The organism is Polaromonas sp. P4_F4, from assembly GCF_056401355.1.
The window spans coordinates 1-56,276 of the sequence record NZ_JBFUJO010000026.1 but is presented as its reverse complement, the minus strand read 5'-3'; the positions used below and the strand labels follow the sequence as shown (position 1 = coordinate 56,276).

The following is a 56,276-nucleotide window of genomic DNA, read 5'->3' as shown; positions in this document are numbered from 1 at the left end:
GAAAACTGGCCCCCACGCTCCCCGCTGCGCGTGGCTCGCTGCCCCCCGAGGGGGCCGCCCAGGGGCTAGGGAGCGGCCCGTCGCCCCTGGATGCCCGCGCCGAGGTGCAGGCCAAGTGCCGCGCCTTTGCCACCGAGCAGATCGCCGGCCAGATGGCCGACTTCAAGCGCCTGGGCGTGCTGGGTGAATGGGACAACCCCTACCGCACGATGGACCATGCCAACGAGGCCAACGAAATCCGTGCGCTCAAGCGCATCATGGAACGCGGCTTTGTCTACCGCGGCCTGAAGCCGGTGTACTGGTGTTTCGACTGCGGCTCCTCGCTGGCTGAATTTGAAATCGAATACGCCGACAAGAAGTCACAGACCCTGGACGTGGGCTTCAAAAGCGCCGAGCCCGACAAACTCGCCGCCGCCTTCGGCCTGCCAAGCCTGGCCAAGGACGCCTTTGCGGTGATCTGGACCACCACGGCGTGGACCATCCCCTCCAACCAGGCGCTCAACCTCAACCCCGAGCTGGAATACGCGCTGGTCGACACCCAGCGCGGCATCCTGCTGCTGGCCGCGTCGCTGGTCGACAAATGCCTGGAGCGCTACCAGCTCACCGGCACCGTGCTGGCCACCACGCAGGGCAAAAACCTGGCGCTGCTGAAGTTCATGCATCCGCTGTATGACGTAAAAGATGACAACGGGAACCAGGGCTACCAGCGCTTCAGCCCGGTGTTTCTGGCCGACTACGCGACGGCGGACGACGGCACGGGTATCGTGCACTCCTCGCCTGCCTATGGCGTGGAAGACTTTAACTCCTGCGTGGTCAACGGCATCGCCTACGACGACATCCTGAATCCGGTGCAGGGCAACGGCCGCTATGTCGACGAATTACCGCTCTTCGGCGGCCTCAACATCTGGAAGGCCGCGCCACTGATCATCGACAAGCTGCGTGAGCATGGCCGCCTGTTTGACACGCACGACATCGTTCACAGCTACCCCCATTGCTGGCGCCACAAGACCCCGGTGATCTACCGCGCCGCAGCCCAGTGGTTTGTGCGCATGGATGAAGGCGTGGGTGTCTTCACCAAGGACAAGGCCGGAAAAACCCTGCGCGAACTGGCCCTGGCCGCCATCGAAGAAACCAGCTTCTACCCGGAAAACGGCAAGACCCGCCTGCGCGACATGATTGCCGGCCGGCCCGACTGGTGCATCAGCCGCCAGCGCAATTGGGGGGTGCCGCTGCCCTTCTTCATCCACACCGCCACCGGCGAGTTGCACCCCCGCACCATGGAGATCATGGACCAGGCGGCCCGCATGGTGGAGGCCGGCGGCATCGAGGCCTGGAGCAAGGCGAGCGCCGAATCCATCATCGGCGCCGATGCGCCGGATTACATCAAGAGCACCGACATCCTCGACGTCTGGTTTGACTCGGGCACCACGCACGACCATGTGCTCAGGCACAGCCACGCGGCCCAGTCAACCTGGCCCGCCGATTTGTACCTGGAAGGCCATGACCAGCACCGCGGCTGGTTCCATTCATCGCTGCTCACAGCCTGCGCGATGTACGACCACGCACCCTACAAGGGCCTGCTGACCCACGGCTTCACCGTGGACGGCAAGGGCCGCAAGATGAGCAAGAGCGAAGGCAATGTGGTGGTGCCGCAGGAAGTCAGTGACAAGCTGGGCGCCGAGATCATCCGCCTGTGGTGCGCCTCCACCGACTACTCGGGCGACCTGGGCATCGACGACAAGATCCTGGCCCGCGTGGTCGACGCCTACCGCCGCATCCGTAATACGCTGCGCTTTTTGATGGCCAACGTCAGCGACTTCGACCCGGCCAAAGACGCCGTGCCGTTTGACCAGATGCTGGAAATCGACCGCTATGCGCTGAGCCGCGCGGCGCAGCTGCAGGCCGACATCCTGGCGCACTACGAGGTCTATGAATTCCATCCCGTCGTCTCCAAGCTGCAGATCTACTGCAGCGAAGACCTGGGCTCTTTTTACCTCGACATCCTGAAAGACCGGCTGTACACGACAGGTCCCAAGTCGCTGGCGCGCCGCAGCGCGCAAACGGCACTGCACCAGATCACCCATGCCATGCTGCGCTGGATGGCGCCCTTCCTGAGTTTCACCGCCGAGGAAGCCTGGAAGGTGTTCGGCCAATCCGAGTCCATCTTCCTGGAGACCTATGCGGAGTTCAAGCCGCAGGACGACGCGCTGCTGGCCAAATGGTCACGCATCCGTGAAATTCGCGATGCTGTGAACAAGGACATTGAGGCTTTGCGCGCCGACGGCAAGGTGGGGTCGTCCTTGCAGGCCAATGTGGCCCTGGAGCTGGCGGCCGACGACCACGCACTGCTGGCCTCTTTGGGCGATGACCTGAAGTTTGTCTTCATCACGTCTACTATTGATTTAATAGCATCATCCTCAATCAAAACCCTGGTTACCGCCAGTTCCGATACCAAATGCGAGCGCTGCTGGCACTACCGCAAAGACGTCGGCCATGACCCGGCGCACCCGACCATTTGCGGCCGTTGCACCAGCAACCTGTATGGCGCCGGTGAAGACCGGAAGTACGCCTGATGGCCAAGGCGTTCGGAAAAACTTCGGGTTCCATGCTCCCCTGGCTGGGGCTGGCCCTGATTCTGTTAATTGCCGACCAGTTCACCAAGGTCCTCATCCTGGGCTATTACCGCCTGGGTGACGCCACCTACGTGACCAGCTTCTTCAATGTCGTGCGGGTTCATAACGCCGGTGCGGCGTTCTCCTTCCTGGCCTCCGCGTCCGGATGGCAGCGCTGGTTTTTCACCGCCATCGGCATTGCAGCCGCGCTGTTGATCGTGTGGCTGCTCAGGTCGCATGCCGGCCAGAAGCTGTTCTCGTTTGCGCTGGCCTGCATCCTGGGCGGGGCGGTCGGCAACGTGATAGACCGCAGCCTGCACGGCTACGTGGTGGATTTCCTGGATTTTCACTATCGCAACTGGCATTTCCCGGCCTTCAACATTGCCGACAGCGCCATCACCATCGGCGCGATCTGCCTGGTGCTGGACGAATTGCGCCGCGTACGCAGAAGCTGACCCGGCCCCGCGCTCGCGCCCTGCCCGGCGTGCGGCTTTGGAATGCAGCTTCAGAGTGTGGCTTTAACTTCACAGTGATGGGGTCAGGCCACTGGCGCCTCAACCCGCTGGCGTATAGTGGCTTCTGACCTTATGAAGCATCTGTTGAATTTATTGGCGGCCATTGCGCTGCTTGTCTGGGGCACCCAACTAGTACGAACCGGCATCCTGCGGGTGTTCGGTGCCAGTCTGCGCCAGGTGTTGGCGCGCAGCATCAGCAACCGTTTCACCGCCGCCTTGTCGGGCATCGGCGTGACCGCGCTGGTGCAGTCCGGCACCGCCACCGCGCTGATTGTCTCTTCGTTCGTCGGCCAGGGACTGATCGCGCTTCCGCTGGCGTTGGCCGTGATGCTGGGCGCCGACATCGGCACCAGCCTGATGGCGGTGGTGTTTTCCTTTGATTTGTCCTGGCTGTCGCCCCTCTTCATTTTTCTGGGTGTGGTGCTGTTCATCTCGCGCCAGGACAGCAATGCAGGCCGCCTGGGCCGCGTCCTGATTGGCTTGGGCCTGATGCTGCTGGCCTTGCGGCTGGTCACGGACTCCACCGAGGTGCTGACCCGGGCACCAGCTGTCAAGGCGCTGCTGGCATCGCTCAGCAGTGACCTGCTGCTGGAAATCACCACCGGCGCAGTGTTGTCCGTGGTGTCTTATTCCAGCCTGGCAATCGTACTGCTCACCGCCGCGCTGGCCGGCACCAACGTCATTCCGCTGGACGTCGCCCTGGGCCTGGTGCTGGGCGCCAACCTGGGCAGCGGCCTGCTGGCCGTGCTGACCACGGCAAGGTCCTCCATCGAAACGCGGCAGGTACCGATGGGCAACCTGGTGTTCAAGGTGCTGGGCATTGTCATGGCCGCACCGCTGATCGGCCTGTGGCTGCGGCATGTGCGCCCGCTGCTGGGTGAGCCGGCCATAGCGGTGGTACTGTTCCACTTCGGCTTCAATGTCATCATCGGTGCGGTCTTCATTGGCCTGACCCATACGGTGGCGCGCTGGATTGGAGTCTGGCTGCCCAAGGCCGCAAAAAAGACCGACGCCAGCACGCGCCACCACCATCTGGACCCTTCCGCATTGGCCACGCCCTCGCTGGCGATTTCGTGCGCGGCGCGTGAGGCCATGTACCAGGCCGATGTGGTGGAGACCATGCTGCGCGGCGTGCTTGAAGTCATCAAAAAAGATGACATCAAGCTGGCTGAAGACCTGCGCAAACTCGACGATACGGTGGATACGCTGTATTCGGCGATCAAGTACTACCTGACCAAAATTTCCCGCGAAGCCCTGAGTGATGAAGAAAGCCGCCGCTGGACCGACATCATCAGCTTCACCATCAACATGGAGCAGATCGGCGACATCATCGAGCGGGTGCTGATTGATATTGAAGACAAAAAAATCAAACCCGCCCGCAGCTTCTCGGAAGCCGGCATGGCCGAAATCGCGGAGTTGCATGAGCGGCTGATTGATAACCTGCGCCTGGGCATGAGCGTGTTTTTGAACGGCACGGTGCGTGACGCCCAGAAGCTGCTGGAGGAAAAAGCCCGCTTTCGCGATCTGGAGCGCGCCTATGCCACCACCCACCTGGGCCGGCTGTCCGCCAACACGCTGCAAAGCCTGGAAACCAGCTCCCTGCACATCGACCTGATCAGCGAGTTGAAGCGCATCAACTCGCATATCTGCTCCATCGCCTACCCGATTCTTGACTCGGCCGGCGCCCTGGCGCCCAACCGCCTGCGGCCCATGGTGCTGACCGACCAGCCCTGACCGGGCCAGCAAGCCTCGCGTGCGGCTCAGGGCAGCTTCAGCACATCGCAGAGAATCAGCGCGGCTTCAGTCGTGAACTCACCCCGCTGCAGGGCGTTCAGCAGTTGCTCCGCGTCCATCAGGCAAAACTGCTCAACCTCGCCATCCTGGTTGTTCGGGACCAGCCGCTCGGGCACGGTGCAGCAATACCAGTCGATGTTTTCGCTGACATAACCCGCCCCCTTGCCATCGCTGCATGGGCGGCAGGTGCTCAGGCGTCCGCCGTAGCGCATGTCCTGCAGGTCGGCCGCATGCAGCCCGGCCTCTTCCCAGGTTTCACGCACCAGCGCGCTCTCCACCGTGTCCACCGCCGACACCATGCCGCCCATCAGGGTGTCCCACTGGCCCGGGTCATTGGCCTTGTCAAAAGCGCGTTGCTGCACCCAGAAGCGGCCATCCGGCGCCTGCCCCACCAGGTGTACGGCCAGCGTGGTGATGCCCAGCGGCCGGACCGCTGCGCGTTCTACCGTCCCCTTGCGATGGCCCAGCTGGTCAGGCACCGCCAGCTGTTCATTGCGCCAGGCGCCCGCCAGGCCGGCCTCGAGCAGGGCAACGGCCACGTGGTTCAGGCTGGTCGTCACGTCACCCATCAGGCGCCAGCCGAGTTGCTCGGGGTGTTCTTCCTTGAGCAGCGGATGGTGGCCGTCCGTCATGGTATGCAGGGCCAGCTGGTGCAGGAAACCGGGCTCCACCGAGCCGATGATGGACTCACCCGCCCACAGCGGCACACGCGGGCGCAGGGGCGGCACGGTGGCGCGGGCACGCAGGTCGCGCAACCATTGCGGGTCAAAAGAAGCGGGCGGGTTCATGGCTCGCGCCAGTTTACCTTCGCGGCCGTCGTCCAGCGAGGACCGCAAGGCCGCGAAAATCCCGCAGAAAGAACTCAGGCCCTGGTGAACAGGCCGTCCAGGCGCTGGTCCCAGCTGGCGCCCGGCAACACCGCGGCCAGCTGCGCATCACCCAGGGCGAAGGTGCCGCGCAGCACCTGGGCCAGCACCGCGCGGTAGTCGTGGTGGGCCGGCAGGTCGCGGCCTTCGTTGAGGTTGCTTTGCGCCAGCCCCGTCCACTGGCCATGCCAGCGCCCGCCGGCGATGCGGCTGCCCATGAGCCACATGGCATTGCCAAAGCCGTGGTCGGTGCCGCGTGTGCCGTTTTCGGCGCTGGTGCGCCCGAATTCGCTCATCGCCACAACCACGTCGCCGGGCTCGGAAAAGTCCTGGCGCAGCTGCGCGATGCCACGCGCCAGGTTGCCCAGGTTGTTGGCCAGCTGACCAGTGGCGGCGCCCTGGTTGGCATGCGTATCCCAGCCGCCCGCCGACAAAAACCCGAGGCGCAGCTTGCGGTCGTTGCGCATCAGCGTGCCCAGGTGCTGCGCATCCAGCTGCAGGCCCACCGGGTCGGCCGCGCCGTTGCTGGCCGCCAGCATTTGCGCCGCCTGGGCCTGAACGTTGGCGGGCGTGCCGTCGCGGTCCAGGCGCTTGTCGGCCATGCGCCTGTCGTCTTGCGCCATTTTTTCGACCTTCGCGGCCTTTTCGGCTCTTTGCTCCGTGAGCTCCTGCGCGCTCTGCATGCGGCTGCCCACGCCCTGGCGGAAGGCCTCGCTGACCTTGTCGTTGCCCGCGTACAGGTCCATCAGCGCCTGGCGGGTTCTGTCGTTGGCCAGCACACCGCTGCGTTCGGCCGACTGGCCACGCGGGATCAGCCGGACGGCGGCCTGCCCGCCCAGGATGGCGGGGTTGGCCTCCCCCACACCGAGCGCGGCCGCGCCCGGCGCGGCGGCTTTGCCAAGGCCTGCCGTGGTGTTGAGCCATCCCGGCGCGCCGCTGGTTTTGCCGCTTTGCGCAATCTCCATCTGGTACTGCGCATCGAAGTGCGAACGGTTGGGCGCGGGCAGGCCGGCCGCGGGCACGAAGCCCAGAACGCCTTGCTGCCACAAGGGCAACAGCGGAGTCAGCGCGGGGTGCAGGGCGAAGGTTTTGTCGAGCCGGATGGCCGTTTGCGCCGTACCGTCGGGCGCCGCGATCGCGATGTTGGGGCGAATGGCGTAGTAGTCCTTGTCCGCATAGGGCACGAAAGCCGACAGGCCGTCATACGCGCCGCGCAGGAAGACGACGATCAGGCGCCCGCCGTCCAGACCTGATCGGCCCGCCAGGCCCACAGGCAAGGGTTGTGCCCACACGCCGGGCACGCTCAGCGACAGCGCCCCCAGGCCCAGCACCCTGCGGCGCGGCAGCGGATACGCCGATGAAGAAGGGTTGGAATTCATGGGACTCCTCGGTGCCGTTTATTTGCGCATGAAGTCGGGGCTGGCCAGCATCAGGCCGGTGCGCATCTGCGCGGGTTCCTGCGCGATGCGCTCACGCGTGGCGCTGCTGAAAAAAGTGTTGAGGTAGGAAGGCTCCGCCATGCGCTGGGCCAGGCTCATGGCGTAGTCGGCGCGACGGGTCAGAGCCTCGGGCGCGAGCCAGGTGCCGGCATCGGTCTTGTAGCCGTCGGGCGTTTGCCAGCCGTGCATGGGCTGGCCGGCCTGCGCAAGAAAACCCAGGGTCTGCACGATGTCGCGGCGCTCCTTTACGCCGCCGGCCGCTGTGAGCGCTGAGCAGGCAAAGTCCAGCGGTGTCTTGAAGAGCTGGTTGTCCCGCGCCCAGAACTCCGGCGACTCGATCAAGGTGCGCATCACCGCGCGGATGTCGCCTTGCGTGGCGGTGAAGGTGCTTGCCAACCGGTCGACCAACGCGAGTGGGGGCTTGTCGGCCACAAAGAAACTCGCCAGCCGCGTGGAGACCCGCCGCGCCGTCTCGGGCCGCCGTGCCAGGTAGCGGATGGCCTCCTCGCCTTCCGAAAGGCTCTCGTTGCCGAAGGTGCGGCCCAGCAGGACCTTGCCTTCCTTGTCGTGCAGGCGCTCGGCAAAGCGAAAGCCCTCGCCGTCCTTGAGGTTGACCGTCCAGCCGGTGAGGATGCGGGCCAGTTCACGCACGTCTTTTTGCGTGTAGCCGCTGTTCACGCCCAACGTGTGCAGCTCCATCAATTCGCGAGCGTAGTTTTCATTGAGGCCGCGGTTGTTGCTCTGCGCCTGGTCCAGGTAAAACAGCATGGCCGGATGCTTGGCACTGGCCAGCAGCAGGTCTTCAAAACGGCCCAGGGCGTTGGCACGGATCACATTGACCTCGTAGTGGCCGACAAACGGGCGCACCGCCCCCTTGCCGACGAACACATTGAGGTGGTTGAACCAGAATTCAGTCATGCGCGCCAGCAGCGGGTTTTCCAGTGCCGGATCGCTGCAGGACATCAAGCGCCATGCGGCGGCGCCTTGGGCCATGTCGCGGCTGAATTTTTCCGCGCCTGCGCCCGTCTCCGCTGTGGCGGCCGTGCCGGTCCTGGCCGTTTCACGCAAGGTCCTGCGCGCCTCCCGCTCGGCCTGGAAGCTACGCGCGATCTCGTTGAGCGGCGCATTGATGCCGGCCAGCTCGGCGGGAAGGGCGGGAGGGCGGCGGCTCGCGGCGTAGGCCGCGTCCAGTTGTTGCAGCGCCCAGGCTTTGGGTGACGCCTCCGCGGCCTGCGCCGAGGCCGGTGTGGGCGCATAGCCCAGGCGCGAGGCGACGCGCCAAGCGGCGGCGACGTTGGCCGGGGACGGCGCGGCATCGGTCTGCGCATACGCCGCGGGACCGGCAAGGCAAGCCAGGAAGGCCGCCAGCACGCCAGCCTGGGTGATCGCTATGGGCATGTTTTTCTCCTGCTGCCCGTTGTAACGCATTCGCCGCGCCTTGCGTTGAATGCGGCCCGTGGCTTTACACAGGTTTACCGCAAGAGCCCCCGCCTGCCTTACAGCGTCAGGATGGTGCAGCCCGTGGTCTTGCGTGCCTCGAGCGACCGATGCGCCTCGGCCACATCGGCCAAGGGGAAACGCTGGTCAATGGCGATCTTGATCTTGCCGCTGGTCACCATGGCAAACAGGTCGTCGGCCATTTCCTGCGTGGTCTCGCGGGTGGCGATGTGGGTGAACAGGGTCGGGCGCGACACATACAGCGAGCCCTTGGCGGCCAGCACACCAATATCCAGCGGCTCGACCTTGCCCGAGGCATTGCCGAAGTTGGCCAGCAAGCCAAAGGGGCGCAGACAGTCCAGCGATTTGAGAAAGGTGTCCTTGCCGACCGAGTCGTAGACCGCCTTCACACCCTTGCCGCCGGTGATGTCCTTCACGCGGGCGACGAAGTCCTCCTTCGCGTAATTGATGACGAAGGCCGCGCCATTCGCCTTGGCCAGCGCGCATTTTTCATCCGACCCCGCCGTGCCGATCAGCTGCAGGCCCATGGCTTTGGCCCACTGGCAGGCAATCAGGCCCACGCCGCCGGCCGCCGCATGAAACAGCACAAAATCACCTTCCTTGAGGCCGCCCTGCGGCTGCGTGCGGCGCAGCAAATACTGCGCGGTCAGGCCCTTGAGCATCATCGCCGCGCCCGTCTCGAACGAAATCGCATCCGGCAGCTTGCACACGCATTTGGCGGGCATCACCCGCAGCTCGCAATAGCTGCCCGGCGGCTGGCTGGCATAGGCGGCGCGGTCGCCAGCCTTGAGGTGCGTCACGCCCTCGCCCACCGCCTCCACCACACCCGAAGCCTCCATGCCCAGTTGAAGGGGCATGGGCAGCTTGTACAGGCCGCTGCGCTGGTACACATCGATGAAGTTCAGGCCCACGGCCTTGTGGCGAATGCGGATTTCGCCGGGGCCCGGCTCACCAACAGCAACCTCGACCAGCTTCAGTTCTTCGGGCCCGCCATTCTGTTCAATGCGGACGGCTCTGGACGTGGTTTGTGTGGCTTGACTCATGTCGTTTCTCCTGCGGTGTTTTGAAAAATTTAATGTCAGGCGGCATCGTGCCATGAATCGAAATATGCTGCTCTCCCGAGGGGCTGAAGGACGGTTTGCGGGGTGGACATGTGCCCGGCTTGGTACAGTTCCCGGCATGAATCAACGCGTGACCCCCGCCACCGCCCTGCTGCTGGTACTTCCTCCTTTACTCTGGGCCGGCAATGCGGTGGTAGGCCGCCTGGTCACCACGCTGGTGCCGCCCATGACACTGAATTTTCTGCGCTGGGCGCTGGCTTTTGTGATCTTGTTGCCCCTGGCCCACCGCCTGCTCAGGCCAGGCAGCACCCTTTGGCCGCACTGGAAACGCTTTGCGTTGCTGGGCCTGCTGGGTGTGGGCTGCTACAACGCCCTGCAATACCTGGCGCTGAAAACCTCCACACCGCTCAATGTCACGCTGGTCGCCTCCAGCGTGCCGATCTGGATGCTGGCCGTGGGCGCCCTGTGCTTTGGCCAGCGCGTCTCGCACCGGCAAATCACCGGCGCGGTCCTGTCGATTGCCGGCGTGCTGGTGGTGCTGTCACGTGGTGATTGGGCCCTGCTGGCGCAAGTGCAGCTCGTGCCCGGCGATCTGTACGTGCTGCTGGCCACGCTGGCCTGGGCGTTTTACAGCTGGCTGCTGTCGCAACCCAAGGAGCCCCCAGACATCCGCGATGACTGGGCTGCTTTCCTGATGGCGCAAATCTTCTTCGGCCTGGGCTGGTCCGGCCTGTTTGCGGCCAGCGAATGGGCCCTGACCGACGCCCACATTAGCTGGGGCTGGCCCCTGGCGACGGCCCTGCTCTACGTGGCCATCGGTCCGGCCGTGATCGCCTACCGCTGCTGGGGCATGGGCGTGCAGCGTGTCGGCCCGGCAATTGCCGGCTTTTTCTCCAACCTCACGCCGCTGTTTGCCGCGCTGCTGTCGGTTGCCTTTCTGGGCGAGTTGCCGCAGCTTTATCACGCGCTGGCGTTTCTGCTGATCGTGGGCGGGATTGTGGTGTCGTCGCGGCGATAGAAGGCAGGAAGCCGAACGCTGGAGGCGGGCTGATCCATCACGGCACCAGAAGATTCGCTCGGTACAGGTGATGAAGCGGCAGTTGTGGGAGGCGCCCTACCAGTACCTGGGTGAGGCGATTACGCTGGCCAACGCCGCGATGGTGACCAGCCTGCGCAGTGAGGACTTTCAGGAGGGTGTGCGTCACTTTGTAGAGAAAAGGGCAGCGCGTTTCACGGGCCGCTGACACATGGGCGCACGGCTGGCCAATGATTAATAGAAGGGTGTAAGGCGTTTATTTATCAACGACTTTGCTTACCTTCGCTTGCCATCAACCGCGGCAGGAAGCAGGCAAAAATTTGGCAGGAATGTCCGTTCCGTCAGTCGGCGAGCCACAGCGCCAACCGAAGAGGGACTTCCCGACGTCGGTAGCAAATACTGCGACAACACCGGCGGTTACCATGGGGGCAAGCGTGACGAAGTGATTATCCATTTGAGTGTCATTGAATCCTTGCATCGTCACCTTGACCACGCCATCGGCTGATGTGGTGACCGCGGCCACATACGTGGACGACGCACTGGGGTTGGAGGTACCCGCCCCAGCCTCGCAGCCCCATCCGTTTGCCCCCGGAGAATCCGATGCACTGCCGGACTGGTACACCTCAGCAATTGGTGTACGACAGGATGAAGCCGCCAAAACCCCCTCAGACAGTTTGGCCCGCTTGGTGTAGTCCTGATAAGCGGGCAACGCCACGGCTGCCAGGATGCCGATGATCGCCACGACGATCATCAATTCGATGAGCGTGAAGCCCTTCTGCATGGACCTATTCATGAGGAAATCCTTCGTGAATACTGCCTGAAACAGTCAGAAGTCTATACAAGGCGTACCAAGTTGCAGCTTGCCAACTTCCAAATGCAGTGTGCCGTCCCGGGAAATCTACCGAGCGATGACAGTATCGCGCCCATCCAGAACTGTCAAGTTTTCAACGACTCAATGAGCACGGCCAGCAGCCAGCAGCCAGCAGCCAGTATCACGCTACCTCCGCATCGGGCTTCAGCACACCGCATGCACCAGGTTCGATCTCAAGGCCGAGATAGGCAGGCAGCTGCTACGGTGCGACACGGCGCGACGTCCACCGTCCGCGGCAGGTCGATCGCAGGGACTACTGCGGATCGATCAATGCCCGAGGGAGCCCTGGGGCGCGGCGCCCGTTTCCTCGAACTGCTGCGCAGCGTGCGTCCACCGCTCACCCCATTGAGTGACGACGTCAGCAGCAGCGTGCTGAGCCAATTGCGCGATGCAGAATTTGAAATGGCTGCTTATCCCGTACGCTGATGCCGGAGCATTTCTGACGTGCCTGCGCAGCCAAAGCAGCGTGCCCAGTCCCTCACCCAACAGCCTGCATGCGCACCCGCCGCGCCGCCTCCTCGGCGCGCGCATCGTCAATCTCACGTATCACGCCGCCCACATCCACCGCCCCGACCTTGCGCTCAAACCGGCCGGTGAGAACCACCTCTGGGTCCAGCACGCCGCGTTCATACAAGGCCCAGATCTCCAGGCCAAAGTCGGTGTGCAGCAACTCGGGGGCAAAGCGGCCGAAAAAGCCGCGCAGGTTGTCCACATCGCGCAGCAGCATGCGTTTGGCGTGGTTGTTGCCGGCGGCGTCCACGGCCTGGGGAAGGTCGATGATCACCGGGCCGTCCACGCCCTGTTCGCTGCCCAGCAGGATGTTGAACTCCGACAGGTCGCCATGCACGACGCCGGCGCACAGCATGCGCACCACCTCGATCAACAGCGTCCCGTGGTGCGTGCGCGCCTGCTCGGGTGTGAACTCCACGTCATTGAGCCGCGGGGCGGCGTCGCCGTGTTCGTCGGTCACCAACTCCATCAGCAACACGCCGTCGCAGAAGTTGTGGGGCCTAGGCACGCGCACGCCAGCGGCGGCCAGGCGATACAGCGCATCGACCTCGGCGCTCTGCCAGGCGGCCTCCTGCGCCTGCCGGCCAAAGCGGGTGCCCTTGGCCATGGCGCGGGCCTGGCGGGTGTTTTTGACCTTGCGGTTTTCGGTGTAGTCAACCGCCTGCCGGAAGCTGCGCTCCGTGGCCTCCTTGTAGACCTTGGCGCAGCGGGTTTCGCCGCCACAGCGCACCACGTAGACCATGGCCTCCTTGCCACTCATGAGCTGACGCACGACTGTGTCGATCAGGCCTTCCTCGATCAATGACTGCAGTCGCTTGGGTGGTTTCATGGAAGCCATTTTGCACTGTGGCCGCAGGACGCCGCACGGTCGATCCTGGGCCCGCCGCAGCTGAGGGCACGAACGTGCAGCGCATCGGGCCTGCCATTGCCGGTCAGCAGCTTTGCCAGGCGAGTTGTCGCACCTTTATCACGCGGTGGCGTTTTTGCTGATTGTGGGGGGTTGTGATGTCGTCGCGGCGGTGAACCAGGTGGAGTACGCCGACAGAGACCGCTCAGTCAAGCCGACGTTTTTTGCTCGTCTGTACCGAAAAATGCCACAGACTCGGGAAATCCATAAAGCCTTGAAGCGTTGTCACCCAGCACAGCCTGAGTGTCCACGGTGGACCATAAACGACACGTTTCCAGCCACGCACTGTCATCGATCTGGCGAAAAGCTTCCAGTGTTTCGGTGAGAGCGCTGAATCTGCGCCCGGTTCCCTGCGTGTGGGGCCAGTTGCTGCCCCACAGCAGCCGGTCGCTGCGTGTATGCAGCAAACTCTCGACGAAGGGAGCCAGGTCGTCATAGGGCGGTCCGATGCGGGAATACAGGTAAGGCGCCGAGAGCTTGACGTACAGCTTGCCGCCCTGAACAAGCCGCAACATCTTTGTCCAGGTATCGACGCTGCGCCCCAACGCCACATTGGGAAGCCCCATGTGATCCAGTACATAAAGCCGGGACGATCGCTCGATGTAATCGGTCAATTCGCCAATAACATTTGGCGCCACATGCAATTGCACATGCCACTGAGGAGGAATGCGCCCTTCTACCTCCTGCATTTTCCGGAGCGCGGCTGCGGGCGCCTGAAGATGATCAACCACCAGATTGATGCGCGCACCGCACACGCCGGCGGCATTCAACCGGTCAATCTCCTGTGCTGAAGTTTGCCTTGACACCACAGCGACGCCCCGGGACCGCTCACCCAAGGCAGTGAGGGCATCCAGCAGGCAGTCGTTTTGCTCGCCATACACGCTGGGCTGCACCAGCACCACACGCGCCAGCCCGACAGCACGCATATGCGCCTGCAAATGCGCCACCGTTGCTTCCCCGGGGGTGAAGCGACGAGGCGTGACATAGGGAAAACGCGCCGGATGAAAAATGTGGACGTGGCTGTCGCAGATTGCCAGAGCCATTTTTACTGCGCCTGGATGTTGGCGGTCTTCACTATCTGCTGCCACTTTTTCAATTCTCCGTTGATGAAATTCTGGAACTCAGCCGCAGAATCGCCCACGGGGGTTGCCCCCAGTTCCTGCAGCTTTTGGGCAACCTCCGGTGCCTTCAGTGCCTTGGTGATCTGTCCATGCAGGGCATTCAACACCTCAGGTGGTGTCCGCGCCGGTGCCACCACGCCGACCCAGTGGGTCATGGCGAACTTCTGGATCCCGGCCTCCTCGAAGGTCGGCACCTCGGGCAGCCGCGTCGAGCGCTTGGCTTGTCCTATGCCGACGGCCTTGATGCGGCCCGAAGCCAGCGGTCCTGCGGTGCTGGTGATGCTGTCGATCAGCATGTCGATCTCGCCGGCCATCAGCGCCTTGATCGATTCGCCGCCCCCCTTGTAGGGCACATGCAGGAACTTGGCGCCGGTCACGGTGCCCAGCAACTCGGTGGTGAGGTGGGGCGTGCTGCCGACACCGCCGGAGCCGTAGGTCAGCTTGCCGGGGTTCTGGCGCGCGAACTCCATCATGTCGCGGGCAGAGTTGAAGCGCGATGCGGCGGGAATCATCATGACCATGGGCGACTCGGCAACTTTTGTCACCGCGACCAGGTCGCGCGCCGTGTCGTACGGTATTTTGGCGTGGACCGCCGGCGCCATCGTGAACGGACCGCTGACGAAGGCCAACGTGTAGCCATCCGCCGTCGCTTTTGCAACGGCGTCCGTGCCGATGACGCCGCCCGCGCCGGCCTTGTTGTCGACCACGAACGACTGCCCGGTTTCCAGGGTCAGGCGCTGCGCCAGGACGCGCGCCATCACATCGTTGGGACCGCCGGCGGCAAACGGCACGACGAGCCGGACCGGCTTGGACGGGTAGGCCGGGCCCTGAGCCATGGCGGCCGACGAGGCTGCCAAGATCGTCAGAAGCAGCGTGACGGCACGGCGGGGGAGCGAGGGGAAAGCTTGCATGGAAGTACTCTGTTGATGGATGGGCGTTTCGGGGCTGCACGTCGCGCAGGCGAAGGCGCAACGCGCCATTCATTCGGGCTTGATACCTTTGTCCTTGATCAGTTTGCTCCAGCGATTCGACTCGGCCGAGACAAAATCTCCAAAGGCCTTGGCGTCGCCGCCGCCCACCACATTGCCGGGCGCGGTGATACGCTGCACCAGATCGGGCTCCTGCAGGGCGCGGTTGATCGCCTGGTTGAGCTTGTCCACGATCGGCTTGGGCGTGCCCTTGGGCGCCACGATGCCGAACCAGTTGGAAATTTCCATTTCCTTCACGCCCAGCTCCGCGAAGGTGGGCACGTCGGGCAGGGAGGGCAGGCGCTTGTCATTGGCCACCGCCAGGGGCCGCAACTTGGGCGGCGACGATTTCAGGTAGCCCAGCGCCGCGGGCACCATGTCGAACATGTAGTCCACCTGACCGGCCAGCAGGTCGTTGGTCGCCGGGCCGCCGCCGCGGTAGGGAATGTGAACCGCAGACGCACCGACCGACGACTTGAACATCTCGCCCGCCAGGTGGAACGAGCCACCCGAGCCCGCCGAGGCATAGCTCATCTTGCCCGGCGCGGCCTTGAGGGCGCTGACCAGGTCGTTGAGGCTCTTGTGGGGTGACTTGTCCGCATTGACGACCAGGACCAGCGGGCCTTTCTCCAGCAGGATGACGGGCACCAGATCGGTGGCTGGATCAAACGGCGTGTTGGGCATCAAGGTCTTGTTGACGGCCAGCGGCGCCAGATTGCCCAGGCCAATGGTGTAGCCGTCCGGTACGGCCTTGGCTATCGCATTGGTGCCGATATTTCCGTTCGCCCCCGGCTTGTTGTCCACGATCACGGACTGGCCGAAATAAACAGCTAATTTCTGGGCGATCTGGCGGGCACGCACATCCGAACTTCCACCGGCGGCATAGGGAACGATCAGGGTGATCGTTTTGCTGGGGTAGTCCCTGGCCGCGTCCTGTGCGAGGGCAAAAGCAGGCAGCAAGAGCAGGCCGGCAGCCGCCAGGAAGGAGCGCCTGGGCGCAAAGGGACGGGCAGCGGGGTGTTGGTCGGGCATGAATTGTCTCCTGTTGATTGGTGCCATCGGCTGGCGGGCGCGGCGCTGTACCACCGCATGCGGCGATACAATATTAATTGTACCAATAAATTTTATAGTACAATTAATTCTACAAAATTAAGCTTTAATCGAATAATGATTGAACTAAAAATATCATTAATACATGGCACATCGCTGGCCATAAGGCCTGTCGCAGACGCTTTTGATCGCCTCTGGCCGCAGGTGCAGCGCATGAACCTGCTGGACGACCGGCTGTCGCAGGACCTCGCCAGCGCGGGGGCGCTAACGGAGGGCATGGTCGCGCGCATGGTGAGCCTGGCGCACTACGCCAGGAATTGGGGAGCCCATGGCATCCTGTTCACCTGCTCTGCGTTTGGCCCCGCCATTGACGAAGCGGCGCGCGTGGTCGGCCTGCCAACGCTCAAGCCCAATGAAGCGATGTTCGATGAGGCCCTGGCGATCTGCGCCCGGCTCGGCAGGGAGGGCCGCATCGGCTTGTTGACCACGTTTGCGCCGGCCGCGCACGCCCTGCGCGAAGAACTGCTGGCCGTTGCATGCCAGCGCAACCTGCCCGTCCAGGTGGAAAGCGCCTGTGCACCGGACGCCATGGAGGCCCTGAATGCCGGCGATGTCGCGACCCACGACCGGCTGGTGGTGGAGCAGGCCAGGGCGCTGGCGACTTGCGACGTGCTGGTGATGGGGCAGTTCTCCATGGCCCGGGCGCGGGGCTTGGTGGCCGCCACGACGGACCGGCCCGTTCTCACCAGCCCCGACAGCGCCGTGCGCCGCCTCAAGGCCACGCTGTCCGGCCCGCATTGAAGCCACCGCCGCACTTCCCGCTTCCCGCTTCCTACCCCCACCCCAACCAACTGGAGATTTACATTGAAATTCATCGTATTGCCGTGTGACGGTATTGGCCCCGAAATCGTTGCCGCCTCGGTCGGGGTCCTGGAAGCGGCCGCTGCACGCTTCAAGCTGCCTTTGACCTTTGACCATGAAAGCGTGGGCTTCGACAGCCTGAAGGCCCATGGCACCACGCTGCGCCAGGAGGTCCTGGACAAAGCCAGAACCTGCGACGGGATCATCCTGGGCACGCAGTCGCACGCCGACTACCCAGCACCTGAGCAGGGCGGCCGAAACGTGTCGGCGGGTTTTCGCGTCGGGCTGGACCTCTACGCCAATGTGCGCCCTGCCCGCACCCGCCCCTACCTGCCATCCAACCTGCGCGAGGGCCGGTCCATGGACCTGGTGATCATGCGCGAGGCGACGGAAGGTTTTTACCCGGACCGCAACATGAGCCGCGGCTGGGGCGAGGTCATGCCCAGTCCCGACATGGCGCTGTCCACCCGCAAAATCACCCGCCATTGCAGCGAACGCATTGCACGCCGCGCCTTCGAGCTGGCCATGACACGCCGCAAGAAAGTCACGGCCATCCACAAGGCCAACAGCTTTCACATGACCGACGGGCTCTTCCTGGAAGCGGTGCGCCACGTGGCCAGGGACTTCCCCGAAGTGCAGCTCGATGACTTGCTGGTCGATGCCTCGACCGCCCACCTGGTGCGCGAGCCCGAGCGCTTTGACGTGCTGGTGGCGACCAACTTCTATGGCGACATCCTGTCGGATCTGGCCAGCGAGCTGTCTGGCAGCCTCGGACTCGCCGGCTCGGTGATGGCCAGCGACGACCTGTGCTGCGCGCAGGCGCAGCACGGCTCGGCGCCCACCATTGCAGGCCAGGACATCGCCAACCCCACCTCCATGATTCTTTCGGTGGCCATGATGGTGCGCTGGACAGGGGACAAGCGCGGCCATGTCGCCCTGCAGCAGGCAGGCGATGCGATGAGCGCTGCGGTGGACCAGGTGCTGGCCAACCCGGCGACGCGCACCCGTGACATCGGCGGCACCATGGGCTGCCAGGCTTTCGGCCAGGCTGTCGCCCAGGCCGTCGCGTCAAATTAAAGACGGCCTGGCCGGGTGACGCCTTGCCCTGCGGCGCGCAGGGCGTGAGTCAGCCCGCCATGTACAGTCTGGCGTGTCGCACGACCATTTTTCTTCCGAACATGCCCTCCGAACCCTCCTCCAGCAAAGTCAGTCCGCTCATTCCGGCCCTGGCCACCCACATCGTGGAGATCATTCGGCGCGAACAGCATGCCATCGGCCATCGGCTGACCGAACAAGCTTTGTGTGATGCACTGGGCGTGTCCCGGTCACCCGTACGCAAGGCGCTGCAATACCTGCAGGCCAGTGGCGTCGTTCAGTCGGCGCCCCACCGCGGCTTCCAGGTCGCCAAGATGCCTTCCGAACTGCTCGACCTGGCGCTGCCGGCCGAACGGGCATCCGAGGAAGAGATTTACCTCAAAATCGCCAATGACCGTATCAGCGGCCTGCTGAAAGACGAGATCGCCGAAGCCGACCTGATGTCGCGCTACGGGCTGGCGCGCCTGCAGGTGCAGCGCATCCTGAACCGCATGGCGCGCGAAAGCATGATTGACCGCAAGCCGGGCCGCGGCTGGATTTTCCGGCCCTTGCTGAGCAGCGCCGAGTCACACCGCGAGAGCTACCGCTTTCGCATGATCATCGAACCGGCGGCGCTGCTGGAGCCGGGCTACCAGGTGGACCTGGCCGAGCTGGAGAAATGCCGGCGCGAACAGATCGACCTCCTGCAAGGCGGCATTGAACGCTGCACGCCGGCCGAACTCTTTCGCGCGGGCGTTCATTTTCACGAAACCGTGATCGCTGGCGCGCACAACCAGTTCCTCACCGATTCGCTGCGCACCGTCAACCAGATGCGCCGGGTGGTCGAGTACGGCACGCGGCTGGACCGTTCGCGCCTTCACCGCCAGTGCGAGGAGCACCTGGTGCTGATTGACCTGCTGGTGCGGGGCGAGCGCATGGAGGCTTCACAGTTTCTGCGCCAGCACCTCAACACCGCGCGCATCACCAAGCTCGGTGAAGGGCACACATGAGGCCGCCCAAGGCCGACTGACGTCGACCGAGTCGAATAAGCCACGCCTACTCCAGCTTGATGCCGGCCGCCTTCACGAGCGCCGCCCAGCGTTTGTTCTCGGCCGCTATAAATGCCGCAAACTCCTCGGGCGTGCCACCACCGACCACGTTGCCGGGGCCTGCGATTTTTTCCCGGATATCGGGCAAGGCCAGCGCACTGTTGTAGGCCTCGTTAAGCTTGCGGACCACGACGGGCGACAGCCCCTTGGGCCCGATCAGGCCGAGCCAGTTTGAAACCGTGGCCTGCGGGTAGCCAAGCTCGGCCATGGTCGGCACATCGGGCAGGCTGGGCAGACGCTTGTCGCTGGTGACAGCGAGGGGGCGTGTCTTGCCGGCCTGGATCGAGGGCAGGGCCGCATAGGTTTGCTCGAACATCAGGTCCACCTCGCCCGCCAGCAACGCGCCCGCGGCCGGTCCGCCCCCCTTGTACGGCACGGACAGCATGAAGATGCCCGCCGTCTGCTTGAACAACTCGGCGCTCAGATGGTGCGCGCCGCCCGCGCCGGCGTTGCCGATAGTCAGCAAGCCTGGTTTGGCCTTCGCCGCCGCGACGACGTCTTTCAACGACTTGAAGGGCTTGTCGGTGCGGGTGACGAGCACCAGCGGCGCCTTTTCGATCAGGACAATGGGCGTGAAGTCCTTGACCGGGTCGAACGGCACCTTGGGGTAGATAGCCGCATTCACCGCCATCGGGCCCATCGCGCCTATGCCCAGCGTGTAGCCATCCGTGGCGGCACGCGCGACGAAGTCGTGGCCGATGTTGCCGCTGGCGCCGGGTTTGTTCTCAATGATGATGCTCTTGCCCAGGGTTTTGGCAACCTCTACACCCAGCATGCGGGCGCGGATGTCGTTGTTGCCGCCAGCGGCAAACGCCACGACCACGGTCACGGGCTTGGCTGGATAGTCTTGCGACAGCGCGGGCAGAGCGGCCAGGCAGCCCAGCAGGAGGCCGGAAATTTTCAGAAAGGTCTTGCGGTGCATGAAGGTTTCCTGGTTGAAGGTCATGTGAAGGGGAAAAGAAAAACGAAGGAAATGAAGGGAAAGAGAAGGTGCGGCCTATTCCGCCGTGATGTTGGCCGTTCTGACAATGCGTTCGAACTGCACGGCCTCGGTCTTGATGAAGTCACGAAACTCCTGCGCCGTCATGGGAGCGGGCTCTCCGCCCTGCTCCCGGAGCTTTTTTGCCAGCTCCGGATCACGCAAGGCCTGCGTGACCGCCGCATTGAGCTTTTGCTGCACGGCGTCTGGCGTGCCGGCCGGCGCAAACAGGCCGAACCAGTTTTCCAGCTGGTACCTGGCCAGCGGCTTGTACTCGGCGATGGCGGGAATGTCGGGCACAAAACTGGCGCGTTTGGAGGAGGTCACGGCAATGGCCTTGACCTTGCCGCTCTGGATGAAACCCTTGGCGGCGGCGTAGCTGACAAAGGTCATGTCGACCGTGCCCGAGGTGACGTCAATCAATTGGCCTGCCGCGCCCCGGTAGGGAATGTGAACCATGTGGATACCGGCAAGCTCCTCCAGCAATTCACCGTTGAGGTGCTGGGGGTTGCCGACACCGCTGGTCGAATAAGACAGCTTGCCGGGGTTCTTTTTGGCATGGGCGATCAACTCCTCCATGTTCTTGACCGGAAGCGTCGGGCTGGTGACCAGCACATTGGGAATGCGCGTCACCAGCGTGATCGGCGCCAGGTCTTTCGCGGGCGTGTACTGCATCCGGCCCTTGTAGACAAAGGGATTGATGGCGGTCTCACCCGCTGAACCCAACAAAAGCGTGTAGCCGTCGGGCGCAGCCCTCACCACCGCTTGCGCGCCAATCATGCCGCTGCCGCCGGCCTTGTTGTCCACCACGATGGACTGCTTCAGCGAGACACGAAGCTTTTCGGCGAGCAGGCGCGCGATCGTGTCGACGCCCCCGCCCGCTGAAAAGGGCACCACGAGGGTGATGGGCTTGACGGGATAGTCCTGGGCCAGCACCCCGATCGGGCCGGCCAGGCCTGCAGCCATCAACAGGCTGGGGAGGAAGAAATGACGACGCGAAAGTTGCACGGAAAAGCTCCTGGAGTGAGGCTGAAATTGAGGTCTAGGGTTTATGCTTAATTGCATTTTATTGCGTTAATGTGCAAAATGCGTATTATGGAAAACACCTACAAATTCCCCGAAGGACAACTTTGGGGCCAACTTTTCGTCAATGGCAAGGACCATGCACTGGTCGACTTGCCAGCGCTGTTTGGTGCGCGTCTGAAGCGCTTGCCCGTGGTGCTGCGACTGCTGCTGGAAAACGCGGTGCGCAACATGCAGGGCGATGAGCGACAGGCTGCGGTAGATGCAGTCTTTGGATGGCTGGAACACGGCACCAGCGAGGCCGAACTGGCCTTTCAGCCCGGCCGTGTCTTGATGCATGACACCACCAGCACGCCTGCGCTGGTCGACATTGCGGCCATGCGCAACGCGCTGGACGAGGCGGGCGTGGACCCTTCGGTACTCAATCCCGGCTTGCCCGTCGATGTCTCCATCGACCATTCGTTGGCGGTGGAGGTGTATGCCCGGCGCGACGCGGTCACGCTGAATCTGCAGCACGAGATCCGTCGCAACGGCGAGCGCTACCGCTTTTTGCGCTGGGCGTCCCGCGTGCTCAGCGGGGTGCGCATCCATCCGCCGGGCACCGGCATCATGCACACCATCAACCTGGAGCAACTCGCGACGGTGGTGACGACTGAAATGCGCGACGGCACGCTGTGGGCGGTGCCCGACATGATGATAGGCACCGACAGCCACACCCCGATGATCAATGGCATTGGCGTGCTGGGCTGGGGCGTGGGCGGGCTGGAGGCCCAGACGGTGATGTTTGGCATGCCGACCATGCTGCGCATTCCCGACGTGATCGGTGTGCGGCTCACCGGCAGGCTGCCACCGGCCGCGCAGTCCACAGACCTGGCGCTGACGGTGACGCAGCGGCTGCGCCAGATCGGTGTCTCGGGTGACTTCGTGGAGTTTTACGGCCCCGGTGTGGCGACGCTGAGCGCGGGCGACCGCTCCGTGGTGGCCAACATGGCGCCCGAGTATGGCGCGACCACGGGCTTTTTCGCCGTGGACCAGCGCACGCTGGACTACCTGCGCAGCACCGGACGCAGCGAAGATGCCATCGCGCTGGTGGAGGCCTATACCCGGCGCACCGGACTGTGGTTCGACCCCGAAGCCGAGCCGCGTTACACCCGCACGATTGAGATCGACCTCCAGACGATTGGCATGCACGTGGCCGGCCCCCGCCGTCCGCAAGACCTGCTCGACTATTCAGAAACGCCCAAAGCGCTGGCGGCGGTGGGATTTGTGCCGCCGGCGCCCAGCGCCGACATGCCACGGCATCCCGTGGCGATCGCCGCCATCACCAGTTGCACCAACACTTCTGACCCGCGCCTGCTGATTGCCGCCGGGCTGCTCGCACGCAAGGCACGCGCGTTCGGCCTCAAGGCGCCGCCGTGGGTCAAAACCTCCCTGGCGCCCGGATCGCCCGCTGCCGCGTCCTACCTGGAACGGGCCGGACTGACCGACGACCTGTCCGCCGTCGGCTTCGACATCGTGGGCTATGGCTGCACCACCTGCATCGGCAATCCGGGCCCGCTCACGGAGGCGATCCGCCAGGCGCAGGTGGCAGGCCACAGCAAGGCGGTGGCCGTGCTGTCGGGCAACCGCAACTTTCCGGGGCGCGTGCATCCCGACCTCGAACTGAGCTTCATCATGTCGCCACCGCTGGTCGTGGCTTTTGGTTTAGCCGGTGACGGCGAACGAAACCTCCGGACGGCCCCGGTGCAGACCACGCCGGACGGCCGGCAGGTTTTCCTCCAGGACTTGTGGCCCACGCGCGAGGAAATCGATGCGCACCTGGCGCTGGCCGGCGACCCGTCCGACTACCGGCGCGACTTCGAGATGGCCAGCCGCCATCCGCTCTGGCACGCCCTGAAGGCGCCCGACACGCCGCTGTTCCCCTGGGATGCGCAGTCCACCACGCTGCGCCGCCCGCCGTTCGCAGCGGTGACGGAGGGCAGCCTGCTCGGCCGCTACAGCGCCTACCCCCTGCTGGTGCTGGGCGACGACATCACCACCGACCACATCTCGCCGGCCAGCGCCATCCCGCCGGACAGCCTGGTGGCGGACTTTCTGGTCGAACGCGGCGACAACCGCCAGGACCTGAATGTCTTTGCCTCCCGGCGCGGCAACTGGGAAGTGATGGTGCGTGCAGCCTTCCACAACAAGACACTGGTCAACCTGTTGAAGCCGGACGTGCCGCTGGCCCACACCCTGCACGTGCCCAGCGGTGACGTGCAGCCGATATGGGAGGTCGCGCAGCGCTATCGGAACGACGGTGACCCGGTCGTACTCGTCGCCGGCGAGCGTTATGGCACCGGCTCCTCGCGCGACTGGGCGGCCAAGGGCCAGCGCCTGCTCGGGATCCGGGCGGTGCTGGCAGCGAGCTTTGAACGCATCCACCGTTCCAACCTGATCGGCATGGGCATTCTGCCGCTGCGGCTTGCGCCGGGCGTCAATCCGCACACGCTGCAACTCCAGCCCGGCGACCGGCTCGAGATTGATGCCGACCCGCAGCGCCTGGCGCCGCGCTGCAATGTGGCGGTGCGCATCAGCCGTCTCAACGGTGACACGCAAGCCCTGCTGGCCACAGCCGCCGTCGAAACACAGCTTGAGGTGCAGTTGCTGCGCGACGGCGGGGTCATCCCGTCGATTTTGGGCAAGACCATTGCGGCGCAAGGTGCCCGGGCCAGGCCGGCGGCCCTCAACCCATGAAGGACATGCGCGATCAGGGGCAGAATACCGGCTCTATGAAGGCTGAAAAATCCATCCCTGTCCAGATCATCGAGTTCATCCAGGCCGAGGGGCTGGCGGTTGGCGGTCACTTGCCGGCGCAACTGCTGGCCGATCGTTTGCGCGTCTCCCGTTCCCCGATCAATGAAGCCTTGTGCCTTCTGCATGAAAAAGGCGTGTTGAGCCGCGAGCGCAACCGGGGCTACTTTCTGGCGAAATCGGTCGCACAACCCGTGGCCGACCTGGCCGAGCAGTGGGGGCTGGACGAATCGGATGTCGTGACCAGCGTCTACTTCCAGATAGCCGACGACCGGCTCAAGGGCCTGCTGTCCGATGAATTCTCCGAAGTTCTGATCAGGAACCGTTATGGATTGACCTCGGCACAGCTGCAGGCCGTGCTGAGCCGCATTTCGCAGGAGGGCTGGGCGAATAGAAAACCCGGATATGGCTGGGTTTTCTCGTCAATGCTCACCACGCCGGACAGCCTGCTGCAGTCCTACCGCCTCCGGCTGGCGCTGGAGCCTGCAGCCCTGCTGGAACCGGGCTACCGCCTCGATCCACAGGTGCTGGCGCGTTGCCGCGCCGCAGAAATGCATTTGCTGGACGGCGGCATCGAGACAGACACGGCGGACCAACTGCATGAACGCGGGGTCCGTTTCCATGAGTCGCTGGTAGAGGCCTCGGGCAACCCTTTTTTCATCGACACGATACGCCGCGTCAACCGCGTGCGACGTCTGCTCTCTTACCGCTCGATGCAAAACCGAAAACGCTACAAGGAACACTGCCTGCAGCATCTGGGCGTGCTTGACCTTCTGGAAAAATACCGCAACGAAGAAGCCTCCGAGGCCTTGCGCGATCATTTGTCCAGCACCCTGAAAAATCTGGGAGACATCAGTGACCTTCTCAAATCCTGAGGCCGCTTTTCCATTGTCTGCAGCTCATTTTCGCGTTACCCCTTTTGACTTTTGAACGTATCAGGAACTCGCCATGAACATTCCACCGCATCTCATCAAAGCCTTCACGCCCACCGGCAAGCTGCGCGCTTCCATCAACCTGGGCAACCCCATCCTCGCCAACCGTGATGCCGCAACGGGTGAACCCGTCGGCGTATCGATCGACCTGGCGCGGGCTTTCGCCGAACGGCTTGGCGTCGGGATCGAATTGGTGGTGTTCGACACCGCGGGGAAATCCGTGGATGCCGTGACCCAGGAGCAGGCTGATATCGGGTTCTTTGCGATTGATCCGCTGCGTGGCGAGGGAATATCCTTCACAGCCCCCTACGTGCTGATTGAAGGCAGCTACATGGTGCCCCAGGACTCACCGATTCAGTCCAATGAAGAGGTCGATCGCCCGGGCCGTCGGGTCACGGTCGGCAAAGGCAGTGCTTACGACCTGTACCTGAGCCGGGAACTTCACGAGGCGCAAATCGTGCGGGCACCGACATCTCCGACCGTCGTGGATGTCTTCGTGGCGCAGGGCCTGGAGGTGGCGGCAGGCGTCAGGCAGCAACTGGAAGGAGATGCCAGACGCTTTCCCGGCCTGCGGCTCTTGCCCGGCCGCTTCATGGTGATCCAGCAGGCCATGGGCACACCGAAAGGTCGTGGCCCTGAAGCGGCGGAGCTCTTGCGCCAATACGTCGAGGAAATGAAAGCCAGCGGCTTTGTGGCCGAGGCACTGGCTCGCCACGGCATCCAGGGTGCTTCGGTCGCGCCAGCCTCTGTCGCTGCCGCGGCACAGTGACCCGACCCGGGCTCGCAAGGACAACACCATGTACGCCTATGTCGGTTCGCGCACCACGCGCGAGCGCAATGCCCGGGGAGAAGGGATCAGCGTCTTCAAGCTTGCCCCCGCCACCGGGCAACTCGAACGGGTGCAAGTGGTCGCAGACCTGGTCAATCCATCCTTCCTGGCCCGCAATCGCCAGGGTGATGTGCTCTATGTGATTCATGGAGACCAGCAGGAGGTGAGCGCATTCCGTATCGACGCGAGCGACGGCACACTGCGCTTCCTGAATCGCCAGAGTTGCGAGGGCAAAAACCCTGTTCATCTGGCCCTGGACCCGACCGAACGGTTTCTGGTCGTTTCCAATCATTTGAGCGGAAGCCTCGCGGTGCTGCCCGTGGCCCTTGATGGTTCGCTGGGCAAGGTGAGCCAGATCGTCCAGCTGGAAGGCACGCCGGGCCCCCACAAAACCGAGCAGCCCTTTTCCAAACCCCACTTCAATCCTTTCGACCCGAGCGGCCGTTTTGTTGTCGTGCCCGACAAAGGACTGGACCGCATTTTCTGCTTCCGGTTCGCCAACGGCCGGCTTCAGCCGGCCGACCGGGCGTCGGTCGCGACGCGCGAAAACGCCGGACCGCGCCACCTCGCCTTCCATCCGACCGAGCCCTTCGCCTATGTGGTGAACGAGCTGGACTCCAGCGTGACCGCGTACCGTTTCAGCGCTGAAACGGGTGATCTGGAACCCCTGCAGGTTCTGTCTGCCCTGCCCGATCATTTCACCGGCAACAGCCGCGCCTCGGGCATCGTCGTGGACCCTGCGGGGCGCACGCTCTATGCCTCCAACCGGGGCTATGACAGCATCGCAGTATTTCGTATCGAGCCGGGCACGGGGCGCCTGAAGTTCGTGGGCGCCGAAGCCTCCATGGGCCGCACGCCACGGTTTTTCACCTTAAGCCCCGACGGGCGCATGCTCTTTGTACTCAACGAAGACAGCGACTGCATCGTGCCCTTCACCGTGCACGAGAACTCCGGCCTGCTGTCGCCCACAGGCCTGTCGGTCTACTGCGGCAGCCCGGTCTGCATGGTGTTTTCGCAGTTATAGCAAAAAACCCACGGGCGCCGGCTGGCTCCCCATGGGGTTTTCATGTGTGTTGGAAGCCGCTCCGTCACCGCGACCAGCGCAGGTGCGGCGGCCAGCACGGGGGCCGGGTCGACGCCGAACCCCGCGCAGCGGTCATCACATCGAACCGAGATCCTGGATGGCATCGACCACCATGCTGGTGCCCACGGCGATCAGCAGGATGTCACTCGCGACCCGCACATACTTGTAGCCGGAAGGAGGAACGCCAAGGCGTATCGTCACGGCCTGAGGCACGGGGTAGAAAACGACGTCTCGCGGCAAAGGCTGGCCCATTGCCCATTTTTTGGCCTGGCCGGGGGGCATGCAGCCGTTGTTTTTCTTGGCCAACCCCGGTGGGCACCGACCGGTTTTGGCTTGCCCGACGTAGTACTCACGCACCGCCACGCGCTGCTGGTCCGCAAAAAAACCACCGACCCGAATCTCTGCTCGGGTGACCTGGTTTTTCTGCCCCGATCCCTGCACTGCGCCCTGAACTGTTCCCTCAACTGCTCCCGACCCTTTTCCTTCTTTTTGATTCTTCTTCTCATGTTTTTGGCCTTTACCGCCACCTTCTCCTGCCCATTCCGGCTTTTCGGCCCATGCGCCACCGCACAGCAGGGAAGTTGCAACAAGTAGCGTCAGGGAAAGTTTGAGGGATTTCATGGGATCTCCATTTTTAAGAATTAGACATGCGGGCCGACGACGCTCCAGCTAGCTGCTCACCTGCAATACTGCGAAACAACGCCTGCCTTGTCTAACGGACAAGCATAGGCGATAGTTGACACAAGGGCGCGTAGGACGAATTCGCAAGGCGTGGCCTGGCGCAGACGTCGCGCCGCGGGCCGGCGGGCCGCGTCCGTTTGTAATACGTTCCCAGTACGTTTTTTTAATACGTTCCCGGATAAGCACCGCCGTCGGCCAGCACGTTCTGACCCGTCATGTAGCCCGCGTGCACGCTGCACAGGAATGCGCAGATGGCCCCAAACTCTTCGGATGTTCCGAAACGCTGGGCTGGAATGCTCTTGCGGCGCGAGTCCATGATGGCTTCCAGGGGCTGGCCGGTCTTCTGCGCCGCGCCGCTCATCGTTCCCCGGAGCCGGTCCGTGTCAAATGCACCGGGCAGCAGGTTGTTGATGGTCACGCCCTGCCCTGCCAGCTTGCTGCGCGCCACGCCGGCGACAAAGCCGGTCAGGCCGCTGCGGGCGCCGTTGGACAAGCCCAGGATATCGATGGGCGACTTGACGGCGCTGGAGGTGATGTTGACGATGCGGCCAAAACCGCGCGCCGCCATGCCGTCCACCGTGGCCTTGATCAATTCGATCGGGGTCAGCATGTTGGCATCCACCGCCTTGATCCAGGCGTCGCGGTCCCAGTCGCGGAAGTCACCCGGTGGCGGACCGCCGGCATTGGTGACCACGATATCGAAATCCTTGCGCACCGCAAAAACCGCGGCGCGGCCTTCGGGCGTGGTGATATCCGCGGCAATAAATTGCACATCAGGGCTGTCGTGGCGGGTGTTGTCAGCTATTAATTTGTCAGCAGCTGCTTCCAGCGCCTCGGCGCCGCGTGCCACGATGAGCACGTTCACGCCCTCATGCACCAGAGCTTGCGCACAGCCGAAGCCCAGACCCTTGCTGGCGCCGCACACCAGCGCCCATTTGCCTGCAATACCCAAATCCATAGTCGTTCCTTGCTTAGAAAGTTACTGGCGAAACAGTGAGTGGCCCATGATACTGAGTTACGTCCAATATGCGGACAGAGGGAGATCAGGTCCTGGCCGCCCGGGAAAAGACAAAAATGCCGGCAATCACCAGCACCGTGCCCGCCGCCACCCAGGCGGTGAAGGGTTCGCCCAAAATCAGCACGCCCATCAGGATGGTGGACATGGGCCCCACCATGCCGGTCTGCGCCGCCATGCTGGCGCCAATGCGTTCTATCGCCATCATCACCATCAGCACCGGCACGGCCGTGCACAGGGTGGCATTGAGCAGCGACAGCCAGATCACCTGGGGCGCCACCACGGCAGCGCTCATAGGCCTGAGCACCGCAAACTGCAGCAGGCATAACAGGCAGGCCACGGTGGTCGCCAGCCCGACCAGCCGCAGGGCGCCCAGGCGCCTGACCAGCTCGCCGCTGTAAACCAGGTAGACCGCGTAGCTGACGGCGCTCAGGAAAACCAGCAGCGCGCCCCAGGCGGCGTCCGCACCCTGCAAGGTGATCTCGTGGCCAAACACCAGCACCACGCCGCTGTAGCTGATCGCCATGCCGATGAGCTGCCCGGCCGCCACACGGCGCTGGTACATGACCAGGCCCAGCAGCAGGACCAGGGTGGGATTGAGGTAAAGAATCAGCCGCTCCAGCGACGCGGTAACGTAGGCCAGGCCGGCAAAGTCCAGAAAACTCGCCAGGTAGTAGCCGGTGAATCCCAGCCCGAGCACTCCCAGCCAGTCCTTGCGCGTGAGTGGCGCCTTGCCGCCACCGCCTTGCCGATAGGTGGCCCACCAGGCCATGACGGCAAAGATCGGCAGCGCAAACAGCATGCGGTACATGATCAGCGTGACCGCATCCACGCCGTAGCGGTAGGCGAGCTTGACGATGATGGCCTTGCCGCTGAAGGCAATCGCGCCGAAGATGGCGAGCAGCAAGCCTGACGCTATGCTTTTTGCAGCCTGCTGCGCTCGTTCTTCCTGGGTTACAGGCGTTTTTGACGCTGAAATATCGCTCAAGATGCGCTTTTAAAAACCCACAGCCTGGCCATCGCGCCGGGCGTCGCTCGCCGACACATAGCCTTCCACTTTGGGGTTGCCGGCGCGCCAGATGAACTGGCCGGCGCCGAAGTCCTGGTAGGAGTCGTTGATGACCTCCACCCGGTGGCCGCGCCCGGCCAGCCCCTGGACGGTCGTTGGGTCCATGGCGGCTTCGACGTTGATTTCAAGGCCCGCGTTGTAGCGCCAGCGCGGCGCATCGCAGGCCACCTGCGGGCTCTGCCTGTAGTCCAGCATGCGCACCAGTGTCTGCAGGTGGCCCTGCGGCTGCATGTTGGCGCCCATCACGCCGAAGCTCATGACGGGCTGGCCGCCTTTGCTGAGGAAGGCCGGGATGATGGTGTGAAAGGGCCGCTTGCCGGGGGCGACCTGGTTGGCGCCGGCCTGCACGCTGAAACCATGGCCGCGGTTTTGCAGGCTGATGCCAAATTCAGGCTCGACACAGCCCGAGCCAAAGCCCATGTAGTTGCTCTGGATGAAGCTCACCATCATGCCGTCTTCGTCGGCGGCGGTGAGGTAAATCGTGCCGCCCTTGACCGGATTGCCAGCGCCAAAGTCCTGTGCCTGTTTCATGTCGATGAGTTTGGCACGGGATGCCAGGTAGGCGTCATCGAGCATTTGCGCGGCCGTCACCTCCATTGACGACGGCTCGGCCACATACCGGTACACGTCGGCAAATGCCAGCTTCATGGCTTCAATCTGCAGATGCTGCGAATCCACACCATCGACGGGCAGGCCGGCGACGTCGAACTTGTCCAGGATGCCCAGCGCAATCAGGGCCGCAATGCCTTGCCCGTTGGGGGGAATCTCGTGCAGGGTGTAGCCGCGGTAGTCCTTGGCGATGGGCTGCACCCATTCAGGCTGGTAGGCTTCAAAATCTTTCGCCGTGATGCTGCCCCCGTTTTGCGCGGAGAACTTTTCAATGGCGTGGGCAATTTCACCGCCGTAATACGCGGCGCCCCGGGTCTGGGCGATGGCCCGCAGGGCTTTGGCGGCCGCCTTGAACTGAAACAGCTCGCCCACCTTGGGCGCCCGGCCCCAGGGCAGGAAGGCACCCGCAAATCCGGGCTGCGACTGCAACTCGGCCGTAGCGGCCGCCCACTTTTGCTGCACCACCGGCGACAGAAGATAGCCGCGCTCGGCGATTTCAATGGCAGGCTCCATCAGGTCGGCGAACGGCAGCTTGCCAAAACGCTCACTCAGGGCAACCCAGCTCGCCACGGCGCCGGGCACGCTGACGGAATCCATCCCGCGCTTGGGTGGCGTGGTGGCGCTGTCACCGTATTTGCGCTTGAAGTACTCGGGCGTCCAGCTCTGCGGCGCGCGGCCCGAGGCGTTCAGGCCATGCATTTCCTTGCCGTCCCACAGGATGCAGAAAGAATCGCTCCCCAAGCCGTTGCTGACCGGCTCCACGATGGCCATGGCGGCGGCGGCCGCAATGGCTGCATCCACCGCATTGCCACCCTTGAGCAGCATGCGCAGGCCGGCCTGCGCGCCCAGCGGATGGGACGTGGAAACCACATTGCGCGCAAACAGGGGAATACGGGTCGAGGTGTAGGGGTTGCTGAAGTTGAAGTCCATCACGGGATTATCAGGGTTTGAAACAGGATGGCGGCACTGCCTGGTACACCTCACGTGCCCACGAAAGAGTGCCTTCAGGGATAGGCGTGCGAAGTTGCCGCGACGGTGAATCACCAGTCTGACAAAAAAAGCCCAGAGGCGTCGTCCATGGCACCTCCGGCCGGGCACGGCACTGGCGAACGGAAGCGGTTGGAACTGGGTTGCGCCGCAGCGGGCAAAGGTTTGCGCCAGGCGGCAACCGGCAGGGGCAGAAGGCTTTTAAGCTTCGCCGGGGTGCTGTTCCACAATTTTCCGGTGCAGCTTGCGCATGGACCACCACACAGCCGCGGCCACCAGCGGTATGGCCAGTGCGGCCGTGCTTTCGCCGCTCCACGGCCAGCCCAGTGCATGCGCTCCCTTGGCCATGTAGGCAATGAGGCCGACGGTGTAATAGGTGATGGCGGCCACGGACAGGCCCTCGACCGCGGTCTGCAGCTTGAGCTGCACACCCTGGCGCTGGTTCATGGTGGCCAGCAGCGCCTGGCTGCTTTGCTGCTGGTCAATTTCGACCCGGGTGCGCAGCAGGTTGCTGATGCGTGAAACCCGCTGCGACAAGGCGTCCTGGCGGCGCGCGGCCCACTCGCAGGTGCTGCGTGCCGGGGTGAGGCGGCGGTCCATGAATTCACGGATGCTCTGCAGGCCTGGCAGCCGGGCCTCGGCAATGTCGTCAATGCGCTTGTCCACCAGCTCGAAATACGCCGCGCTGGCCGAAAACCGCGAGTGGGTGGCCGCATGCTGGCTTTCCACCTGGCCGGCCAGTTTGGTCAGGCGATCCAGCAGCAAGGGTTCGTCGTTGGGCGTGGCGCTGCGAATCGACTGCGCCAGTTCGGCCAGTTCGCGCTCGGCATAGGCCAGCACACTGTAGGCCTCGCGGGCCGCCGGCAGACCCAGCAGCGCGGCCATGCGGTAGGTTTCAATCTCGATGAGGCGCTGCACCAGCCGGCCCAGCCGGCGCGGCGACAGGCTGCCGGCCAGCACCACGATGCGGGAAAAACCATCGGCATGAATGCTCAGATCGGTATAGACCTCGCCGTTGCCATCAGCCACCGAAGAGCCGATCAGGGTGTCTTCCTGCAACACCCGCCGAGACAGGGTCGAAGCGCCCAGGCTGTGCATGGGCAAAGCCCACAGGTGCAAGGCCGCGAGGCATTGGCCGGGCAAGCCGGCGAGCCAGTCCTGCGGCACGACGGCGATGGCGGCTGCGGGCTCGCGCTCGTCGAAGTCATCGAGCTCGATCGGGTGCATGAAGGTCCACGAGACAAACTCGGTGTGCAGCTCCCAGCGGATGCGAAACGGCCCCACCTCCATGCGAATGTGGGTGGACCCCAGGTCAGGCTGGGGCAAATGATGGTCGCGCAGCAAGGTGGCCACATGGGCGCGGCTGGCCTCACGCTGTGCAGCGTCACACACCATCACCACATGCGAGATGGCCAGGGGGATGCTCATCGCCTCGGGCGGGCGGGCATGGATTTCGTTGTGCAGCGCCGTTCTTTGCGGATGCTGCTGCAGGTGATGGTTCAGTTGCATGATGACCTTTTCATCCCCATTGTGGCTCAGAGTAGTTACAGGCCAGGTACAAGTTCCCCCCCAAAAAAAACGGCGCCCGCAGGCGCCGTTTGCTTGAAAGATGACTACGGCAATCAGTCTTCTTCGTGGAACGCTTCTTCGCGTTTGTTTTTCACCGCCGGCAGCAACACGATCACCAGCAGCAGCGCCCCGGCGGCCAACAAGCCAGCTGACAGCGGACGCGTGACAAACACGCTCCAGTCACCCCGGGACAGCAGCAGCGCACGGCGCAGGTTCTCTTCCATCATGGGGCCCAGGATAAAACCCAGCAGCAACGGCGCGGGTTCTGCGCCCAGCTTGACGAAGATGTAGCCGATCACGCCAAAAATGCCCACCGTCCAGATATCAAAAGTGTTGTTGTTGGTGGAGTACACACCAATCGCACAGAACAGCACAATCGCCGGGAACAGGTAGCGGTAAGGCACGCTCAGCAGCTTGATCCACATGCCGATCAGCGGCAGGTTCAGGATGATCAGCATCGCGTTGCCGATCCACATCGAGGCAATCAGGCCCCAGAACAGCTCCGGATTGCTGGTCATGACCTGCGGGCCCGGCTGAATGTTGTGAATCGTCATGGCACCCACCATCAGCGCCATCACGGCGTTTGGTGGAATACCCAGGGTCAGCAGCGGAATAAACGACGTCTGTGCACCGGCATTGTTGGCAGATTCAGGTGCGGCCACGCCGCGGATGTTGCCTTGGCCGAAAGGAACTTCGCCCGGCTTCATCTTCATTTTCTTTTCCAGCGCGTAGGCTGCAAACGCAGCCAGCAAGGCGCCACCACCGGGCAAAATACCCAATGAAGAACCCAGGAAAGTGCCGCGCAGCACGGCCGGCACCATGTCCTTGAAATCCTGTTTCGTCGGCATCAGGCCCGAAACCTTGGCGGTGAACACTTCGCGCTCATGCTCGGGCTGCGCGAGGTTGCTGATGATTTCGCCGTAGCCAAACACACCCATGGCAATCACGACAAAACCAATGCCGTCGGTCAACTCGGGAATGTCAAAGCTGAAGCGGGCCACGCCCGAATTCACGTCGGTACCCACAAGGCCGAGCAACAGGCCCAGCACAATCATGGCCACCGCCTTGAGCAGCGAACCCGATGCCAGCACCACAGCACCAATCAGGCCCAGCACCATCAAAGAGAAATACTCTGCAGGGCCAAACTTGAAAGCCAGTTCGGTCAGCGGCGGTGCAAAGGCCGCGAGAATCAGCGTACCCACGCAACCGGCGAAGAACGAACCCAGTCCGGCAGCAGCCAACGCCGGCCCCGCTCGACCTTTTCGGGCCATTTGATACCCATCAATACAGGTCACAACCGAGGAAGACTCGCCCGGCAGGTTCACCAGAATGGCGGTGGTCGAGCCACCGTACTGGGCACCGTAATAAATACCGGCCAGCATGATCAGCGCGGACACCGGCGGCAAGGCGTAGGTGGCGGGCAGCAGCATGGCGATGGTGGCTACGGGGCCGATGCCGGGCAGAACACCGATCAGCGTACCCAGAATACAACCAGCGAGCGCGTACAACAGGTTGATGGGCGTGAATGCCACGCCAAAGCCCAGCGACAAATTTGCAATGAGATCCATTTTTTTTCCTTAGCCGGTGATGAAGGCAGGCCACACCGGAAACTGCAGCTTGAGCGCCACGACGAAAGCCAGGTAGCTACCGACCGCCAAAACAGTCGCCAGGATGAAGGTGGCTTTGAACTTCCAGCCAGCTTCTGCCATGCTGGCAATAAAGGTCAGGGCGTAAATCGCGACAATCATGCCGAAGGCCGGCAGCTTGATGCTGGGCAGGCCCGCCAGCAAAAGGCCGAACACGAGGTTGGCGGCAATGATGTAGAACAGCGGCTTCCAGGCCCATTTGCCTATTTTGTCACCGCCTTCCGCTTCAACGACCAGCGCCGTAAACGTCACGACGCCGCCCATGAGGGCCAGCAAAATACCGAGCATCAGCGGAAAGTAGCCTGGACCCATGCGGGCGCCTGTGCCGACGTTGTAGGTGCTCGCACCCCATGCAAACGCCACCCCAACGCCCATGAACATAAGCCCGCAAAAGAAGTCTTTTTGACTCTTGATATTCACGGTTTGTCTCCTTCGAAAATTAGTTGAACCTGCGGATTGTGCATGCAATCAACCCCGCCGGGCATGTGGCTTTCACCTACAGGCCCAAGCTATGGGCGGCGCACCGCGCCTTGCATCCCATCCCGACAAGGTGCTTGCGCGGCCCTGTTTAGATCGTAAACAGGTTCTCAAGGCACCCGGTTGGGGCGCGCGGCACCCGCTCAGGTCCGGCTCAGGACATCGGCGGGGTGGTGGAGAGGATTTCCTCGATGGTGGTCACCCCTTCCGCCACCTTGAGCGCACCCGCCAGCCGCAGCGGGCGCATGCCGTCTGCCACCGCCTGGCGCCGCAGCGCGTCAATATTCGGCTCCCGGGTGACCTTGTCCTTGAAGGTTTCGGTCACCGTCAGCAGTTCGTACAGCCCCATCCGGCCCAGAAAGCCGGTCATGCGGCAATCCACGCAGCCCGCCGGCTTGTAGGGCTGGTAACCCCCGTTGATTTGCCAGGGCTTGACGACTTCCGCCAGCGCTTCACGCGAGCTGCCCTCGTCCTTTTCACGGCACTGCGCGCACAGGGTGCGCACCAGCCGCTGCGCCAGCACGCCCAGCAGCGTGGCGTTGATCAGGTAGGCAGGCACGCCCAGCTCCATCAGGCGCGAGACCGCCGAGGGCGCGTCGTTGGTGTGCAGCGTACTGAAGACCAGGTGGCCCGTCAGCGCGGCCTGCACGGCCATTTCCGCAGTCTGCAAGTCGCGGATTTCGCCGACCATGATGATGTCCGGGTCCTGCCGCATGAGGGCGCGGAGTCCTTCGGGGAAATCAAAATCCAGGTGCGCCTGCACCTGCGTCTGGTTGAACGCCGGCTCGATCATCTCGATCGGGTCTTCAATCGTGCTGACATTGACCTCTTCAGTGGCCAGGCGCTTGAGCGTGGAGTACAGCGTGGTGGTCTTGCCGGAACCGGTCGGCCCGGTCACCAGGACAATGCCGTAGGGCCGCTTGAGCAGCAGCTCCCAGCGCTCCGCGTCATGTTGCGAAAAGCCCAGCGCGTCCAGGTCCTTGACCGTGGTGTCCGGGTCAAAAATCCGCATCACCATCTTCTCGCCGAAGGCCGTGGGCAGGGTTGACAGGCGCATTTCAATTTCGTCGCCGCGCGGGTTGCGGGTTTTGATGCGGCCGTCCTGCGGGCGTCGCTTTTCAACCACATCCATACGACCCAGCAGTTTGATGCGCGCTGTCATGGCGTTGTGCACGCCCATGGGCAACTGGTAGACCGGGTGCAGCACCCCGTCAATCCGGAAACGGATCACGCCCTGCTCGCGCCGCGGCTCCAGATGGATGTCACTGGCGCGCTGGTCAAAAGCATATTGCCAGAGCCAGTCCACCACCTGCACCACACCCTGGTCGTTTGCATCGAGCTGCTTGTTGCTCTTGTTCAGCTCCACCAGCTGCTCAAAGCTGGCCGAGCCCGAGGTGCCGCCAGACTTGAGCGCCGCACGGACGGATTTGGCCAGCGCAAAAAACTCGGCCGTGTATTTGGCAATTTCCTGCGGATTGGCCACCACCAGGCGCACGCTGCGCTTGGCCTGGCGCTCGACCTCCGACACCCAGTCCGTGACAAAGGGCTCGGATGTGGCGATCACCACCTCCCGGGGAGTCACCTGGACCGGCAACACCTTGTGCCGCTCGGCATACACCGCAGACATGGTGTCGGCCACCTTGCCCACATCCACCTTGAGCGGGTCAATCCTCAGGTAATGGAGGCCGGCACGGTCGGCCAGCCACTGCGCAATGGTTTCGATGTCCAGCGGCTTGCCGTCGGCCACGCGCACCATGGCGACGCTGGCCAGCCGGACCAGGGGATTTTGGGCGCTCTGCACCTGCGAGCAGCGGGCAATGGTGCGCTGCGCCTCGGTGCTGCTGATGACGCCATCTTCGCTGAGCCACTCGACCAGCTTGCGCCAGTCGAGCGGGCCGGCGTGGACTTTTTTACCCTGAGAGTCCGGCAAGGAAGTGGGGCGTGGGGGAGGTATCACGGCGCTCATGGATGGCACTGTACCCGATCCACTCCGGCGATTGACACCCCCGTCCGCGTCCGGCATCAGGTCACCGGCTTGAAAAGCCGCAGCCACTTTTTGGCGGGCAGGTCCCAACGTGATTCAATGACGCCCGCCTGCAGCAGGAGTTCGGCCCGGTCAGGGCGCGTGGGCTCGCGCTGGGCCATCACGACCGTGTTGCCCTCCCGCGTCGGCCGGAAGGCCCAGACCGCCTCCGGGCCGAAGGCCTCGGCTATCTTGGTCAGCGAGTGCACATAGCTCGAATCCCGGCCAAAGAGGTTTACTGTCATCACCCCCTCATCACTGAGAAGGCGCCGGCAATCAGCGTAAAAATCAGCACTGTCCAGCACCGGCGCCGCCGCTTCGTGGTCGTACAGGTCGACATGCAGGAGATCAACACTCCCCTGATGCTGCGGGTTCCGGATTTCTTTGGCGGCATCGGCCTCGATGACATGCAGCCTGAGGTCGTCGCGCGGCAATTTGAACCAGAGCCGGCAAGCGGTGATCACCTGCGGGTTGATCTCGATGGCCGTGGTTTTCATGCGCAGCTTTTTGTAGCAGAACTTGGTCAGCGCCGCCGAGCCCAGACCGAGCTGCATCGCATGCATTTTTGACACGGCCGTAGCGTCCATGAACAGCAGCCCCGCCATCATGCGCTGCACATACTCCAGCTCAATGTCATAGGGCGCATCGCGCAGCATGGAGCCCTGCACCCATTCAGTACCCAGATGCAGAAAGCGCACATCGCCAAAGTCGGAGAAATTGACCTCTGGCAACTCCAGGGTGGTGTTCTCGGTAATTTTTTTCGCCATCAGATCAATTCGTGTTTTTCAAAGACTTCGCGCCAGGAGCTAAGTTTGCGCTCAAAAGACCAGGACGCATTGGCCGGGCTGGTGGAAGGCAAGCGGTGAAACTGAACCCCCACGCTTGCCACTCCGTGTGCTGCGCTGCCCCCAGAGGGGGCCTTCGCGCCTTGGGGCGGCCCGGCGACGAATGTCGCCCCCACGCTCATCACTGGCGTGTCCTCGCTGCCCCCCGAGGGGGCCTTCGCGCCTTGGGGCGGCCCGGCGGCGCTCAAGGCAACCATCACGTATTTTGAATGCTTGAAGCTTTCGCCTCCGTTGTGGGCGACGGCCCGCAATTCCGGGCAGAGCTGCCTGACGGCTGCAAAATCGTTCACCACGGCATTGCGGATCTTGCTGTCCAGGCTGCCGTCGCGTTCACACGCCGCGTACACGTCCCAGACCCCAAGTCGCTTCGACAGCAGCCATTCGCTACGAATCTGATAGCTATCTACCCCCGTTCCTATTGGGCCATCAGGCCAAATGGTTTGCAAAATCTTCCAGAAATGGTTTTGCGGATGCCCGTAGTACTGCTGGGCGGCCAAAGACGCAGCGCCTGGGAAACTGCCAAGGATCAAGAGGCGCGTCTGGCTGCAGACGAGCGGCGGCAAGCCGGTCAGCACGGCGGTCCTCCCGTCATTACTCCCGTCATGACTCACGACATTACTCACCACATTGTTCACGACACGAGCGCCTTGAGCCGGGGCAGCGCCTCTAGCGCGTTGGCGCTGGTGGCGCTGGCCAACGCTTCGGCCGAGATGCCGCGCAGACTCGCCACTTGCTCAGCAATGCGGGGCAACTCGCCCGGCTCATTGCGGCCCTGGCCCTGCCCGGCCGCACGCTGCGCTGCCGTGGTGTAAAGCCAGTGCGGTGGAATGTCGGGTGAATCGGTTTCCATCACCAGCACCTCCAGCGGCAACTGGGCGGCCAGGCGCCTGAGCTGCCGGGCGGGCTCAAACGTGACGGCACCGCCAAAGCCCAGCTTGAAACCCAGCTTGACGAACTCCATCGCCTGCTGTTCGCTGCCGTTAAAGGCATGGGCAATGCCGCGCCAGCCGTCCTCCGGGTGCTCCGGGTGCTCCGGGTGATGGGGCACCAGCTCACGCAAATGTTTGAGCAGCTTGTCGGCCGATCGCCGCACATGCAGGATGACCGGCAAGCCGTGCTTGCGCGCCAGCTTGAGCTGCTCGCGGTAGAAATATTCCTGGCGCTCGCGCATGGGGCTTTGCGTCAATGCGGGCACAAAATAGTCAAGCCCTATCTCACCCACCGCCACCAGGCGCGGGTCGCACTTTCTGAGGGTCAGCTCCGCATCCAGCGCCAGCAGGTCGGCCTCTTGTGCCTCCGGCACACAAAGCGGATGTATGCCCAATGCGTAACTGTCCGAAAACTCATGTGCCAGCAAGCGCACTGCCGCGAAGTTGCTGACCGCCACGGCCGGCAGCACGCAATGCGCGACCTGCCTGGCGGTAGCCCGCGCACGAACTGCGGCCACATCTGGCGAGAACTCCCCGGCATCGAGGTGGCAGTGTGTGTCAATCCAGAAGGTCATTGCGGGGGTGGCGTGAAAAAAGGAGAAGCGCGCTATCAGTGCAGATGATATTGACACAGAAATGAAACCGGTACAGGCTATGCTTTTTTCGCATGCTCATGCATTTCCGGGCTTTGCTGCGATCCCTTCGCGTCACATCACCATGTCATCAACCAGGAAAATCCCATGAAATTATCTCGCCTGATGCGCCTCATGATGGGGGCCGGTCTGCTTGCTTCCAGCCTGGCCAATACGGCTTGGGCTCAGGATCAGAAACTGCGGCTGATTACCTGGGCGGACTACGTGCCGGCCGATGTTGTGGCGCAGTTCAAAAAGGAAACAGGAATTGACGTCGAGCTCACCCTGTCGAACAACGAGGAGATGATCTCCAAATTGCGCGCCACCGGCGGTGCGGGTTTTGACCTGGCCCAGCCCTCACAGGACCGCATCACCGGCCCGCAGCAGGAGTTTGGCATTTACAAACCCATGGACCTGAGCAAGATCAAGTCCGAGCTGTTCATTCCTGCCATGCTCGACGCCACCAAGAAGAACACCACGCTGGCCGGCAAGGTCTATGGCCTGCCGCACATCTGGGGTACCGACGGCCTGGTGGTCAACACCCAGTTGGCGAAGATGAGCGACTACCCCGATTTGTGCAAAGCCGATGTCAAGGGAAAGACCGCCGTCCGCCTCAAGCGGCCCACCCTGCTGGCATTCGCCTTTGCCTCCGGCAAGGATCCGTTTGCACTGTATAACGATCCCAAAGCCTATGGCGCGCTGATGGACGAAGTCGGCAAGACCATGATCGCCTGCAAGAGCAACATCAAGTTTTACTGGGACAACAAGGACCAGCTGCTCAACGGCATGCGCACCGGCGAAGTAGTGGGAGCCATGATGTGGGACACCGGCGGCTGGAAGCTCAACAGTGAAAAGCCCGAAATCCAGTACATCGCCCCCAAGTCGGGCGCACTCGGCTGGATAGACACCTTTGCCATCCCCGCCAAAGGCCGCAATGACGCTGCCGCGTATGCCTGGATCAACTTCAACATGCGCCCGGAAATCGCCGCCAAGGTGGCGAGCTCCGCCGGCAACTTCACCGCCGCCAAAGGCGCTGACCAGCTAATGGACGCCAAGCTCAAGGCCCAGTTCGCCGCCAGCTTCCCGGAAGCCGCCCTGAAGAACGTCAAATGGTATCCGGCCGTTCCCGCCGGCATCGAAGACATTGAAGGCCGTGTGCTGGACCGCATCAAGGCCGCCAATTGAGTAGCCCCCTGAGTCGCTTCGCGCCTTCCCCCAGGGGGGACGAAACCAGCGGCCCGGCAAAGCCGGTTCCGCGGTTTCCCTGGCCTTTCGTCCGTCATGTGGCAAGCAGCCATCCGCTGGCGAGCACAGTAGATGACCAAAGCAGGCACGTCACCGGTGCACGCAGACCTTCAAGCCGATCACGTCGGTAAGCACTACGGCGGCCAGCTCGCCGTCAAGGACTTGTCCCTGACGGTCGAGCGCGGCAGCTTTTTTTCCATCCTCGGCCCATCGGGCTGCGGAAAAACCACCCTGCTGCGCATGATTGCCGGTTTCCTGGCGCCCGACACAGGCCAGATCCACATCGGCGGCAAGCCCATGAATGGCGTGCCACCCAACCAGCGGCCGGTCAACATGGTGTTTCAGCACCTGGCCCTGTTTCCCATGATGTCGGTGGGTGAAAACGTCGGCTACGGCCTGGCGCGGCGCGGCTTGTCCCGTGCCGACATTGCCAAAAAGGTGGGCGCCATGCTGGAGCGTGTGAGCCTTCCGGGCATGCAGGACAAACGCGTCGACCAGCTCTCCGGCGGGCAACGGCAACGCGTGGCGATTGCCCGCAGCCTGGTGCTGGAACCCACCTTGCTGCTGCTGGATGAACCGCTGGGCGCGCTGGACCTCAAACTGCGCGAGCACATGAAGGTCGAGCTCAAGCAGCTGCAGGCGGACTTCGGCACCACCTTTGTCTACATCACGCACGACCAGTCGGAAGCGCTGGTGTTGTCCGACCATGTCGCGGTGATGAACGCCGGCAGTTTCGAGCAGCTGGGGACACCACAGCAGCTTTATTACCAGCCCCAAACGCCTTTTGTGGCGGGCTTTGTGGGTGCCAACAACAAAATTGCGGGCCGAGCCACGCAGGTAGATGCGGGGCCGGAGGGCCTTGTGACCTTCATGTCCGGGCAGGGCCTGGCAATGCGCGCCCGCGCCGTGGGCACTATTGGCACCGGCCAGGCGATTGAAGCCTTTGTGCGCCCTGAGGCCGTCAGCCTGGCGCGCGACGCCGGCGAGCTGCCGGCAAGTCACCCCACGCATGCGGGCCAGGTTGAAAGCCTGCTGTTTGACGGCGCCAACTCGGCCGTACTGCTGAGCGAGGCGACCACCCGCACCGGGTTCCGCATTGCGCTGCCGCAAACCGGCCGTTTTGCCGACCTGCGCATCGGGGAAACCGTGGCCTTCAGCTTTGACCCGCAGCAGGCCGTCTGTTTTGCGGCGGCGAGCGCCTGAGATTCATGCAAACCGCGGTTGCCGCCCCGGGAATTGGCACAACACCGGCCTCAACGCAGGCCCGGCTTATCCTTTTCCTGTTGCTGGCGCCTGCGCTGATCTGGCTGGTGGGCCTGATTGTGCTGCCGCACATCGATCTGGCGGTGCTGTCGCTGCGCGAGCGCATCGCGCCGCGGCAGTACACGCCCAGCATCGCCCAGTACCGCACCTTCATTGAAGAACCGCTGTACTGGCACACCTTTGTGCGGACAGCCGTCATGTCCATCCTGGCCACACTGATCACGCTGCTGCTGGCCTTTCCGGTGGCCTGGACCATTGCCAAGCTGGTGCGCGGCCGCGCCAAGTCCTTGCTGCTGGTGCTGTGCCTGATCCCCTTCTGGGTCAGCGAAACCGTGCGCACCTTGGGGTGGATGATCCTGCTGCGCGAGTCCGGCGTGCTGCCCGCCCTGCTGGTGCAGCTCGGCCTCACGGCAACCCCAGTGGAAATGCTTTACCGGGACGCCACCATCCTGGTGGGCCTGGTGTACACCTCCATGCTGTTCATGGTGGTGCCGCTGATCAGCGCCCTGGAAAGCCTGGACGACACCCTGATTGAAGCGGCCTACGATCTGGGAGGCACCGGCCCCTCCATCCTGCGCCAAATCGTGATTCCGCACGCGGCGCCCGGAATTCTGGCCGGCTGCATCGTGGTCTTCATGCTGACCCTGGGCAACTACCTCACGCCCACCTTGCTGGGCGGCAAAAACTCGCTATGGTTTACCGAGCAGATTTACACCCAGTTCATTACCCGTTTCAACTGGGAACAGGGTGCGGCCTTCGGCTTTTTGCTGCTGGGGTTGTCCACCGCCATCGTCTGGCTGGGCCTGAAGCTCACGGGCCAGAAATTCGGTGAAGTGATGAGGAAGACATGACACACCCCCAGGCTTGCTCACTTCGTGTAGCCTCCTCCCCCCTTGCAGGGGGCAACAGCTGCGGCCCGGCAAAGCCGGTTCCGCGCTGTGACATGACACACCCCCGTTGCGGACTCACTTCGTGTAGCCGCCTCCCCCCTTGCAGGGGGCGACACCTGCGGCCCGGCAAAGCCGGTTCCGCGATGTCACTTGCCTGTGACGGCGTGCGCCTGCATGGCGGGTCCGCGTCGCGAAGGAGGACCATCGAATGATCGCCTCCCTGCCCCGCCCAGCCTGGCTGCGCGCCGGCACGGTGGTGTATGCCCTGGCCTTTTTCGCCTTCCTGTTCCTGCCGCTGGCGGTGGTGGCGGTTTTCGCCTTCAACGACGCGCCCTATCCCGCCCCACCCTGGCGCAGCTTCACGCTGGACTGGTTTTTTGGCAGCAAGGCCGGCCGCACCGGGCTGTTTTCGGACGGGCCGCTGCTGGCCAGCCTCTGGACCAGCGTGGTGGTGGCGAGCTGGGTCACGCTGCTGGCGGTTCTGGTGGGTACCACCAACGCCTTTTTGATTGAGCGCAGCCGGTTTCCGGGCAAGCAGGCCCTGTCTTTGCTGATGCTGGCCCCGCTGGTGATTCCGGGCGTGATTCTGGGCATCTCGATACTGGCCTTTGCCAGCCGGATGGCGCAATTTGCAGACGACATGTGGGGCCTTGAGCTTGATTTTCTGCGCCCCGGCCTGCCGCTGGTGGTGCTCGGCCAGTTTTCGTACATCGTGTCCATTGCCACCCTCATCATCACGGCGCGCCTCAAACGCTTCGACATCACCCTGGAAGAAGCTGCCTACAACCTCGGCGCCTCGCGCGCAGCGGTTTTTGCCACCATCACGCTGCCGGCGCTCAAACCGGCCCTGGTGGGCGCCGCGGCCATTTCGTTTTTGATGTCTTTTGAGAACTTCAACACCACGCTGATGCTGGTGGGTTCGGACGCGCCGCTCACCGTCATGATGTATGGGCGCATGCGCGAAGGCGCTACCCCGGTCCTGAACGCCGTCAGCCTGTTTCTGATGCTCGCCTCTGCCGCGCTGGCACTCACGTTGCTGCGCAAGCCTGCCATCGGCGGGCCAGCCTGAAACACCTGGCGGCCGGCTGCGCCAATCCTGCCCAATCCTGCCTGATGGGGCGGGAGTCAACAAGCCCGTAAAACCGCCTGTTACAGCGGCCCCGTGCGAATACCCAAATACGTGCATGAACGCAAAAATCGTGATACGGTGCAGTTCTTGAACCCGCAGTTTTGAACGCATTAATCGTTTAAACATTTACCCCACAGGTGAACGGATGCGAAGGCCTGCCCTCTACAGTAGCTCCAGCCACGACCGCCGCGGCAACGACACGCCGGAGGCACCCGAGGCCGACCCGCCTGCGCAAACGCAAACGCAGCTGCAACCAAAAGTACAAGCACAACCACAATCAGCGGCAGTTCACCCTTCACTTTTTGCACGGCTGGCCGCGCGCTTTCCGGCCTACCACCTCTACCTGCTCTGGGCTGTCATTGCCTTGCTGGCCCTGTTGCTGGCTGTCAGTCTTTCCCTGTCACTGCAGCCGGCGGGCCGAAAGCTGACCCAGCACGACATCAATGCCGCCGTCCTCAAGACACTGGAGACGACTACCCTGCCCTCGGCCGCCGCCCGGGCCTATCAGATCATCAGCCCGTCAGTGGTGCGCGTCGTGGGCCTGGGCGTGGGCAAGGAAAAAGATGCCAAGGACGCCAAAAATGCCAAGGATGGCAAGGAAGGCAAGGACGACGGTGAGCGCAGCGTGGGCACCGGCGTGGTCATCGTGGACAAGGGCATCATTCTGACCAACCTGCACGTGGTGCAGGGGGCAGAGAGCATCAAGGTCACGTTCGCCGACGGCCTGGAGTCCAACGCCTCGATTGTCGGCATACAGCTGGAAAACGATCTGGCGGTATTGCAGGCAGACAAAATTCCCGACGACATGATTGCCGCCACCATGCGCTCCACGGCCGACCTCGCCCCGGGCGATGAGGTGCTGGCGGTGGGCTATCCGTTTGGCATCGGCCCTTCCGCTTCGGCCGGTGTCATTTCGGGGCTCAAGCGCACATTCCGCTCGCCCGAGGGCAAGCAGCAAATGACCAACCTCATCCAGTTCGACGCGGCCGCCAACCCCGGCAATTCGGGCGGGCCGCTGGTCACCATGGACGGCGAGGTCATTGGCATCGTGACCGCCATCTACAACCCCAACCAGCAACGGACGTTTGTCGGCATCGGTTTTGCCGTGCCGATTGAAAACGCCGCCTCGGCTGCCGGCATGCCCCCATTTTGAAAGACCCGCATGGAATCGCACACCCCTGATCATTTGCCCGTGAGTCACCTGCCTGTGAGCCATGAGACCGCGCAGCTGATGGAGAAAATCCTCTACGAAGTCAAGCGCGTGGTGGTCGGGCAGGACCGTTTTCTCGAACGCGTGATGGTCGCCATCCTGGCACAGGGCCATCTGCTGGTGGAGGGGGTTCCCGGCCTGGCCAAGACCCTCACCGTGAAAACGCTGGCCAGCACCGTGCGCGGCAACTTCAAGCGCATCCAGTTCACGCCCGACCTGGTGCCGGCCGACCTGGTAGGCACGCGCATCTACAACCAGAAAACCGGCGAATTCAGCACTTCGCTCGGCCCGGTCTTCACCAACCTGCTGCTCGCCGACGAGATCAACCGGGCGCCGGCCAAGGTACAAAGCGCGCTGCTCGAGGTCATGCAGGAGCGGCAAGTCACGATTGCAGGCATCACGCACAAGGTGCCCGAGCCCTTCCTGGTGATGGCGACGCAAAACCCGATTGAAACCGAAGGCACCTACCCGCTGCCCGAAGCGCAGGTAGACCGCTTCATGATGAAGGTGCTGGTCGACTACCCCAGCGACGAGGAAGAATTTGTCATTGTCCAGCGCGTCACCGGCCCTGCGGTTGCCGTCTCGGCCGTGGCCACTACCGAGCAGCTGGCGGCCCTGCAGAACGAATGCCGGCACGTGTATGTCGACCCCTCCCTGGTGCAGTATGCGGTGCGGCTGGTTTCGGCCACGCGCAACCCGACCCGGCACGGGCTCAAGGACCTGGCACGCTTCATCACCTTTGGCGCCAGCCCGCGCGCCACCATCAACCTGACCGAGGGCGCCCGGGCGCTGGCCATGCTGCGTGGCCGCAGCTACGCCTTGCCGGAAGACATGACCGACCTGGTTCCGGATGTGCTGCGCCATCGCCTGGTGCTGTCTTACGAAGCCCTGTCTGAAGGACTTTCGGCCGACACGGTGGTCAGCAAGATCATGCTCAAAATCCCGGCTCCCGCCAGGCCGCTTGCACATGAACAACTCGCCGCTTAGAGTGAGCCCCCACGCTCCGCCGCTACGCGGGTCGCTGCCCCCCGGGGGGGCCGCTGCGCCTGCGGCCCGGCAAAGCCGGTTCCGCGGCCCCACCTTGGATGAAGCGCCCTCGGCGTCGCGGCCGTCAGGAGCATGCCCATGAGCAGCCCTTCATCCAACGCGGAACAACTGCTGCGCAGGCTGGAGTGGACCGTGTTGCGTCGCCTCGACGGGCTGCTGCAGGGCGACTACCGCACCCTGCTGCGCGGCACCGGCATGGACCTGGCGGACCTGCGCGAATACCAGCACCACGACGACGTGCGTCACATTGACTGGAACGTAACGGCACGCCTGCAGCAGCCCCATGTACGCGTCTTCACCGAAGACCGCGAAATGAGCGCCTGGTTTTTGCTCGACCTGAGCCCCTCGATGGACTTTGGCTCCGGCGAGTTGCGCAAGCGCCAGGTGTTGACAGAATTCGTGGCGGTGCTGGCACGCATGCTGACGCGCCATGGCAACCGCGTCGGCGCCATGCTCTACGGCTCCGGCGTCGACGCCGTGATTCCGGCGCGCGGCGGCCGCCACCATGTGCTGCGCATGCTGCACACCCTGCATGCGCGCCCTGAAACGGCCAGCGCCGGCCCCACGCGTCTGAACGAATTACTGGAGTCCGCCGGCAACCTGGTGCGCCGGCGCTCCACCCTGTTCGTGGTGTCCGATTTCATCAGCGAGCCGGGCTGGGAAAAACCCCTGGGCCAACTCGCCCAGCGTCACGAAGTGGTGGCCGTGCGTCTGCTCGATCCGCTGGAGCTGGAATTACCCGATCTCGGGCTGATCCCGATCCGCGATGCGGAGACCGGCGAACAACTGCTGGTCGACACCCACGATCCGGGTTTTCGCAAGCGCTTTGCCCGCATTGCGGCGCAGCGCGAAGCCGAGTTGCGGCAGGCCCTGGCACGCGCCGGTGTCGACACGCTGGAGCTCGCTACCGATGACGACCTGGTGGATGCCATCATGCGTTTTGCCGATTTGCGCAAACGCCGCAGCCGGCTGTCCGGTGGCCATGCCGCCGGCCTGCATCCGGCAGGAAACAAGCTGCCCTCCCACCTGCGGCAAGCCGCCTGACATACCTATCGGCCCAGGATACCGCCCAAGGATTTTTCATGTTTTTTCTCTGGCCCCAATTTCTCTGGCTGCTGCTGGCCGTACCGCTGCTCGTGCTGCTGTACCTCTGGCTGCTGCGCCGCAAGAAAAAACTGGCGGTGCGCTACGCATCGCTGGCCATCATCAAGGAGGCCATGGGACCAGGGCAAAGCATTCGCCGTCATATTCCGCCCATTCTGTTTCTGCTGGCCATGGCGTTGATGCTGCTCGCCACGGCGCGCCCCATGGCCGTGATCACACTGCCATCGAACCAGCAGACCATCATGCTGGCGATGGACGTTTCCGGCAGCATGCGTGCCACCGACGTGCAGCCCAGCCGCCTCGTGGCTGCGCAAACGGCTGCCAAGGCCTTCCTTGCCGACCTGCCGCGCACGGTGAAGGTCGGCATCGTCGCGTTTGCCGGCTCTGCCCAGGTCGCGCAGATTCCAACGGTGAACCGCGAAGATTTGGTTTCCGCGATCGACCGCTTCCAGCTGCAGCGCGGCACCGCCATCGGCAACGGCATCGTCATGTCGCTCGCCACGCTCTTTCCGGATGCCGGCATCGACCTGCAGTCCATGCAAACGGGGCGCGAGCGCCAGCGCGGCTTTGCCATTGACCAGGAGAAAAAGGAAACGAAGGAGTTCACGCCGGTGGCACCGGGCTCCTACAACTCGGCCGCGATCATCCTGCTGACAGACGGCCAGCGCACCACCGGCGTCGATTCGCTCGATGCCGCCAAGCTGGCAGCCGACCGCGGTGTGCGCGTGTACACCGTCGGCATCGGTACGGTGGACGGTGAAACGATAGGTTTTGAAGGTTGGTCCATGCGCGTCAGGCTCGATGAGGAAACCCTCAAGGGCATCGCACGCGCCACGCAGGCCGAGTACTTTTATGCGGGCACGGCGGCTGACCTGAAAAAAGTCTATGAGACCCTGAGCTCCCGCCTGACAGTGGAAAAAAAGGAAACTGAAATCTCCGCGCTGCTGGCACTGGGAGCCGCGGTGCTGGCGCTGCTCTCCGCCGGGTTGTCACTGCTGTGGTTTAACCGGATTCTCTAAGGCGGCCTCTTCGCGGATTCGCGGGTGCGCTCACGCCGCGAGGGTCAATCCAAGACCCCTTACCGTTTCACATTGCACTCGCGCCGCAGCAAGGCCAGGGCATCTTCCAGCGCAAACACCGAGTCGCTTTGCAGCAGGTGCTGTGCTTCGTCCACAAAGTCCGCCCACAGCCGGCCATAGTCGTCCTGGTATTGCACGGGCGCGTTATCCAGAATGTATTGATGAGCCAGGTCCGGGTTAAAACCCAGGCCGGGCCCTGCTTTTTGAATCTTGCGAACCAGGGCCGCAGCGGCTTTTTCGGTCAGAAGCGTTTTGGGAGTAGCACCGGCCGCCACGCACAAAAACAGCGTGAGCAGCGAGCCGTCATCGCTGTTCCCCGCAGTGGCCTTGTCCCAGGCTTTGGAGACGGAGCGGTCATGGTGGTCGATTTCGCTCGCCAGGTCTTCCACCCAGAAATACCGTCCAAACAGCGGTGGCGTCTGGTGATCGCTGTCCTTGGCAAACAGCGCCCTGGGCGGCTGGGAGCTATCCAGTATCCGGGGTAAATCAGCCACGACGGATTGCCGCACGGCCTCCACCACCGCCCTGAATTCCTCGGGCAAGTCCCTGGGAAGGGTGACAGACAAGGCTGAAGGCCCGGCGCCGGCCTTCTTCGCGGGTGCTGCAGCGGCGGTTTTGGCAGATCCGTATTTCTTGCGCAGCGCCGCCACCATTTTTTCAAACGCCACCCAATCGCGCAACTCGGCACGCCCGGTGGACAGCACCAGGAGTGCCGTGCGAATCACCGCTTCCGCATGGGTATGTGCCTCTTCCAGCTCGGTGACATCCAGGCCCAGCTGGTCGGCCAGCCAGATGGCAGCGTCTTTCTGCAGCTTGATGGGGCCGCGCATGGCGAGTTCGGCCTGGTAGTCGTCCAGGCTTTTGAGCGTCCACGCCGCAAACACAGGGGACGGCACCTGGCTGTCAGCGCCGTCGCTGCCCGGATCCGTGTCAAAGCTGCTGCTCTCGGGCAGGGCCAGCATGGCCTTCAGCATGTCCGAGCCGCCCTTGGAGCGGGACAGGAACGAATGATCACGCAGCGACTCGGCGGCTTGCCGCAGGTCGCCGCCACTGGTGCTTTCAAGGTAGAGGCTCACCAGATTGACGATGCGGTCCCTGGCTTTTTCAAGCTCCGGGCGCAAAAACTCGCTGCCAAAGTGACGCGCAATCTGCACCATGCCTTTGGGAGCATCCTCGCAGATGGCGTCGAGTTTTTGCTGGTTGATGATGCCGTGCTGCACGCCAAACTGCAGTGCTTTTTCGAAAAACGGGCGCGCATCGTGGAGCGCGACCGACGAGCCGGACAAGGGTGAAGATGATGGTGAGGCTGAGGGCTGCACTGGCGTCGTGGAAAGAGGGGCTTTCAGGCTCATATCTCGTTAAATCGCCGATTCGTTAAATCGCCGATTCCTCATCAGAATCGCGCGCAGCCGGCGTGGCCTTGCCCCGATCGGTATCACCCGTCTCGACTTTGCCATCGTCCTCTTCGGCGTCTTCTTCCTCAGCGCTCAGGTCATGGGCCCGCGCCTTGGCGCGCAGCACAGTCAGCATCTCGATGAAAAGGTCCGGGCACTCATGGCGCAAAAGCCAGGCGAGTTCCATCCAGTCGTGGTCTGAAATTTCGTCCTTTTCAACGCGTGGCTTCGCATAGGCCGAGGCCTGCAAGGCGGCCTTGGACAACAGCTCGCCCGTGTCATCCACGGCATCAAAGGTGCCGGTGCGGGCAAAGGCCTCGACGCGGCTCCACTTTTCAGTGAAATAGTCGGCCAGCGCTTCGCTACCGCCTTCCAGGTCGCCGATCGCGTTCAAAAATTCCAGCGGGTCCGCGTCTTCCCTGAAAAGCACCGAGTTGACCATGCCGCGCAGGTGGGTGCGGGTCAGGTCTTTATATTGCTTTTCAATCACCACCGCGCGCGCGAACTGCTCGGGCGTGACCAGCAGGTTGATCACCGACTCCTTCGAGTTGTCGTATTCGCGGATGACCGCCAGGATGTCTTTGGGCGGCAGCAAATCCAGCACCACCATCAGCGCGGCATCGCCTTCGGTGTCGGCCAGTTCGACCAGTGCGGACTCGGCGCCCACGATGTCGCCGGCGGCAATCAGGGTCTGTGTCTTGGCAATCAGGGCAAGGTGGTTCATAAAGGCTTCACTTCCAATCTCATCTATCGGTCGTCCATCAATCTTTGCGGTCAAAGCCCTGCTCGACCAGCCAGTCGGCGCCGGCTTCCTGCCGGGTTTTCTCGTCGTCTGCTCCATCGCCGTATTCATCCGCATCAAAGCCTTCGCGATTGTCGCCATCCTCGTCGGCGTCTGCATCATCGTCTTCGGATTCGTCACCCTCGCCTTGCGCGGCAGACGCAGCAGTGGGCTGGCCCGCCATGAATTCCAGCCCGGCAGCCACCGCCAAAAACCACTCGCCGCCGGGGTGTTTCAACACCACCTCGGCCAGGTCCTGGGCCCACGGGGTCAACTCCACAGCGTCAGCCAGGCCGCTCCACTCCGGGAAATCCTCCGCCTCAAGGCCGAGCAGGTGATCCATCGCCCCCGGCAGCTTGAAGTGAAAACCGCGATGGAATATCACCGCCACCATCTCGGGGCTCAACTCCATCATGTGGACCAGAAAATCGATCTCCTTGCGTTTATCGGCCAGGCGCTGGCCCAGCACATCGCGCCCTTCGGAGTCAAAGGTCAGGTCATCGATTTCGGACTGGTAGGCCGAGCGCAACTCAAGAAAAAACGGGGTGATCGTCATGTCACGGGGTCCTTCGTGTCATGCACGTATCAAAGCAAAGGGTTGAAATAATTTTTCCATATCTCGCGCGCCGTCTCGACCGGGCTGTCGAGCAGGTTGCGACGCCGATTGTCGTCATAGGCTTGCCGTTTGTCCGCATCGGACAGCACCTCGTAAGCCTCCTGCACCGCCCGAAAGCGCGCCCCCGCATCAGCGGCGGCGTTTTTGTCCGGATGCAGGAAAGACGCTTTCTGGCGAAAGGCTTTCTTGACATCGGCCAGCGTCGCAGCGCTGTTGAGTCCAAGGGTGGTGTAGTGATCGGTCATATGAGCGCAAGCGTTTCGGTGGAACCAAAAGCTGTTGGCTCATACGAAATGCGGAGGATTTTGGTGTACCCGGGATATCGCCAGCAAACGCGCGGCCCCTAGATTATGCCCGGCCAGCTTATTCCCGGCTTGGCAGCTAGTACTCACATCCACGCCGGCAGTTGCCCCTCCACCAGCCGGAGAGGTCGCCCGCAGCGCGCCGCCAGGGTCTCATCATGCGCCACCATCGCAAACGCCGTGCCGATGGGGTAAAACGGAATAAGCCTGTTACTTTTCCAGAACTAGTCTATTTAGAGGAGGCGCCTTCACGGCTTGCTCCCTAGAATTCAGCTGCGGGCTTAGTGCTTTTTATTTAACTGGCGTGAGGTTGCAATGTGCGGAAAATCTTTTCCTGACAAAGACTTAACCCATTTCGAGACCGCCACGTTATACGGCAACGGCTGTTTTATATCGCAGACCCTGCGGTATACATTACGTTAGGCGTCACGACAGCCACCCCTACCCTTCGGAGGAAACATGCCAAACACCTACGACCTTGCCGGCAAGTACGCGATCGTCACCGGAGCAGCAAAGGGAATCGGACGTGCGATTGCCGATCTCCTCTTGGTCAATGGCTGCGATGTCATGATCTGGGACGCCAGTCCTTCAAACGTGGCGGGTACAGATTCGGTTCAGGTCGACATCACGCAGCCCGCTCAGATCGCAGCTGCGGTCGACCAACTCCCCGCCGATCGGCGCGTCGACATCTTTGTGAACGCTGCGGGCTACCTCGGCAGAACGACCACCTTCGTCGAACACGCCCCGATGGACTGGCGACGAATACTGGATGTGAACCTCCTGGGAACGATGCAGGTTACCCAAGCGGTCCTGCCGATCATGATCCGCCAGGGTGGTGGAAGGATCATCAACCTTGGATCGCTCGCCGGGAAGGAGGGCTTGGCGGGCATCACGGCCTACTCTGCCGCCAGTGCCGGAGTCATCTCCTTCACCAAGGCTCTGAGCCGGGAAGTCGCCCAATACAATGTCTTCGTGAACTGCGTGGCGCCCGGGCCAATCGACACGGACATGATCCAAGACCTCGGATCGGAGGTCGTCAATCGCTGGATCCGCGACAGCCCGCTTGGCCGCCTGGGAGAAGCCGGTGAGGTCGCGCACCTGGTCGCCTGGCTGTGCACGGAGGCCAGCAGATTCAATACCGGCGCCATCTTCGACATGTCGGGTGGCCGTGCGCGGTACTGAACCGCGGTGACGCCTAACCCCTCAGTCAACCGGACACTCCACGGCATGCCAGCGCTGGGCCTCATTTCATTCTGGCCCAGCGCTGTCATTCCGTTCCGTGCCGGTTACCTCGAACGTTGGATATCATGAAGAAGGCGGAGTTTCAGCTCGTGCTCCAATTTCCGTGCAACTCGATGGAGGAGTTTGATGCGGTGGTTGGGCTAGAAGAAACGTTGATGGCAGAATTGTCGGGCGGAATTGCAGACCTCGATGGTCATGATTCGGGGTCGGGGGAAGCCAATATCTTCATCCTCACTTCCGAGCCGCACGAGACGTTCGAGCGTGCTCATGCTGTCGTTAGCAGGGTTTCGCATCTCGCGTCGGTATTGCGAGCTGCGTACCGGAGACTGGACGCCGAGGAGTACTCGGTCCTGTGGCCGCCGGGTGAAACGAGATTTGTGGGCGCATGAGAGCATGCCATCCAACAATGCGCCGCAGCCGACGTGCGAAGACGCTCGCGGCTGAGCGCGGACGTTAGGCGTCACAAGCATGATCCTCAACCCGCGCTCCTCTGCGAAGTCCAATGGCGATCCCAGTCATTTCGAACCGAAACTCGCCGTTCACCCTGAAAGGAAGAAAGATGATCTCTATCCATTCGTTCGTCAGCGCTGTTGTGTTTGCCGCCGCGATTTCAAGTTTTCCTGCTCAGGCCACTGAGCAAGTGACCGTCCTTGTGAAGGTCTTTCCGAGCGCGGGCCGAGAGGATGAGCTACAGGCACGGTACTTGAAGCAAGTTGAGTACCTTCGCAAGGCCGAACCAACCTCCGTATTCCGGCTGCATCGCAGCGGTAAGACTCCGACAACCTTCCTCTGGTACGAAGTCTATGACTCGCCAGCCGCATACGACAATCATCTCAAGGTTGTCATGCCGAGCTTTCGAAAGGAGTTTGGCCCAACGCCGGAAGGCCTCATCGCCAAACCATCCGAATCGGAAGCCTACGTTGAACTTGCGAAGTGACGCCTAACCCCTCCTATATGGACTCCCCCTCAACAGCAAGAAGCGGGCTTCGCCCACCTGCGTCTGCCGCTCATGTCGAACGTTGGATCTCATGAAGAAGGCGGAATTTCAGCTCGTGCTCCAATTTCCGTGCAACTCGATGGAGGAGTTTGATGCGGTGGTTGGGCTGGAAGAGACGTTGATGGCAGAATTGTCGGGCGGAATTACAGACGTCGATGGTCATGATTCGGGGTCGGGGGAAGCCAATATCTTCATCCTCACTTCCCAGCCGCACGAGACGTTCGAGCGTGCTCATGCTGTCGTTGGCAGGGTTTCGCGTCTCGCGTCAGTATTGCGAGCTGCGTACCGGAGACTGGACGCCGAGGAGTACTCGGTCCTGTGGCCACCGGGTGACACGAGATTTGTGGCCACATGAGAGCATGCCATCCAACAATGCGCCGCAGCCGACGTGCGAAGACGCACGCGGCTGAGCGCGGACGTTAGGCCTCACAACATACGCCTCGGCGCGATTCACGGAACTGAATCACTTCTCATACGCAGATTGGCGAGGTACGCTTCCAGTCGGGACCTCGCCGGACAACCAGGAGAAATTCAATGTCAACTCGCATCGCATTGCTTCCGTCCATTGTCTTCGCGCTGCTGCTGGCCGGCTGCGCAGCCCCAGGAGTGTCACGAGACCAAGGAAGTGAACTCATCGGCGCCTGGATCGTCACGTCCAGCAGAACATCAGGCGTGGGAAAGAATCTACTGACCTTCTCTTCGGACGGCACGTTCTTCAGAAGTGGCGATACCCACCCAAACCTGAGTGGAGGGCATGGAGCATGGAGGCGTACGTCGGACGGCGAGTTTGAAGCAACGTACATCGCATTCCGCTTTGACGAGAGTCGAAAATGGGTTGGCAGTACGAAGACGCGTCTGCGCATTAGGCCGGGCCCTGGACCGAATGAGTTCAGCGGTACAGCTCGCGCGGTGAATCGTGATCTCGGTGACAACGAACTTGGCGGCGGTGAGTCTCGCTTGCAGGGGAAGCGCATCGAAGTCGAGCCCATGTAAACCGCTGTCTTAGTGCGGTCTACCCCTTCCTTCAAGCGGACCCGCCTACGGCGGTCCGCTTAAGTCAAACGTTGGATGTCATGAAGAAGGCGGAGTTTCAGCTCGTGCTCCAGTTTCCGGCAGTCCGCTCTATTTTCCCGTCCACCAATCGAAAGGAATACACGTGAACTCAAACCTCAAACTCCTAGGAGCAGCGCTCGCAGCCGTTGCCATCTGTGCTGTTGGCGTCGAGAGTGTTCAAGCCCAAAGTAAACCCCCTGGCTACTTGGTCATTGAGTTCCAGGTCACCGATCCGGTTGGATGGAAGAGCTATGTCGATGCCGCTCGCGCCCTACCAACCACTGGCACCTTCGTCGTACGGGCCACCAAAGGCGTTCCCCTCGCCGGGGAACCCCCGAAGACCATCACGCTCATCAAGTTCCCAAGCGTCGATGAAGCGTTGGCATTCGACGCATCCCCGGCCTACGTGGCGCTCAAAGTAGGTCGCGACAAGTCGTCGAACTGGCGTTCCTACGTGGTTGAAGGCCTTCCAAACTAACGACAACTGACGCCCAACTCTTCCATCGAGCGTCGAACGTTGGGCGTCAGGAGCATCATTGACGGTGTGCACGCCGAAAGGGGTCAGGTCATGTCGAACGCGATTGCAGAGGTCACCACCGAGGTCTTGAAAGCCTTTGCCGATGCGTGGAACCGTCACGATGTCGATGCCCTCATGTCGTTCATGAGCGATGACTGTGTCTTTGAATCCTCAGCAGGCCCGGATATCTGCGGCACCCGGTACGCGGGCCATGAGGCAGTGCGGGCCGCCTTCGCTGAAGTCTGGACGACCTTCCCCGATGCCCACTGGAGCAACGCGCGCCATTTTGTCTATGGCGACAGGGGAGTCTCCGAGTGGACGTTCACGGGGGCGCGGGCGGACGGCACTCGCGTTGAAGTCCATGGTTGTGATCTGTTCACCTTTCGAGACGGCAAGATCGCGCTGAAGAACTCCTACCGCAAGAACCGTCCGCCTCCCGGTAGCCCGAAGCGCTGAGTCCACTCGTGCGCCTGAGCCCATGACGCCCAACCCCTCCACCGAGCGGACGTCCTCCGGCAAGCTTCGTTTGCCCCCCCGCCGCTGGAGTTCATCGTCCGACGCGCCTATGAAGATGAGGTCGAACAGGTCACTCAACACGGACGCCCAAGGGTACCCCTCGGGTTGGCGAGTGGGTGCGGCGGGGCTCTTCAACCCCACTCCGACAACCGTCCCGACACCAGCCCAAAGCGCCGCCCGCACCGCGCCGCCAGGGTCTCATCACGCGTAACCAGCACGACACCGTGCCGACGGGATAAAACGGAATAAGCCTGTTGCTTTTCCAGCAACTAGTGGACTGTAACGTTTAAAACGGAAGTATCATTGTGGCCATGGAGGTTGCGATGAAACTGACCAAAAGCGAACGCATGGAACTTCAACAGCAAGCTGCAGCGAGGAACGCCCGAGCCGATTCGGCGCGCCACGCCCGATTGATCCTGCTGCTGGCCGATGGGCTCACTTGGGCGGAGATTCGCACCAAGCTGGATTGCAGCGACAGCTACATCGATCGCTGGAGCAAGCGCTTTGAAAGGTGATC

At 62.9% G+C, this 56,276-nt stretch carries 55 protein-coding genes (1 of these 55 running past the window's edge); 29 read left to right on the top strand and 26 right to left on the bottom strand.

Annotation, left to right across the window (positions count from 1 at the left end):
* The 3 genes from ileS to AC1DUR_RS21695 form a co-directional block, all read left to right on the top strand.
* On the top strand, nt 1-2,573 hold the 3' portion of the coding sequence (gene ileS, locus AC1DUR_RS21705; protein ID WP_477718240.1) for an isoleucine--tRNA ligase. It extends 346 nt beyond the left edge of the window; the window shows 2,573 of its 2,919 coding nt (coding positions 347-2,919); its start codon lies off the left edge, out of view; the stop codon is at nt 2,571-2,573.
* Nucleotides 2,573-3,067, top strand: coding sequence for a signal peptidase II (gene lspA, locus AC1DUR_RS21700; protein ID WP_477718241.1), 495 nt, complete (start codon nt 2,573-2,575; stop codon nt 3,065-3,067). Before ileS ends, lspA begins: the two co-directional genes overlap by 1 nt.
* Nucleotides 3,068-3,199: 132 nt before the next feature.
* Nucleotides 3,200-4,861 carry a Na/Pi cotransporter family protein gene (locus AC1DUR_RS21695; protein WP_477718242.1) on the top strand — a complete coding sequence of 554 codons (1,662 nt, stop codon included), beginning with the start codon at nt 3,200-3,202 and terminating at the stop codon, nt 4,859-4,861.
* Between the two features lie 26 nt (nt 4,862-4,887).
* On the opposite strand, the gene AC1DUR_RS21690 is transcribed toward AC1DUR_RS21695, so the two are convergent.
* The 4 genes from AC1DUR_RS21690 to AC1DUR_RS21675 form a co-directional block, all read right to left on the bottom strand.
* A complete protein-coding gene (locus tag AC1DUR_RS21690) occupies nt 4,888-5,709 on the bottom strand; it encodes an NUDIX hydrolase (protein WP_477718243.1) in 822 nt (273 codons plus the stop codon).
* 74 nt (nt 5,710-5,783) lie between these two features.
* Nucleotides 5,784-7,166: a DUF1501 domain-containing protein gene (locus AC1DUR_RS21685; protein WP_477718244.1), complete on the bottom strand. Its 1,383-nt coding sequence runs from the start codon at nt 7,164-7,166 to the stop codon at nt 5,784-5,786.
* Nucleotides 7,167-7,184: 18 nt separating this feature from the next.
* Entirely contained in the window at nt 7,185-8,624 is a 1,440-nt protein-coding gene (locus tag AC1DUR_RS21680; RefSeq protein WP_477718245.1) for a DUF1800 domain-containing protein, read from the bottom strand.
* A gap of 98 nt (nt 8,625-8,722) precedes the next feature.
* Nucleotides 8,723-9,727 (bottom strand): quinone oxidoreductase family protein, encoded by a 1,005-nt coding sequence (locus AC1DUR_RS21675; RefSeq protein WP_477718246.1) that lies wholly within the window; start codon nt 9,725-9,727, stop codon nt 8,723-8,725.
* Nucleotides 9,728-9,863: 136 nt separating this feature from the next.
* Between AC1DUR_RS21675 and AC1DUR_RS21670 the strand changes: the two genes are divergently transcribed.
* Entirely contained in the window at nt 9,864-10,763 is a 900-nt protein-coding gene (locus AC1DUR_RS21670) for a DMT family transporter (RefSeq protein WP_477718247.1), read from the top strand.
* 70 nt (nt 10,764-10,833) lie between these two features.
* Nucleotides 10,834-10,989: a hypothetical protein gene (locus tag AC1DUR_RS21665; protein WP_477718248.1), complete on the top strand. Its 156-nt coding sequence runs from the start codon at nt 10,834-10,836 to the stop codon at nt 10,987-10,989.
* A gap of 84 nt (nt 10,990-11,073) precedes the next feature.
* Here AC1DUR_RS21665 and AC1DUR_RS21660 read toward each other — a convergent pair whose 3' ends face one another.
* Entirely contained in the window at nt 11,074-11,574 is a 501-nt protein-coding gene (locus AC1DUR_RS21660) for a pilin (RefSeq protein ID WP_477718249.1), read from the bottom strand.
* Between the two features lie 348 nt (nt 11,575-11,922).
* On the opposite strand from AC1DUR_RS21660, the gene AC1DUR_RS21655 reads away from it, so the two are divergent.
* Nucleotides 11,923-12,078 carry a hypothetical protein gene (locus AC1DUR_RS21655; protein WP_477718250.1) on the top strand — a complete coding sequence of 52 codons (156 nt, stop codon included), beginning with the start codon at nt 11,923-11,925 and terminating at the stop codon, nt 12,076-12,078.
* 52 nt (nt 12,079-12,130) lie between these two features.
* Here the strand turns inward: AC1DUR_RS21655 and AC1DUR_RS21650 are convergent, their stop codons facing one another.
* The 4 genes from AC1DUR_RS21650 to AC1DUR_RS21635 form a co-directional block, all read right to left on the bottom strand.
* Entirely contained in the window at nt 12,131-12,991 is an 861-nt protein-coding gene (locus AC1DUR_RS21650) for a PA4780 family RIO1-like protein kinase (RefSeq protein ID WP_477718251.1), read from the bottom strand.
* 227 nt (nt 12,992-13,218) lie between these two features.
* Entirely contained in the window at nt 13,219-14,157 is a 939-nt protein-coding gene (locus tag AC1DUR_RS21645; protein WP_477722149.1) for an amidohydrolase family protein, read from the bottom strand.
* On the bottom strand, nt 14,115-15,101 hold the full coding sequence (locus AC1DUR_RS21640; RefSeq protein ID WP_477718253.1) for a Bug family tripartite tricarboxylate transporter substrate binding protein: 987 nt from the start codon (nt 15,099-15,101) through the stop codon (nt 14,115-14,117). The genes AC1DUR_RS21645 and AC1DUR_RS21640 overlap by 43 nt, the downstream gene beginning before the upstream one ends.
* A gap of 69 nt (nt 15,102-15,170) precedes the next feature.
* The gene (locus AC1DUR_RS21635; RefSeq protein WP_477718254.1) at nt 15,171-16,190 is read right to left on the bottom strand and encodes a Bug family tripartite tricarboxylate transporter substrate binding protein; all 1,020 of its coding nucleotides are present in this window, start codon (nt 16,188-16,190) and stop codon (nt 15,171-15,173) included.
* A 231-nt stretch (nt 16,191-16,421) separates the two neighbouring features.
* On the opposite strand from AC1DUR_RS21635, the gene AC1DUR_RS21630 reads away from it, so the two are divergent.
* The 3 genes from AC1DUR_RS21630 (at nt 16,422) to AC1DUR_RS21620 (ending at nt 19,153) form a co-directional block, all read left to right on the top strand.
* Nucleotides 16,422-17,009 (top strand): aspartate/glutamate racemase family protein, encoded by a 588-nt coding sequence (locus AC1DUR_RS21630; protein WP_477718255.1) that lies wholly within the window; start codon nt 16,422-16,424, stop codon nt 17,007-17,009.
* A gap of 63 nt (nt 17,010-17,072) precedes the next feature.
* On the top strand, nt 17,073-18,146 hold the full coding sequence (locus AC1DUR_RS21625) for an isocitrate/isopropylmalate dehydrogenase family protein (RefSeq protein WP_477718256.1): 1,074 nt from the start codon (nt 17,073-17,075) through the stop codon (nt 18,144-18,146).
* A 101-nt stretch (nt 18,147-18,247) separates the two neighbouring features.
* Nucleotides 18,248-19,153: a GntR family transcriptional regulator gene (locus tag AC1DUR_RS21620; RefSeq protein ID WP_477718257.1), complete on the top strand. Its 906-nt coding sequence runs from the start codon at nt 18,248-18,250 to the stop codon at nt 19,151-19,153.
* Between the two features lie 46 nt (nt 19,154-19,199).
* Here AC1DUR_RS21620 and AC1DUR_RS21615 read toward each other — a convergent pair whose 3' ends face one another.
* Both AC1DUR_RS21615 and AC1DUR_RS21610 read right to left on the bottom strand, forming a co-directional pair.
* Nucleotides 19,200-20,174 (bottom strand): Bug family tripartite tricarboxylate transporter substrate binding protein, encoded by a 975-nt coding sequence (locus AC1DUR_RS21615; protein WP_477718258.1) that lies wholly within the window; start codon nt 20,172-20,174, stop codon nt 19,200-19,202.
* 75 nt (nt 20,175-20,249) lie between these two features.
* The gene (locus AC1DUR_RS21610) at nt 20,250-21,197 is read right to left on the bottom strand and encodes a Bug family tripartite tricarboxylate transporter substrate binding protein (protein WP_477718425.1); all 948 of its coding nucleotides are present in this window, start codon (nt 21,195-21,197) and stop codon (nt 20,250-20,252) included.
* A 129-nt stretch (nt 21,198-21,326) separates the two neighbouring features.
* Here AC1DUR_RS21610 and acnA point away from each other — a divergent pair, with 129 nt between their 5' ends.
* From acnA to AC1DUR_RS21590, 4 genes are all read left to right on the top strand, one after another.
* Entirely contained in the window at nt 21,327-23,990 is a 2,664-nt protein-coding gene (gene acnA, locus AC1DUR_RS21605) for an aconitate hydratase AcnA (RefSeq protein WP_477718259.1), read from the top strand.
* A 35-nt stretch (nt 23,991-24,025) separates the two neighbouring features.
* Complete coding sequence (locus AC1DUR_RS21600) at nt 24,026-24,922, top strand: GntR family transcriptional regulator (protein ID WP_477718260.1); 897 nt, start codon at nt 24,026-24,028, stop codon at nt 24,920-24,922.
* A gap of 73 nt (nt 24,923-24,995) precedes the next feature.
* Complete coding sequence (locus AC1DUR_RS21595) at nt 24,996-25,748, top strand: ABC transporter substrate-binding protein (RefSeq protein WP_477718261.1); 753 nt, start codon at nt 24,996-24,998, stop codon at nt 25,746-25,748.
* Between the two features lie 28 nt (nt 25,749-25,776).
* Nucleotides 25,777-26,832: a lactonase family protein gene (locus tag AC1DUR_RS21590; protein ID WP_477718262.1), complete on the top strand. Its 1,056-nt coding sequence runs from the start codon at nt 25,777-25,779 to the stop codon at nt 26,830-26,832.
* Nucleotides 26,833-26,967: 135 nt separating this feature from the next.
* Here AC1DUR_RS21590 and AC1DUR_RS21585 read toward each other — a convergent pair whose 3' ends face one another.
* The 11 genes from AC1DUR_RS21585 to AC1DUR_RS21535 all read right to left on the bottom strand — a co-directional run bounded on the left by AC1DUR_RS21585 (nt 26,968) and on the right by AC1DUR_RS21535 (nt 39,317).
* A complete protein-coding gene (locus AC1DUR_RS21585) occupies nt 26,968-27,513 on the bottom strand; it encodes a hypothetical protein (RefSeq protein ID WP_477718263.1) in 546 nt (181 codons plus the stop codon).
* A 223-nt stretch (nt 27,514-27,736) separates the two neighbouring features.
* Nucleotides 27,737-28,531: an SDR family oxidoreductase gene (locus tag AC1DUR_RS21580; protein WP_477718264.1), complete on the bottom strand. Its 795-nt coding sequence runs from the start codon at nt 28,529-28,531 to the stop codon at nt 27,737-27,739.
* 85 nt (nt 28,532-28,616) lie between these two features.
* Nucleotides 28,617-29,576: a DMT family transporter gene (locus AC1DUR_RS21575; RefSeq protein WP_477718265.1), complete on the bottom strand. Its 960-nt coding sequence runs from the start codon at nt 29,574-29,576 to the stop codon at nt 28,617-28,619.
* A gap of 9 nt (nt 29,577-29,585) precedes the next feature.
* Nucleotides 29,586-31,196 (bottom strand): gamma-glutamyltransferase family protein, encoded by a 1,611-nt coding sequence (locus AC1DUR_RS21570; RefSeq protein WP_477722148.1) that lies wholly within the window; start codon nt 31,194-31,196, stop codon nt 29,586-29,588.
* 258 nt (nt 31,197-31,454) lie between these two features.
* On the bottom strand, nt 31,455-32,762 hold the full coding sequence (locus AC1DUR_RS21565) for a DUF3422 family protein (RefSeq protein ID WP_477722147.1): 1,308 nt from the start codon (nt 32,760-32,762) through the stop codon (nt 31,455-31,457).
* Nucleotides 32,763-32,875: 113 nt separating this feature from the next.
* The gene (locus AC1DUR_RS21560; protein WP_477718268.1) at nt 32,876-34,390 is read right to left on the bottom strand and encodes a tripartite tricarboxylate transporter permease; all 1,515 of its coding nucleotides are present in this window, start codon (nt 34,388-34,390) and stop codon (nt 32,876-32,878) included.
* Between the two features lie 9 nt (nt 34,391-34,399).
* The gene (locus tag AC1DUR_RS21555; protein WP_477718269.1) at nt 34,400-34,888 is read right to left on the bottom strand and encodes a tripartite tricarboxylate transporter TctB family protein; all 489 of its coding nucleotides are present in this window, start codon (nt 34,886-34,888) and stop codon (nt 34,400-34,402) included.
* A gap of 211 nt (nt 34,889-35,099) precedes the next feature.
* Nucleotides 35,100-36,911 carry a type IV pilus assembly ATPase TfpB gene (tfpB, locus tag AC1DUR_RS21550; RefSeq protein ID WP_477722146.1) on the bottom strand — a complete coding sequence of 604 codons (1,812 nt, stop codon included), beginning with the start codon at nt 36,909-36,911 and terminating at the stop codon, nt 35,100-35,102.
* A gap of 56 nt (nt 36,912-36,967) precedes the next feature.
* A complete protein-coding gene (locus AC1DUR_RS21545) occupies nt 36,968-37,735 on the bottom strand; it encodes a class I SAM-dependent methyltransferase (RefSeq protein WP_477722145.1) in 768 nt (255 codons plus the stop codon).
* Nucleotides 37,735-38,439 (bottom strand): DNA-deoxyinosine glycosylase, encoded by a 705-nt coding sequence (locus AC1DUR_RS21540; RefSeq protein WP_477722150.1) that lies wholly within the window; start codon nt 38,437-38,439, stop codon nt 37,735-37,737. Before AC1DUR_RS21540 ends, AC1DUR_RS21545 begins: the two co-directional genes overlap by 1 nt.
* Before the next feature lie 5 nt (nt 38,440-38,444).
* Nucleotides 38,445-39,317 (bottom strand): TatD family hydrolase, encoded by an 873-nt coding sequence (locus AC1DUR_RS21535; RefSeq protein ID WP_477722144.1) that lies wholly within the window; start codon nt 39,315-39,317, stop codon nt 38,445-38,447.
* 165 nt (nt 39,318-39,482) lie between these two features.
* On the opposite strand from AC1DUR_RS21535, the gene AC1DUR_RS21530 reads away from it, so the two are divergent.
* The 8 genes from AC1DUR_RS21530 (at nt 39,483) to AC1DUR_RS21495 (ending at nt 48,281) form a co-directional block, all read left to right on the top strand.
* Nucleotides 39,483-40,559: an extracellular solute-binding protein gene (locus AC1DUR_RS21530; RefSeq protein ID WP_477718274.1), complete on the top strand. Its 1,077-nt coding sequence runs from the start codon at nt 39,483-39,485 to the stop codon at nt 40,557-40,559.
* Nucleotides 40,560-40,691: 132 nt separating this feature from the next.
* Nucleotides 40,692-41,822: an ABC transporter ATP-binding protein gene (locus tag AC1DUR_RS21525; RefSeq protein ID WP_477722143.1), complete on the top strand. Its 1,131-nt coding sequence runs from the start codon at nt 40,692-40,694 to the stop codon at nt 41,820-41,822.
* Nucleotides 41,823-41,827: 5 nt separating this feature from the next.
* Nucleotides 41,828-42,733 carry an ABC transporter permease gene (locus AC1DUR_RS21520; protein ID WP_477718276.1) on the top strand — a complete coding sequence of 302 codons (906 nt, stop codon included), beginning with the start codon at nt 41,828-41,830 and terminating at the stop codon, nt 42,731-42,733.
* A gap of 247 nt (nt 42,734-42,980) precedes the next feature.
* Nucleotides 42,981-43,841, top strand: coding sequence for an ABC transporter permease (locus AC1DUR_RS21515; RefSeq protein WP_477718277.1), 861 nt, complete (start codon nt 42,981-42,983; stop codon nt 43,839-43,841).
* A 205-nt stretch (nt 43,842-44,046) separates the two neighbouring features.
* Entirely contained in the window at nt 44,047-45,054 is a 1,008-nt protein-coding gene (locus AC1DUR_RS21510; RefSeq protein WP_477722142.1) for a S1C family serine protease, read from the top strand.
* Nucleotides 45,055-45,063: 9 nt separating this feature from the next.
* Nucleotides 45,064-46,098, top strand: a complete 1,035-nt coding sequence (locus AC1DUR_RS21505; RefSeq protein WP_477718279.1) for an AAA family ATPase — start codon at nt 45,064-45,066, stop codon at nt 46,096-46,098.
* A gap of 138 nt (nt 46,099-46,236) precedes the next feature.
* The gene (locus tag AC1DUR_RS21500) at nt 46,237-47,202 is read left to right on the top strand and encodes a DUF58 domain-containing protein (RefSeq protein ID WP_477722141.1); all 966 of its coding nucleotides are present in this window, start codon (nt 46,237-46,239) and stop codon (nt 47,200-47,202) included.
* Between the two features lie 38 nt (nt 47,203-47,240).
* Entirely contained in the window at nt 47,241-48,281 is a 1,041-nt protein-coding gene (locus AC1DUR_RS21495) for a VWA domain-containing protein (protein WP_477718281.1), read from the top strand.
* A 59-nt stretch (nt 48,282-48,340) separates the two neighbouring features.
* Here the strand turns inward: AC1DUR_RS21495 and AC1DUR_RS21490 are convergent, their stop codons facing one another.
* The 4 genes from AC1DUR_RS21490 to AC1DUR_RS21475 are packed head-to-tail and all read right to left on the bottom strand — an operon-like array spanning nt 48,341 to nt 51,377.
* The gene (locus AC1DUR_RS21490; RefSeq protein WP_477718282.1) at nt 48,341-49,693 is read right to left on the bottom strand and encodes a hypothetical protein; all 1,353 of its coding nucleotides are present in this window, start codon (nt 49,691-49,693) and stop codon (nt 48,341-48,343) included.
* 22 nt (nt 49,694-49,715) lie between these two features.
* Complete coding sequence (locus AC1DUR_RS21485; protein ID WP_477718283.1) at nt 49,716-50,459, bottom strand: hypothetical protein; 744 nt, start codon at nt 50,457-50,459, stop codon at nt 49,716-49,718.
* Nucleotides 50,460-50,496: 37 nt separating this feature from the next.
* Nucleotides 50,497-51,072 (bottom strand): hypothetical protein, encoded by a 576-nt coding sequence (locus AC1DUR_RS21480; RefSeq protein ID WP_477718284.1) that lies wholly within the window; start codon nt 51,070-51,072, stop codon nt 50,497-50,499.
* A 29-nt stretch (nt 51,073-51,101) separates the two neighbouring features.
* Complete coding sequence (locus AC1DUR_RS21475) at nt 51,102-51,377, bottom strand: DnaJ domain-containing protein (protein WP_477718285.1); 276 nt, start codon at nt 51,375-51,377, stop codon at nt 51,102-51,104.
* Between the two features lie 516 nt (nt 51,378-51,893).
* Between AC1DUR_RS21475 and AC1DUR_RS21470 the strand changes: the two genes are divergently transcribed.
* From AC1DUR_RS21470 to AC1DUR_RS21435, 8 genes are all read left to right on the top strand, one after another.
* Nucleotides 51,894-52,616 (top strand): SDR family NAD(P)-dependent oxidoreductase, encoded by a 723-nt coding sequence (locus AC1DUR_RS21470; RefSeq protein WP_477718286.1) that lies wholly within the window; start codon nt 51,894-51,896, stop codon nt 52,614-52,616.
* A gap of 125 nt (nt 52,617-52,741) precedes the next feature.
* A complete protein-coding gene (locus AC1DUR_RS21465) occupies nt 52,742-53,065 on the top strand; it encodes a hypothetical protein (protein WP_477718287.1) in 324 nt (107 codons plus the stop codon).
* Nucleotides 53,066-53,235: 170 nt separating this feature from the next.
* The gene (locus AC1DUR_RS21460) at nt 53,236-53,613 is read left to right on the top strand and encodes a putative quinol monooxygenase (RefSeq protein ID WP_477722140.1); all 378 of its coding nucleotides are present in this window, start codon (nt 53,236-53,238) and stop codon (nt 53,611-53,613) included.
* A gap of 91 nt (nt 53,614-53,704) precedes the next feature.
* Nucleotides 53,705-54,028, top strand: a complete 324-nt coding sequence (locus AC1DUR_RS21455) for a hypothetical protein (RefSeq protein WP_477718289.1) — start codon at nt 53,705-53,707, stop codon at nt 54,026-54,028.
* Between the two features lie 179 nt (nt 54,029-54,207).
* Complete coding sequence (locus AC1DUR_RS21450; protein WP_477718290.1) at nt 54,208-54,666, top strand: hypothetical protein; 459 nt, start codon at nt 54,208-54,210, stop codon at nt 54,664-54,666.
* 163 nt (nt 54,667-54,829) lie between these two features.
* Complete coding sequence (locus AC1DUR_RS21445; protein ID WP_477718291.1) at nt 54,830-55,204, top strand: DUF1330 domain-containing protein; 375 nt, start codon at nt 54,830-54,832, stop codon at nt 55,202-55,204.
* Nucleotides 55,205-55,294: 90 nt separating this feature from the next.
* Complete coding sequence (locus AC1DUR_RS21440) at nt 55,295-55,699, top strand: nuclear transport factor 2 family protein (protein WP_477718292.1); 405 nt, start codon at nt 55,295-55,297, stop codon at nt 55,697-55,699.
* Between the two features lie 383 nt (nt 55,700-56,082).
* A complete protein-coding gene (locus tag AC1DUR_RS21435) occupies nt 56,083-56,274 on the top strand; it encodes a helix-turn-helix domain-containing protein (RefSeq protein ID WP_477722139.1) in 192 nt (63 codons plus the stop codon).
* Nucleotides 56,275-56,276 lie beyond the last annotated feature (2 nt).

Coding starts and splice junctions, on each gene's coding strand:
- AC1DUR_RS21665 (WP_477718248.1), top strand. CDS start 10,834: ATGAAGCGGCAGTTGTGGGAGGCGCCCTACCAGTACCTGGGTGAGGCG.
- AC1DUR_RS21620 (WP_477718257.1), top strand. CDS start 18,248: ATGCCCTCCGAACCCTCCTCCAGCAAAGTCAGTCCGCTCATTCCGGCC.
- AC1DUR_RS21520 (WP_477718276.1), top strand. CDS start 41,828: ATGCAAACCGCGGTTGCCGCCCCGGGAATTGGCACAACACCGGCCTCA.
- AC1DUR_RS21535 (WP_477722144.1), bottom strand. CDS start 39,317: ATGACCTTCTGGATTGACACACACTGCCACCTCGATGCCGGGGAGTTC.
- AC1DUR_RS21490 (WP_477718282.1), bottom strand. CDS start 49,693: ATGAGCCTGAAAGCCCCTCTTTCCACGACGCCAGTGCAGCCCTCAGCC.
- AC1DUR_RS21470 (WP_477718286.1), top strand. CDS start 51,894: ATGCCAAACACCTACGACCTTGCCGGCAAGTACGCGATCGTCACCGGA.
- AC1DUR_RS21590 (WP_477718262.1), top strand. CDS start 25,777: ATGTACGCCTATGTCGGTTCGCGCACCACGCGCGAGCGCAATGCCCGG.
- AC1DUR_RS21675 (WP_477718246.1), bottom strand. CDS start 9,727: ATGAGTCAAGCCACACAAACCACGTCCAGAGCCGTCCGCATTGAACAG.
- AC1DUR_RS21695 (WP_477718242.1), top strand. CDS start 3,200: ATGAAGCATCTGTTGAATTTATTGGCGGCCATTGCGCTGCTTGTCTGG.
- AC1DUR_RS21690 (WP_477718243.1), bottom strand. CDS start 5,709: ATGAACCCGCCCGCTTCTTTTGACCCGCAATGGTTGCGCGACCTGCGT.
- AC1DUR_RS21485 (WP_477718283.1), bottom strand. CDS start 50,459: ATGAACCACCTTGCCCTGATTGCCAAGACACAGACCCTGATTGCCGCC.
- AC1DUR_RS21475 (WP_477718285.1), bottom strand. CDS start 51,377: ATGACCGATCACTACACCACCCTTGGACTCAACAGCGCTGCGACGCTG.
- tfpB (WP_477722146.1), bottom strand. CDS start 36,911: ATGAGCGCCGTGATACCTCCCCCACGCCCCACTTCCTTGCCGGACTCT.
- AC1DUR_RS21465 (WP_477718287.1), top strand. CDS start 52,742: ATGAAGAAGGCGGAGTTTCAGCTCGTGCTCCAATTTCCGTGCAACTCG.
- AC1DUR_RS21655 (WP_477718250.1), top strand. CDS start 11,923: ATGCCCGAGGGAGCCCTGGGGCGCGGCGCCCGTTTCCTCGAACTGCTG.
- AC1DUR_RS21650 (WP_477718251.1), bottom strand. CDS start 12,991: ATGAAACCACCCAAGCGACTGCAGTCATTGATCGAGGAAGGCCTGATC.
- AC1DUR_RS21685 (WP_477718244.1), bottom strand. CDS start 7,166: ATGAATTCCAACCCTTCTTCATCGGCGTATCCGCTGCCGCGCCGCAGG.
- AC1DUR_RS21660 (WP_477718249.1), bottom strand. CDS start 11,574: ATGAATAGGTCCATGCAGAAGGGCTTCACGCTCATCGAATTGATGATC.
- AC1DUR_RS21565 (WP_477722147.1), bottom strand. CDS start 32,762: ATGCAACTGAACCATCACCTGCAGCAGCATCCGCAAAGAACGGCGCTG.
- AC1DUR_RS21545 (WP_477722145.1), bottom strand. CDS start 37,735: ATGGCGAAAAAAATTACCGAGAACACCACCCTGGAGTTGCCAGAGGTC.
- AC1DUR_RS21525 (WP_477722143.1), top strand. CDS start 40,692: ATGACCAAAGCAGGCACGTCACCGGTGCACGCAGACCTTCAAGCCGAT.
- AC1DUR_RS21600 (WP_477718260.1), top strand. CDS start 24,026: ATGAAGGCTGAAAAATCCATCCCTGTCCAGATCATCGAGTTCATCCAG.
- AC1DUR_RS21515 (WP_477718277.1), top strand. CDS start 42,981: ATGATCGCCTCCCTGCCCCGCCCAGCCTGGCTGCGCGCCGGCACGGTG.
- AC1DUR_RS21595 (WP_477718261.1), top strand. CDS start 24,996: ATGAACATTCCACCGCATCTCATCAAAGCCTTCACGCCCACCGGCAAG.
- AC1DUR_RS21570 (WP_477722148.1), bottom strand. CDS start 31,196: ATGGACTTCAACTTCAGCAACCCCTACACCTCGACCCGTATTCCCCTG.
- AC1DUR_RS21460 (WP_477722140.1), top strand. CDS start 53,236: ATGATCTCTATCCATTCGTTCGTCAGCGCTGTTGTGTTTGCCGCCGCG.
- acnA (WP_477718259.1), top strand. CDS start 21,327: ATGGAAAACACCTACAAATTCCCCGAAGGACAACTTTGGGGCCAACTT.
- lspA (WP_477718241.1), top strand. CDS start 2,573: ATGGCCAAGGCGTTCGGAAAAACTTCGGGTTCCATGCTCCCCTGGCTG.
- AC1DUR_RS21495 (WP_477718281.1), top strand. CDS start 47,241: ATGTTTTTTCTCTGGCCCCAATTTCTCTGGCTGCTGCTGGCCGTACCG.
- AC1DUR_RS21530 (WP_477718274.1), top strand. CDS start 39,483: ATGAAATTATCTCGCCTGATGCGCCTCATGATGGGGGCCGGTCTGCTT.
- AC1DUR_RS21580 (WP_477718264.1), bottom strand. CDS start 28,531: ATGGATTTGGGTATTGCAGGCAAATGGGCGCTGGTGTGCGGCGCCAGC.
- AC1DUR_RS21680 (WP_477718245.1), bottom strand. CDS start 8,624: ATGCCCATAGCGATCACCCAGGCTGGCGTGCTGGCGGCCTTCCTGGCT.
- AC1DUR_RS21505 (WP_477718279.1), top strand. CDS start 45,064: ATGGAATCGCACACCCCTGATCATTTGCCCGTGAGTCACCTGCCTGTG.
- AC1DUR_RS21450 (WP_477718290.1), top strand. CDS start 54,208: ATGTCAACTCGCATCGCATTGCTTCCGTCCATTGTCTTCGCGCTGCTG.
- AC1DUR_RS21510 (WP_477722142.1), top strand. CDS start 44,047: ATGCGAAGGCCTGCCCTCTACAGTAGCTCCAGCCACGACCGCCGCGGC.
- AC1DUR_RS21560 (WP_477718268.1), bottom strand. CDS start 34,390: ATGGATCTCATTGCAAATTTGTCGCTGGGCTTTGGCGTGGCATTCACG.
- AC1DUR_RS21500 (WP_477722141.1), top strand. CDS start 46,237: ATGAGCAGCCCTTCATCCAACGCGGAACAACTGCTGCGCAGGCTGGAG.
- AC1DUR_RS21480 (WP_477718284.1), bottom strand. CDS start 51,072: ATGACGATCACCCCGTTTTTTCTTGAGTTGCGCTCGGCCTACCAGTCC.
- AC1DUR_RS21615 (WP_477718258.1), bottom strand. CDS start 20,174: ATGCACCGCAAGACCTTTCTGAAAATTTCCGGCCTCCTGCTGGGCTGC.
- AC1DUR_RS21640 (WP_477718253.1), bottom strand. CDS start 15,101: ATGCAAGCTTTCCCCTCGCTCCCCCGCCGTGCCGTCACGCTGCTTCTG.
- AC1DUR_RS21440 (WP_477718292.1), top strand. CDS start 55,295: ATGTCGAACGCGATTGCAGAGGTCACCACCGAGGTCTTGAAAGCCTTT.
- AC1DUR_RS21610 (WP_477718425.1), bottom strand. CDS start 21,197: ATGGCTGCAGGCCTGGCCGGCCCGATCGGGGTGCTGGCCCAGGACTAT.
- AC1DUR_RS21670 (WP_477718247.1), top strand. CDS start 9,864: ATGAATCAACGCGTGACCCCCGCCACCGCCCTGCTGCTGGTACTTCCT.
- AC1DUR_RS21455 (WP_477718289.1), top strand. CDS start 53,705: ATGAAGAAGGCGGAATTTCAGCTCGTGCTCCAATTTCCGTGCAACTCG.
- AC1DUR_RS21630 (WP_477718255.1), top strand. CDS start 16,422: ATGAACCTGCTGGACGACCGGCTGTCGCAGGACCTCGCCAGCGCGGGG.
- AC1DUR_RS21585 (WP_477718263.1), bottom strand. CDS start 27,513: ATGAAATCCCTCAAACTTTCCCTGACGCTACTTGTTGCAACTTCCCTG.
- AC1DUR_RS21435 (WP_477722139.1), top strand. CDS start 56,083: ATGAAACTGACCAAAAGCGAACGCATGGAACTTCAACAGCAAGCTGCA.
- AC1DUR_RS21635 (WP_477718254.1), bottom strand. CDS start 16,190: ATGCCCGACCAACACCCCGCTGCCCGTCCCTTTGCGCCCAGGCGCTCC.